Source organism: Marinomonas communis, from assembly GCF_004363305.1.
GTDB lineage: Bacteria > Pseudomonadota > Gammaproteobacteria > Pseudomonadales > Marinomonadaceae > Marinomonas > Marinomonas communis.
In genome coordinates, this window is the sequence record NZ_SNZA01000001.1 from 957,228 (window position 1) to 1,014,898 (window position 57,671).

Annotated in this window: 52 protein-coding genes and 1 tRNA gene (1 of these 53 only partly in view); 25 read left to right on the top strand and 28 right to left on the bottom strand. The window is 45.5% G+C overall.

The features are described from left to right. On the bottom strand, positions 1-676 hold a 676-nt coding region (locus tag C8D85_RS18055), incomplete at its 3' end, for a retention module-containing protein (protein ID WP_162847538.1). Positions 677-886: 210 nt separating this feature from the next. On the opposite strand from C8D85_RS18055, the gene C8D85_RS04495 reads away from it, so the two are divergent. After that, on the top strand, positions 887-2,371 hold the full coding sequence (locus C8D85_RS04495) for a SulP family inorganic anion transporter (RefSeq protein ID WP_133560144.1): 1,485 nt from the start codon (positions 887-889) through the stop codon (positions 2,369-2,371). Positions 2,372-2,382: 11 nt separating this feature from the next. Then, positions 2,383-3,228, top strand: coding sequence for a universal stress protein (locus tag C8D85_RS04500; protein ID WP_133560145.1), 846 nt, complete (start codon positions 2,383-2,385; stop codon positions 3,226-3,228). On the opposite strand, the gene C8D85_RS04505 is transcribed toward C8D85_RS04500, so the two are convergent. Further along, complete coding sequence (locus tag C8D85_RS04505; protein WP_133560146.1) at positions 3,215-4,327, bottom strand: GNAT family N-acetyltransferase/peptidase C39 family protein; 1,113 nt, start codon at positions 4,325-4,327, stop codon at positions 3,215-3,217. The genes C8D85_RS04500 and C8D85_RS04505 overlap by 14 nt on opposite strands. Positions 4,328-4,505: 178 nt before the next feature. On the opposite strand from C8D85_RS04505, the gene C8D85_RS04510 reads away from it, so the two are divergent. The 6 genes from C8D85_RS04510 (at position 4,506) to C8D85_RS04535 (ending at position 10,954) form a co-directional block, all read left to right on the top strand. Then, positions 4,506-5,972 (top strand): RimK family protein, encoded by a 1,467-nt coding sequence (locus tag C8D85_RS04510; RefSeq protein ID WP_133560147.1) that lies wholly within the window; start codon positions 4,506-4,508, stop codon positions 5,970-5,972. A gap of 194 nt (positions 5,973-6,166) precedes the next feature. Continuing rightward, positions 6,167-6,994, top strand: a complete 828-nt coding sequence (gene proC / locus C8D85_RS04515; RefSeq protein WP_133560148.1) for a pyrroline-5-carboxylate reductase — start codon at positions 6,167-6,169, stop codon at positions 6,992-6,994. Positions 6,995-7,073: 79 nt separating this feature from the next. Next, positions 7,074-8,126, top strand: coding sequence for a TRAP transporter substrate-binding protein DctP (gene dctP, locus C8D85_RS04520; protein WP_133560149.1), 1,053 nt, complete (start codon positions 7,074-7,076; stop codon positions 8,124-8,126). 97 nt (positions 8,127-8,223) lie between these two features. After that, on the top strand, positions 8,224-8,724 hold the full coding sequence (locus C8D85_RS04525) for a TRAP transporter small permease subunit (protein WP_133560150.1): 501 nt from the start codon (positions 8,224-8,226) through the stop codon (positions 8,722-8,724). A gap of 3 nt (positions 8,725-8,727) precedes the next feature. Beyond that, positions 8,728-10,053 (top strand): TRAP transporter large permease, encoded by a 1,326-nt coding sequence (locus C8D85_RS04530; RefSeq protein ID WP_133560151.1) that lies wholly within the window; start codon positions 8,728-8,730, stop codon positions 10,051-10,053. 157 nt (positions 10,054-10,210) lie between these two features. Beyond that, entirely contained in the window at positions 10,211-10,954 is a 744-nt protein-coding gene (locus tag C8D85_RS04535) for an AraC family transcriptional regulator (RefSeq protein WP_133560152.1), read from the top strand. Here the strand turns inward: C8D85_RS04535 and C8D85_RS04540 are convergent. The 7 genes from C8D85_RS04540 to C8D85_RS04570 form a co-directional block, all read right to left on the bottom strand. Further along, positions 10,951-12,006, bottom strand: coding sequence for an ABC transporter substrate-binding protein (locus C8D85_RS04540; RefSeq protein WP_133560153.1), 1,056 nt, complete (start codon positions 12,004-12,006; stop codon positions 10,951-10,953). The two genes, C8D85_RS04535 and C8D85_RS04540, sit on opposite strands and share 4 nt — an antisense overlap. Further along, positions 12,006-13,463: a sensor histidine kinase gene (locus C8D85_RS04545; protein WP_133560154.1), complete on the bottom strand. Its 1,458-nt coding sequence runs from the start codon at positions 13,461-13,463 to the stop codon at positions 12,006-12,008. Before C8D85_RS04545 ends, C8D85_RS04540 begins: the two co-directional genes overlap by 1 nt. After that, positions 13,426-14,109, bottom strand: coding sequence for a response regulator transcription factor (locus tag C8D85_RS04550; protein WP_133560155.1), 684 nt, complete (start codon positions 14,107-14,109; stop codon positions 13,426-13,428). Before C8D85_RS04550 ends, C8D85_RS04545 begins: the two co-directional genes overlap by 38 nt. Positions 14,110-14,200: 91 nt before the next feature. Further along, on the bottom strand, positions 14,201-15,718 hold the full coding sequence (locus tag C8D85_RS04555) for a tripartite tricarboxylate transporter permease (RefSeq protein WP_133560156.1): 1,518 nt from the start codon (positions 15,716-15,718) through the stop codon (positions 14,201-14,203). Positions 15,719-15,721: 3 nt separating this feature from the next. Next, a complete protein-coding gene (locus tag C8D85_RS04560; RefSeq protein WP_133560157.1) occupies positions 15,722-16,162 on the bottom strand; it encodes a tripartite tricarboxylate transporter TctB family protein in 441 nt (146 codons plus the stop codon). Between the two features lie 67 nt (positions 16,163-16,229). After that, entirely contained in the window at positions 16,230-17,222 is a 993-nt protein-coding gene (locus C8D85_RS04565; RefSeq protein ID WP_133560158.1) for a Bug family tripartite tricarboxylate transporter substrate binding protein, read from the bottom strand. Between the two features lie 294 nt (positions 17,223-17,516). Further along, a complete protein-coding gene (locus tag C8D85_RS04570) occupies positions 17,517-18,746 on the bottom strand; it encodes a pyridoxal-phosphate-dependent aminotransferase family protein (protein WP_133560159.1) in 1,230 nt (409 codons plus the stop codon). Between the two features lie 676 nt (positions 18,747-19,422). On the opposite strand from C8D85_RS04570, the gene C8D85_RS04575 reads away from it, so the two are divergent. The 3 genes from C8D85_RS04575 to C8D85_RS04585 all read left to right on the top strand — a co-directional run bounded on the left by C8D85_RS04575 (position 19,423) and on the right by C8D85_RS04585 (position 23,389). Next, the gene (locus tag C8D85_RS04575) at positions 19,423-20,283 is read left to right on the top strand and encodes an HAD-IIB family hydrolase (RefSeq protein WP_228189796.1); all 861 of its coding nucleotides are present in this window, start codon (positions 19,423-19,425) and stop codon (positions 20,281-20,283) included. Between the two features lie 60 nt (positions 20,284-20,343). Continuing rightward, complete coding sequence (locus C8D85_RS04580) at positions 20,344-21,570, top strand: glycosyltransferase family protein (RefSeq protein ID WP_133560160.1); 1,227 nt, start codon at positions 20,344-20,346, stop codon at positions 21,568-21,570. Positions 21,571-21,634: 64 nt separating this feature from the next. Further along, on the top strand, positions 21,635-23,389 hold the full coding sequence (locus tag C8D85_RS04585; protein WP_133560161.1) for an alpha-amylase family glycosyl hydrolase: 1,755 nt from the start codon (positions 21,635-21,637) through the stop codon (positions 23,387-23,389). A 20-nt stretch (positions 23,390-23,409) separates the two neighbouring features. Here C8D85_RS04585 and C8D85_RS04590 read toward each other — a convergent pair whose 3' ends face one another. Beyond that, positions 23,410-25,278 carry an ABC transporter ATP-binding protein gene (locus tag C8D85_RS04590; protein WP_133560162.1) on the bottom strand — a complete coding sequence of 623 codons (1,869 nt, stop codon included), beginning with the start codon at positions 25,276-25,278 and terminating at the stop codon, positions 23,410-23,412. A gap of 196 nt (positions 25,279-25,474) precedes the next feature. On the opposite strand from C8D85_RS04590, the gene C8D85_RS04595 reads away from it, so the two are divergent. The 4 genes from C8D85_RS04595 to C8D85_RS18060 all read left to right on the top strand — a co-directional run bounded on the left by C8D85_RS04595 (position 25,475) and on the right by C8D85_RS18060 (position 28,236). Beyond that, on the top strand, positions 25,475-26,677 hold the full coding sequence (locus tag C8D85_RS04595; RefSeq protein ID WP_133560163.1) for a Bcr/CflA family multidrug efflux MFS transporter: 1,203 nt from the start codon (positions 25,475-25,477) through the stop codon (positions 26,675-26,677). 14 nt (positions 26,678-26,691) lie between these two features. After that, positions 26,692-27,039: a HopJ type III effector protein gene (locus C8D85_RS04600; RefSeq protein ID WP_133560164.1), complete on the top strand. Its 348-nt coding sequence runs from the start codon at positions 26,692-26,694 to the stop codon at positions 27,037-27,039. 100 nt (positions 27,040-27,139) lie between these two features. Continuing rightward, the gene (locus tag C8D85_RS04605) at positions 27,140-27,964 is read left to right on the top strand and encodes an HAD-IIB family hydrolase (protein ID WP_133560165.1); all 825 of its coding nucleotides are present in this window, start codon (positions 27,140-27,142) and stop codon (positions 27,962-27,964) included. 110 nt (positions 27,965-28,074) lie between these two features. Continuing rightward, positions 28,075-28,236 (top strand): hypothetical protein, encoded by a 162-nt coding sequence (locus tag C8D85_RS18060; RefSeq protein WP_162847539.1) that lies wholly within the window; start codon positions 28,075-28,077, stop codon positions 28,234-28,236. Positions 28,237-28,277: 41 nt separating this feature from the next. On the opposite strand, the gene C8D85_RS04610 is transcribed toward C8D85_RS18060, so the two are convergent. Next, on the bottom strand, positions 28,278-29,768 hold the full coding sequence (locus C8D85_RS04610) for a TyrR/PhhR family helix-turn-helix DNA-binding protein (RefSeq protein WP_133560166.1): 1,491 nt from the start codon (positions 29,766-29,768) through the stop codon (positions 28,278-28,280). 146 nt (positions 29,769-29,914) lie between these two features. Between C8D85_RS04610 and C8D85_RS04615 the strand changes: the two genes are divergently transcribed. Then, positions 29,915-30,868 carry a LysR family transcriptional regulator gene (locus C8D85_RS04615; protein WP_133560167.1) on the top strand — a complete coding sequence of 318 codons (954 nt, stop codon included), beginning with the start codon at positions 29,915-29,917 and terminating at the stop codon, positions 30,866-30,868. Positions 30,869-30,910: 42 nt separating this feature from the next. Here the strand turns inward: C8D85_RS04615 and can are convergent, their stop codons facing one another. The 5 genes from can to C8D85_RS04640 form a co-directional block, all read right to left on the bottom strand. Then, positions 30,911-31,546, bottom strand: a complete 636-nt coding sequence (can, locus tag C8D85_RS04620) for a carbonate dehydratase (RefSeq protein ID WP_133560168.1) — start codon at positions 31,544-31,546, stop codon at positions 30,911-30,913. Next, positions 31,536-32,390, bottom strand: coding sequence for a putative RNA methyltransferase (locus C8D85_RS04625; protein WP_133560169.1), 855 nt, complete (start codon positions 32,388-32,390; stop codon positions 31,536-31,538). The genes can and C8D85_RS04625 overlap by 11 nt, the downstream gene beginning before the upstream one ends. Before the next feature lie 121 nt (positions 32,391-32,511). Next, positions 32,512-34,512: a putative bifunctional diguanylate cyclase/phosphodiesterase gene (locus C8D85_RS04630; protein WP_133560170.1), complete on the bottom strand. Its 2,001-nt coding sequence runs from the start codon at positions 34,510-34,512 to the stop codon at positions 32,512-32,514. 63 nt (positions 34,513-34,575) lie between these two features. Further along, positions 34,576-35,433, bottom strand: coding sequence for a DUF1853 family protein (locus tag C8D85_RS04635; RefSeq protein ID WP_133560171.1), 858 nt, complete (start codon positions 35,431-35,433; stop codon positions 34,576-34,578). After that, on the bottom strand, positions 35,430-35,777 hold the full coding sequence (locus C8D85_RS04640; RefSeq protein WP_244936896.1) for a YqcC family protein: 348 nt from the start codon (positions 35,775-35,777) through the stop codon (positions 35,430-35,432). Before C8D85_RS04640 ends, C8D85_RS04635 begins: the two co-directional genes overlap by 4 nt. 67 nt (positions 35,778-35,844) lie before the next feature. On the opposite strand from C8D85_RS04640, the gene C8D85_RS04645 reads away from it, so the two are divergent. Next, positions 35,845-36,912: a DUF3549 family protein gene (locus C8D85_RS04645; RefSeq protein WP_133560172.1), complete on the top strand. Its 1,068-nt coding sequence runs from the start codon at positions 35,845-35,847 to the stop codon at positions 36,910-36,912. A 19-nt stretch (positions 36,913-36,931) separates the two neighbouring features. On the opposite strand, the gene C8D85_RS04650 is transcribed toward C8D85_RS04645, so the two are convergent. From C8D85_RS04650 to rlmKL, 3 genes are all read right to left on the bottom strand, one after another. Beyond that, complete coding sequence (locus C8D85_RS04650) at positions 36,932-37,192, bottom strand: formyltetrahydrofolate deformylase (RefSeq protein WP_133560173.1); 261 nt, start codon at positions 37,190-37,192, stop codon at positions 36,932-36,934. 121 nt (positions 37,193-37,313) lie between these two features. Continuing rightward, complete coding sequence (purU, locus tag C8D85_RS04655; protein ID WP_133560174.1) at positions 37,314-38,171, bottom strand: formyltetrahydrofolate deformylase; 858 nt, start codon at positions 38,169-38,171, stop codon at positions 37,314-37,316. Positions 38,172-38,259: 88 nt separating this feature from the next. Beyond that, positions 38,260-40,431 carry a bifunctional 23S rRNA (guanine(2069)-N(7))-methyltransferase RlmK/23S rRNA (guanine(2445)-N(2))-methyltransferase RlmL gene (gene rlmKL / locus C8D85_RS04660; protein ID WP_133560175.1) on the bottom strand — a complete coding sequence of 724 codons (2,172 nt, stop codon included), beginning with the start codon at positions 40,429-40,431 and terminating at the stop codon, positions 38,260-38,262. 124 nt (positions 40,432-40,555) lie between these two features. Between rlmKL and rmf the strand changes: the two genes are divergently transcribed. Then, the gene (gene rmf, locus C8D85_RS04665) at positions 40,556-40,765 is read left to right on the top strand and encodes a ribosome modulation factor (RefSeq protein ID WP_133560176.1); all 210 of its coding nucleotides are present in this window, start codon (positions 40,556-40,558) and stop codon (positions 40,763-40,765) included. Between the two features lie 42 nt (positions 40,766-40,807). Here the strand turns inward: rmf and C8D85_RS04670 are convergent, their stop codons facing one another. Both C8D85_RS04670 and C8D85_RS04675 read right to left on the bottom strand, forming a co-directional pair. Then, positions 40,808-41,848, bottom strand: a complete 1,041-nt coding sequence (locus C8D85_RS04670) for a quinone-dependent dihydroorotate dehydrogenase (protein ID WP_133560177.1) — start codon at positions 41,846-41,848, stop codon at positions 40,808-40,810. Between the two features lie 34 nt (positions 41,849-41,882). After that, the gene (locus C8D85_RS04675; RefSeq protein WP_133560178.1) at positions 41,883-42,104 is read right to left on the bottom strand and encodes a DUF2835 domain-containing protein; all 222 of its coding nucleotides are present in this window, start codon (positions 42,102-42,104) and stop codon (positions 41,883-41,885) included. A gap of 126 nt (positions 42,105-42,230) precedes the next feature. Here C8D85_RS04675 and C8D85_RS04680 point away from each other — a divergent pair, with 126 nt between their 5' ends. Genes C8D85_RS04680 through C8D85_RS04710 form a run of 7 tightly spaced genes read left to right on the top strand, consistent with a single transcriptional unit; the run spans position 42,231 to position 50,002 of the window. Beyond that, positions 42,231-43,193, top strand: a complete 963-nt coding sequence (locus C8D85_RS04680; RefSeq protein WP_133560179.1) for an AAA family ATPase — start codon at positions 42,231-42,233, stop codon at positions 43,191-43,193. A 3-nt stretch (positions 43,194-43,196) separates the two neighbouring features. Next, a complete protein-coding gene (locus C8D85_RS04685; RefSeq protein WP_133560180.1) occupies positions 43,197-44,090 on the top strand; it encodes a DUF58 domain-containing protein in 894 nt (297 codons plus the stop codon). After that, positions 44,090-44,557 (top strand): DUF4381 domain-containing protein, encoded by a 468-nt coding sequence (locus tag C8D85_RS04690; RefSeq protein WP_133560181.1) that lies wholly within the window; start codon positions 44,090-44,092, stop codon positions 44,555-44,557. Before C8D85_RS04685 ends, C8D85_RS04690 begins: the two co-directional genes overlap by 1 nt. Then, positions 44,550-45,542: a vWA domain-containing protein gene (locus C8D85_RS04695; protein ID WP_133560182.1), complete on the top strand. Its 993-nt coding sequence runs from the start codon at positions 44,550-44,552 to the stop codon at positions 45,540-45,542. Before C8D85_RS04690 ends, C8D85_RS04695 begins: the two co-directional genes overlap by 8 nt. Beyond that, complete coding sequence (locus tag C8D85_RS04700; protein WP_133560183.1) at positions 45,539-47,239, top strand: VWA domain-containing protein; 1,701 nt, start codon at positions 45,539-45,541, stop codon at positions 47,237-47,239. Before C8D85_RS04695 ends, C8D85_RS04700 begins: the two co-directional genes overlap by 4 nt. Then, positions 47,233-49,059 (top strand): BatD family protein, encoded by a 1,827-nt coding sequence (locus C8D85_RS04705; RefSeq protein ID WP_133560184.1) that lies wholly within the window; start codon positions 47,233-47,235, stop codon positions 49,057-49,059. Before C8D85_RS04700 ends, C8D85_RS04705 begins: the two co-directional genes overlap by 7 nt. A 19-nt stretch (positions 49,060-49,078) precedes the next feature. Next, positions 49,079-50,002 (top strand): Dyp-type peroxidase, encoded by a 924-nt coding sequence (locus C8D85_RS04710; protein WP_133560185.1) that lies wholly within the window; start codon positions 49,079-49,081, stop codon positions 50,000-50,002. Positions 50,003-50,086: 84 nt separating this feature from the next. Here the strand turns inward: C8D85_RS04710 and C8D85_RS04715 are convergent, their stop codons facing one another. The 7 genes from C8D85_RS04715 to tig form a co-directional block, all read right to left on the bottom strand. After that, positions 50,087-51,916 carry a SurA N-terminal domain-containing protein gene (locus C8D85_RS04715; RefSeq protein ID WP_133560186.1) on the bottom strand — a complete coding sequence of 610 codons (1,830 nt, stop codon included), beginning with the start codon at positions 51,914-51,916 and terminating at the stop codon, positions 50,087-50,089. A 77-nt stretch (positions 51,917-51,993) separates the two neighbouring features. Further along, a tRNA-Asp gene (locus C8D85_RS04720) sits at positions 51,994-52,070 on the bottom strand. Positions 52,071-52,077: 7 nt separating this feature from the next. Next, entirely contained in the window at positions 52,078-52,350 is a 273-nt protein-coding gene (locus tag C8D85_RS04725) for an HU family DNA-binding protein (protein WP_067038717.1), read from the bottom strand. Between the two features lie 121 nt (positions 52,351-52,471). Continuing rightward, a complete protein-coding gene (gene lon, locus C8D85_RS04730) occupies positions 52,472-54,865 on the bottom strand; it encodes an endopeptidase La (RefSeq protein ID WP_133560187.1) in 2,394 nt (797 codons plus the stop codon). Positions 54,866-55,047: 182 nt separating this feature from the next. Beyond that, the gene (clpX, locus tag C8D85_RS04735) at positions 55,048-56,331 is read right to left on the bottom strand and encodes an ATP-dependent Clp protease ATP-binding subunit ClpX (RefSeq protein ID WP_133560188.1); all 1,284 of its coding nucleotides are present in this window, start codon (positions 56,329-56,331) and stop codon (positions 55,048-55,050) included. Between the two features lie 15 nt (positions 56,332-56,346). Further along, positions 56,347-56,979 (bottom strand): ATP-dependent Clp endopeptidase proteolytic subunit ClpP, encoded by a 633-nt coding sequence (clpP, locus tag C8D85_RS04740; RefSeq protein ID WP_133560189.1) that lies wholly within the window; start codon positions 56,977-56,979, stop codon positions 56,347-56,349. A gap of 71 nt (positions 56,980-57,050) precedes the next feature. After that, positions 57,051-57,671: the 3' portion of a trigger factor gene (gene tig / locus C8D85_RS04745; RefSeq protein ID WP_133560190.1), read on the bottom strand. It continues 714 nt past the right edge of the window; 621 of the gene's 1,335 nt are visible here — the last part of the coding sequence; its start codon lies beyond the right edge, outside the window; its stop codon occupies positions 57,051-57,053.

The window sequence follows — 57,671 nt, forward strand, 5'->3', positions numbered from 1 at the left end:
CGTCTTCATCCGCCACCTGGTCGATGCTCACGGTGAAGCCTGCTGTCTCGCCTTCCGTCACGTTGGTTTGGTCCGCCGCGATGCTCACCACTGGCGTTATGGTGGTTGTCGTATCATCAGTACTTGCAGCAGCTACTGCTGGCGTTTCTTCTTCACTAGTAAATAACGCTGAATCATCTTCTTCAGATGCAGCGCTGGTGTCGTAGCCGTAAGTAGGAGTGGCCTGTTGTCCGCTTCGTTGGATATCAGCAGTGGTGTCTGTGCCACCACCTTCTTCAGCGGTTTCACCGGCAGCAGGAGCTTCTTGGTTAAGCGTAGGGTCTTGTCCCGCCAAGATAGCTTGTTGCAGAGCATCAAGTTCAGATGTGCCATCGGATACAAAGGCTTCTTCTTCACTTTCGTCAGCATCCGCGAGGCCAAATACTTCATCGTCAATTGAAGTCGGTACGCTGTCAGCAAACAATAAGTCTGTGCCATCCGTAAATGTAATAGTGATAGTACCACCAGCGATTGAAACTAACTCTTCGCCTGGATAAATTGGGTCGCCAATTCTCAGCACTCGATCTTGACCATCAATAGAGGTTGCTCGAACGAAACCGTCCTCTGGACCGCCGATCTGGGTCACAAAGCCAACTGGTTCACCGAGTGTTACGAAAGTTTGTTGATTGTCGCTCATGGTAAAATCCCTACTTAAATTTACGCTTATTCCAAAGCTAGTACCTTTCTGCAAAGTTATCTATTGTACCAAGGTACAATTATGCTAATTTCGATCAAATTGCGTTCACAATTATGTCTCTTTATAATGTGACGCTTCATTTAGCAGCGTATGGCATGCAATGTGTCGCATTAACTCAGCTGCATTTTCTCTATCGAATAAAGGGTGTCCATGACTGATACATTAAAAAGAGAGTGGTTCTCGAACATACGTGGTGACGTATTGTCCGGTACCGTGGTGGCGTTAGCTTTGATACCAGAAGCGATTGCCTTTTCGATCATTGCAGGGGTTGATCCGAAAGTTGGCCTGTACGCATCGTTCTGTATTGCGGTAATTATTTCGTTCTTAGGTGGGCGCCCAGGGATGATTTCTGCTGCCACAGGCGCCATGGCTCTGTTAATGGTGACTTTAGTTAAGGAGCATGGTTTAGAGTATTTACTCGCAGCCAGCCTTTTATGCGGTGTTTTCCAAATTATCGCGGGCTATCTCAAGCTCGGTAGTTTAATGAGATTTGTGTCGCGCTCGGTTGTCACAGGCTTCGTTAATGCTCTGGCAATACTAATCTTTATGGCACAACTGCCTGAGCTAACCAATGTCACTTGGCATGTTTATGCGATGACAGCTGCAGGGCTGGGTATCATTTACTTATTTCCTTACCTACCTGTTATCGGCAAATCTTTACCAAGCCCATTGGTATGTATTGTAGTGCTAACGGCTTTCTCTCTTGCGGTTGGTTTAGACATACGCACCGTGGGCGATATGGGTGAGCTGCCAGATTCTTTGCCTATCTTCCTTCTACCAGATGTTCCTCTTAATTTAGAGACACTGATGATTATTTTGCCTTACTCGCTGGGTCTTGCAGTTGTCGGCTTACTGGAATCTATGATGACCGCCACTATCGTCGATGAATTAACTGATACCACCAGTGATCGTAACCGTGAGTGTAAAGGTCAAGGTGTTGCCAACATCGGCGCTAGTTTGATGGGTGGCATGGCTGGTTGTGCCATGATTGGACAATCTGTTATCAACGTTAAGTCCGGCGGCCGTTGTCGTTTATCCACCTTTATAGCTGGTGTCTTATTGCTCATCATGGTGGTTTTCCTAGACGACCTGATTGGCCAGATCCCAATGGCGGCATTGGTTGCAGTGATGATCATGGTTTCTATTGGCACTTTCTCTTGGGAATCGGTTATTAATCTTAAACATCATCCAATGTCGACTAATATTGTCATGCTTGCCACCGTAGCCATTGTTGTCGCTACTCATAACCTTGCATTAGGCGTATTCGCTGGCGTTTTACTTGCCTCATTATTCTTTGCTAACAAGATTGGCCGTTTCATGGTGGTAAAAAACGAGCACTCTGCCGAGCACACAACTTACAAAGTCGTCGGCCAAGTATTTTTTGCATCATCAGAGCAGTTTAATCAGTCATTTGATTTCAAAGAAGTTGTGCCGAACGTGACCATTGACCTGTCTCAAGCTCATTTCTGGGATATCACCGCGGTGTCAGCCCTAGATAAAGTCGTGATTAAATTCCGTCGCGAGGGAGCAAATGTTGATGTGATCGGGATGAACGAAGCAACCGCAACAGTGGTTGACAAATTTGGCGTACACAACAAACCTGAAGAAGCCGAAAAGCTTTTAAATGGCCATTAAGGAGAGGTTGTATGAAACAGATCATTGCTTGCATTGATGGATCACCTTTAACTGAGCAAGTGCTTAATGCCACTGAATGGCTTGCAAAGAAAACTGAAGCGCCCGTTACCTTGCTTCACGCACTAGAGAAAGCAAACTCTCAAACTCATGATTTATCAGGCACCATTGGCTTCAGTAGCCGCGAACATTTGCTGTCAGAGCTAACTGAGCTTGATGAAAAACGCGCTAAACTTGCATTGGAACACGGCCGCCTACTTCTTGACGGTGCACAAGCACATTTGCAACAAAATGGCGTAAGCGCGACACCACTTCAAAGACACGGCGATTTCGTTGCTACTCTTAGCGATCTCGAGCAAGACGCACGGGCATTTATCGTCGGCAAACAAGGCACTGAGCATTGTCAGCAACATGTGATTGGCTCTAACCTTGAGCATGCTGCTCGCACACTATCACAACCTATTTTGGTCATTCCAAGTGAGTTCTCGGCACCCAGCTCTTTCATGGTTGCATTCGATGGGCGAGAAACTTCTATCAAAGCGCTTGAGAAAATAGCTAACAGCCCTTTACTTAAGGATATTCCATGCCATCTGGTTATGGTTAAGCGTGATAAAAGTGGCCAACAAGAAACCCTAGATAAAGCAAAGTCCAAGCTAGTTGATCTGGGCTTTAATGTAACGGGGCATTTGATCGAGGGTGAAAACATTCAATCTACGCTGCTGTCATTTCAACAACAGCATAAGATTGATCTCATTGCTATGGGGGCTTACGCCCATTCCAAAGTTAGGCAGTTTTTTGTGGGAAGCAACACCACTAAAATGCTAACGGAAAGTACAGTACCCGTACTTATTCTGCGTTAGCTTTTGAAACTAAGACCGCCGCTCGCAACTGCGAGCGGCCAAACTTACTCATTTTCTCAAAGTCAGTAATCAACAAAGGCACATACTGACATTCAACTAAGGCTACATCTTCCTCAAAATCTGGATCATGCACATATATATGCTGCTCATCATAACCAGTCACCACTACCCAATGTGGAGCTTTCTTGCCATCAAAACGATAAGTACTAATTAAGACAATTACCCATTGTCCCCCATCCACCGCCTGCTTTAAATCCAATATCGTCATAGGCTGACCATGGACTTGCACACCTTCTGCAGCACTCTCTTTCAAGAACTTATTATGACAAGCGGCAAGCACTGTCTTCTTAAGTTCATCACGAACACCATCTAAGAACAACGGCTGATCATCATTCAACCAGACTTCAGCATCAAATCCGCGTCGCTTTGCGGCCAGCGCAAGCCCTGTTGGGTGACATCCGCCATGACCACTGGTCATGTAAATCGTCGTGGCTTCACGCCAAACATCCAATTCATGCTCTAGGGACACATCTGCGCTTTCGTCATTCGCCGCACACACCATCAACAACGATGCTGGACCACAGGTAAACGGCGTACGCTGACCGACGTAAGGCACTTGTAGCAACTTACTTTTATCATCAAACGCACGAATACGTTTATGCATCCGCACAGCATTACTGGTGTCTTCATAATAGTTTTGATAACTACCAAAGGTTCGGTAACCAAGCTTTTTATAAAGCGCGATTGCCGCTTCGTTCCATTCACTGACCTCAAGGCGCAAAGAAATACAGCCGTGCTTCGCAGCATGCTTTTCGGATTGAGTTAGCAGCAACGAACCTACACCTTTGCCACGGGCATTTTTTGACACTGCCAAAGAATACAAACGAGCATGAGCGCGCCCTTTGAAGAAATGTACCAATGCATAACCTTGCAACGCTTCATTCTCAAAAGCCACCAACATGACAGACGTCTCCGCTTTAATGGCATGCCGCAAACTGCGACGACTCATGCGATCCCCTTGGAACGCCTCTTTTTCAAGCATGTCTAGCGCTCCTAAATCAGAAAGCTGTGCGATACGAACGTCAATGTTTGATGCCATAAAAAGGCCCTCTGAGCCTTAACCAAGACAATAATAATGAAGCGGATTCTAGGGCAACGGCCTATTGAAAATATAGTCCTAAATATGCTTAAAATTTGAATAATTGACTACTATTAGAAAAGCAAAAAAGAGCGCATTATCCGCGCATATCAACAAGCCTATAGAAGGACTTTTCTGCATGGCACAAACTTACATCGTGGTCGATCAATTAAAAGACTGGTCAGCATTTCTTCCAAGCGATCACGTCATCACCTTCCCTCAATATCTTTCCCTTACGACGAAGGCGAACGACCGCACGCGTATTATTAACTTGTGTAAGAGCAGCCGTTATTTATCTGACGGATACTACTGCTCTTTGCTTGCAGAAAGCCGTGGCCACAATGTCATGCCATCTGTTCGTACTTTGAATGACCTAAATAAGAAGGCTCTTTACGACATTGAATTATCCCAATGGCTACCTGCTTTGGCTGAGAAGCTTGGCACACCCGCTGAACCTACCACTATTAAAGGCCACGCGGTATTTGGTAACACTTTACGCCCAGAGCTAAAGGAATTTGCACGTAAGCTGTTTGAGAAATTCCCGTCTCCTGTCATTGAGTTCACCTTAAGCTTTAAAAAGCAATGGCAAGTGAAATCTTTAAAGGCAACCTCACATCAAGTATTGGACGATGCAGAAGAAACCTTGTTTGCCGAAGCACTAGATGGCTTTAGCAATAAAGTATGGAGCAAAGCGCGTAAAAGCCGCAGCATTAAGTTTGATTTAGCGATGCTGGTAAACCCAGAAGAAGAACTGCCACCAAGTGATAAACAAGCCCTTAAAAAGTTTGTACAAGCAGGAAAGCAACTGGGTATCCAAGTAGACATCATTGGTCCAAAGGACATCGTACGCTTGCCAGAGTACGATGGTCTGTTTATTCGCGAAACAACTAACATTGACCACCATACTTACCAATTTGCCAAGAAAGCCGAAGCCTATGGCTTAGTGGTAATGGATGATCCACAGTCGATCATGCGTTGTACTAACAAAGTATACTTAGCGGACTTGTTCAATACACACAAAGTACCAAGCCCGAAAACACGCATTATCCATAAAGGTGAAAGCAATATTGAAGACACCTTGGAGCAGCACATTAGCTACCCTATGGTGGTTAAGATTCCTGACGGCGCGTTTTCAAAAGGTGTGTTAAAAGCCCAAGATCGTGCGGAATTGACCAATTGTCTAGATGAGTTATTTAAGAAGTCGAGTTTATTGCTGGTACAAGAATACTTGTACACCGAATTCGATTGGCGTATTGGCATTTTGAACAACAAGCCGATCTTTGCTTGTCGTTACTACATGGTTAAAAATCATTGGCAGATTTACCAACACGGCGAATCAAAAAGTGAAAGCGGTGGCTTTGATACATTGCCAACGTTCGAAGTACCGCGTCGTGTCCTACAAGCTGCGATCGCCGCAACCAAACCGATTGGTAACGGTTTATACGGTGTCGACATAAAAGAAGTAAAAGGTCGCGGCTATGTGATTGAAGTGAATGACAACCCTAGTATCGATCGTGGTGTCGAAGACAAATACTTAGGTGACGAGCTGTACATGCAAATCATGTCAGAATTCCTTCGTCGTATGCAGCAAAAGACCACAAATTAATACCGTATTAAGTCTCTGATTCATGGTCCGTAGTCACGGGCCATGAATGACTTAAAATACCTTCCTCCATTTTTTGATCATGAAGTGCTGAGTTTTTCGCACGTTAATTCCTTCTGAGTTCCATAAAATCCTCTAAAAGTCGCGAAGTGGTTTACATATTCACTTCTCATTTGCATACATCGAGGGTTTTTTTAATGCCACAACACATTGCCTTTATCGGTGCAGGAAACATGTCAAGCGCACTGTACGGCGGACTCATTCACTCCGGCTATTCTGCAACGGATATCACCGCAACCTCACCTGAGCCTCAGATTTTAGAAGCACAGCAGAAAAAATATGGTATTCACACCACCACAGACAACTTACTCGCGGCAACTAAGGCTGATGTACTGGTGTTGGCTGTCAAACCTCAGATTTTAAAACATGTCTGCATTGAAATCGCGTCAGTAATCCAAAACAGAAAAACACCACCTCTGATTATTTCCATTGCAGCAGGTGTTGATTGTTCCGCAATACAAACTTGGCTCAAAACAAACGTAGCTATTGTACGTTGCATGCCTAATACACCGGCCCTCATTGGTGTGGGTGCATCAGGTCTATATGCCAACCACCAAGTTACTAGCCAACAAAAAAGCTTAGCTGAAACCCTATTCAAAGCAGTTGGCATGGTTGAGTGGGTGGACGACGAAGACTTACTAAATGCTGTCACTGCGGTATCCGGCAGCGCACCAGCTTACTTCTTTTTAATGCTTGAAGCGATGCAGCAAACCGCCATGAAACAAGGACTCTCAAGCGAAGCTGCACGCAACCTAGCTCAGCAAACAGCATTAGGTGCGGCAAAAATGGCCACTGAAAGCCCCCTTTCGCTATCAACCTTGATGCAGAACGTCATGTCTCCACAAGGCTCCACCGAGCAAGCCATTTTCTCCCTGCAAGGTGACCACTTTAGCCAGATCATTGAACGCGCAATGAACGCCTGCATGGAACGAGCTCAAACCATGCAAAACGAGTTTGGGGTGTAGTCCCCACCCCAGCAAGGTGCTCAGGGATGCAGCACCTATTTATAAAAGGATGTCCCAATTGAATGACAAAGGAACCAAGATGAAATTAAAAAAAGTATTCGGTCTTGCAACAGGTCTATTGGCCGCAACCCTTTCCACCCAAACCCTGGCGGAAAACAACTGGCGTATGGCGACACCTTGGTCAGGTGGACCTTGGCTAGAACGTGATGCACAAGGCTTTGTGGATCATGTAAATACCCTAAGTAATGGCGGTTTCAACATTAAGCTATTCCCTGGCGGCACCCTTGGTAGCGCTCTTAAAGTCACTGACTCTGTACAGTCCGGCGTCGCTCAAATCAGCCATAACTACATCAACTATGACTATGGCATGGACCCAACCACAGCATTGCTAGCAGGTCATTCAAGTGGCTTAACTCCTGAAGAATTCATGCTATGGATGTACCAAGGTGGCGGCGTAGAATTGTATGAACAATACCGTCTTGAGCAGTTCAATGTTGTTGCATTTCCTTGTTCCATCTTGGGTACAGAGATTTTCCTACATTCCAACAAAGCCGTTCGTACATTGGAAGACTTCAAAGGCCTTCGACTACGCACCTCTGGTGCTTGGGCTGAAATTGCTTCGCGCCTAGGTGCGTCAACAGTCGTAATGGCAGGCAGTGAGATCTACAGCGCTCTAGAACGCGGTGTCATTGACGCAGCCGAATGGGGAAGCCCTGAAATGAACAAGCCAACAGGCTTCCAAGAAGTAGCCAAGTACGTGATCTTCCCTGGCATTCATCAATCTGGTGGTGTCTTAGAGTGTGAAGTCAACAAACGCGCTTGGGACAAGCTTTCTGAACAAGAGCAAAACCTACTTCGCCAAGCTGGTAAGTTGTCAGTCTTTGACTCTTGGTTAGCGGCTTCATATGCAGACCTAGATGCCTTCGAAGAGTTGAAAGAAGGTAACAATGAGCTAGTCGAACTGCACCCTAGCTTCATCAGCGCAGTTCTAAAAGAAACGAAAGCTTGGGAAGACGGCCACGCAGAAGCCAATGAATGGTTTGCAAAAGTCTTAACCTCTCAACGAGCATTCAAGGAAAAAATCAAAAGCTGGCCTGAATACCGTCTACAAATCGGTAAAACCGAAAGCTAAGTCGTTATCAATTTCTGTCCCTAGCTGACAGAAAGACACCTACAGCAGAAGCCTAAGAGCTTCTGCTGTCCATCCATTTTTTACATTGAAAGCAACTATGAGACTCATCCACTTTCTCGATGGGGTAACACGCCTTTTTGGTGCGTTGGCAGCCCTATTGATTCTGCCTTTGACGTTTGCACTGGTCTATGAAGTATTCAGCCGCTACGTATTAAATCAACCCACTCTCTGGGCTTATGAAATCAGCTATATGGTAATGGGCGCATTGTTTATGCTAGGGATGGCCAATGCGTTACGTTTGAAGCAACACGTCAGCGTTGACATTGTCACTCTACACCTGTCTGTGAAAACCATCGCTTATCTGCGTACTGTATTTTACCTAGCACTGATCCCTCTAATGTTCTGGCTCACATGGGAACTCGCCCACTACACCTATGAAGCTTTTGCACGCCACGAGCGCTCGGGCCGCTCGGCCTGGAACCCGGTGATGTGGCCGGTATACACCTCTTGGTTCATTGGCTTTTTGCTTCTGGCCCTACAACTCATTTCCGAACTACTTAAAAACCTATTGATCATCACCACTGGAAAGGAGCACTAACCCATGGGCGAATACTTATCTTTACTCATGTTTCCAGCGCTGATTGCTCTGATTTTCTTAGGGTTGCAGATTTCGTTTGCGATGATGCTGAGCGCAGCAGCATTCGGCTACCTTGTTTTTGAAGATGTGGTCGCCTATCAATTACTGTCGAAAATTGAAGAAACCGCTTCCAATTCAGTATTAGCCGCCGTTCCCTTGTTTATCTTTATGGGCGCCATGCTAGAAAAGTCAGGCATAGCAGAGCGCCTATTTCACGCGATCCATTTATGGACTCGCCGCCTACCTGGTGGAATCGGTGTTGGAACAATCTTACTAGGTACCATCTTTGCTGCCGCAAGTGGCGTAGTTGGGGCAACGGAAGCCGTAATTGGGTTATTGGCAATTCCAATCATGCTTAAGCACCAATATGACAAGCGCTTGTTATCCGGTGTCATTTGCGCAAGCGGCTCTTTAGGGACCGCCATCCCGCCGTCCATTACAGTTATCGTTTTAGGACCTGTTGCGGGGGTTTCTGTTGGGCAATTGTTTAACGGGCTACTGCTTCCTGGCTTGTTGATGGCTGGGTTGTTTATTCTGTATGTAATTTTAGTCGCTACTCTAAAACCGAGCCTAGCACCCTCAGGCCACGAAGAGGCTGAGGCCGTACCTTTATCTGAAAAGCTAAAAGTCACCGTAACAGCACTATTGCCTGCCGCAGCGCTAATATTCACTGTACTGGGCACGATTTTGTTAGGCTTAGCGACACCGACCGAGGCATCAGCCTGCGGTGCTGTAGGCGCTGTGCTGCTGTCCATTTTATATCGCAGCTGCTCACTACCCGTTTTATGGGAATCCGTGCTACGCACCGTCAATATCTCTGCCATGATCTTAATGATCGTCATGGCCGGAAATATGTTTGCAGGGATTTTCTTTGCAACAGGTGGTATGGGAACCGTGCAATCCTTGCTAATGGACTCAGGGCTAAATCGCTATGCAGTGCTAGCCATGATCTTATTGATTGCTTTCATTGCCGGCTTTCTTTTAGACATGATGTCTGTTGTGTTGATCATCATTCCAGTGGCGATGCCGATCGTAAGGCTTTTAGGCTTTGATGAAATTTGGTTCTGTGTGGCTTTCCTAGTCATTCTACAAACCAGTTACTTAACACCGCCATTAGCGCCATCCATTTTCTATCTACGAGCGATTTCACCACCAAGCATCACCTTGAAACATATGTATGCAGGTGTCATCCCCTTTATCGTAATACAGATAATGGTTTTGACAGCGGTACTGGCGATACCAGAACTTGCTACTTGGTTACCTGAAAAGCTAACCAAAACTACATGGTAGTAGCTGACCGTTTGTACAGACTTTCATAGAAAAGTAAATAGAAATCATTATTGAAAATGTGCCTCAGAAATGAGGCACTATTCGAAAAACGCAAATTAATTGAATACCAATTCAATTTAGGGAAAAATCTTCTATAACAAACATAACAAGAACGCCTATGCAAATTCGAGATGTCCTTTTACCCAACCATTGCCACGCACACAGTCACGACTTTCATCAGATCATTTTTCACGTCAATGATGAGGCTCTGTTCGATATCAGCGGCATTAGAGAAACCATGAATGCACAACGTGGTTGCATCATCCCTACGACAGAAAAACATTGCTATAAAGGCTTAGGGGATAGTCGACAGGTGATCATTGACCTCCCCATTTTGGCTTTCCATACTCGGGTTGATTCCCTATTTGATAGTCCATGTTATTTCGAGGCGGATCGTAACTTAGTACAACTAGTACGATGCATTCAAAGCGAAGAAAGTTATTTTAACCATTTCCCTGAGGCATATTTAAACATTTCAATGGGCTTGATGGCCTCTTTGTACTGTCGAATCGTAGGAGAAAAGCCAGATACAAAGTTTTACAATCGACTTAATATCCCTAATATTGAGAGCTTTGTTGAACACCATCTTGCAGACAAAATAAGCGTCGCACAGCTTGCAGATATGAATCACATGAGTCGTGGACATTTCAATGAGCTGTTCATCAAACAGACCGGCGTCTCACCCTATCAATTCATTTTGAAAAAGCGTCTAGAGGTCGCTCATGAACTGATCGTTACGACAAGAAAACCATTGTCATTGATTGCGGAGCAAGTTGGTTTTAGTTCGCAAAGTGCTTTAACACACGCCTTTGCCAAGCACTTTGGTTACGCTCCAAGACAACTCAGACAGGTCAGTTGTTAGTCATCACTGCTAAGCTCTAGAGCAAGCTCCCAGTTCTTGATAAAACGACGCTGCTTTACTAAATCACGTCCCACTAGCAGCTGTTGGTCTAAATCTACCGTTCGAATCGTTCTGGTCGGCCCGATGGGCATGGCAAAATGTGGTTCGTATTCAGATGCACGAATCGGGTATAGCAATTCTTCACTGGTCATCAGTGACTGGCCTTCATCAGATAATAGGAAATCAATAAAAAGGCCGGCATCTAAGGCATTTGGTGCGTGCTTTGGAATAACCGCTGTACGCATAAGCATCAGGGTGTAATCCTTGGGAATAATCATCTCAATATTTGAGTCATTAGCGGCACGCTGCGCTGCATAAGACCCTAACAAGTTGTAGCCGACCACTAATTTGCCGTTGGCAACATCGTCAATAATATCACTGGAACAGCAATAAGTTTTCACCCCATGACTACCGAAGGCTTCTAACATTCGCCCCCAAGTAGCATCCGCTTGCCTCGCATCTTGGCTGGCCAAAAGATAACCCACCCCACTCTTGCGGATGTCATAAGTCCCCATACGACCAGATACATCCTCATCGTTTTGGCGGATGTAACTGAGCAATGCTTGGCGATCTTGAGGCATTTCTATATTTGCAAACGCCTTCTTATTCACCATCATGACAACAGGCTCATAAGAGAAAGCAAACACTTCACTGCGCCATTTCGCATTACTTGGCAGTCGTTCAGTTTCATCAGAGCGATAAGGCTGCGTAAAGCCATCATTCACTAGCTTTAACTGTAGATCCATGGCACTACTAATCACTAAGCTGGCGCTTGGCTGAGCAGACTCGGAGACCGTTAAGTAATAAAGTTCAAGCGTATTAACGTCTACATAGCCAATACGAATGTCTGGGTGGCGTGCAACAAAGCGCTCTAATAAAGGCCTAAACGAACTCATGTCTAAAGTAGAGTTAATATACAACACCCTTTGCGCAGTGGAAGCGCCAAACCAAATCGGTTCCGCATGCAATACCGATGCTAATAGACAACTAAACCATACGATAAATCGTTTCATTAGCTATCCTCTCGAAACTTAAAAGCAGGAAAATCAACCGTCACCACGGTGCCATGGGGATGATTATCAGACAAAGTAATCTCAGCCTGATGGTATTTAGTAATGTCTTTGACCAACGATAAACCAACGCCTGTGCCTGCAATGTCATAACGGCCACGATAAAAACGTTCGAACACGCGCTGCTTATCAACATCACTAATCCCTACCCCCTGATCAATAACCTCAACGCGGTAAATCTTTGGCATAGGAGTAATGCGAATCACCACTTCTTTTTGTTCGATGCCATTTTCTAACACACTGTAACGAACCGCGTTTTCTATTAGATTCTGCATCATTTGCTCGATTGCAACGGTGTCCCCAACAATGATGGCTTCTTCCAGTTCACTCTCAAAACAAAGCATGACGCCTTTGCGCAAAGCGGTTAAAGCTTGAGCTCGACAAGACTCACGGATAGGCTGAACCAGATCAATTAAGCCCATTGGCTGAGATTGCAGTCGATGGCTAATCGTCGCTTGATTTAAGAGAAAACTCACCGTATCACTCAGCGCTTCACACTGTTCAATGATCTTTTCCAGAGCTTGGCGCTGCTGCTCAGGTTTACCGATATCACGTGCGTTTTCCGCCAACGCCTTAAGGCTAGCTATTGGTGTACGCAATTGGTGTGCGGCATTTCCTGTATAGTTTTCTAACTCTTCCAGGTTGCTTTGCAAACGCAACATGAAATCATTAATAACTACTTTTAAGTGGTAGGTCTCTCTTGGCGTTTTCAATGTAAGTGGCGTCAGATCCCCTGGGGTTCGAGACTCTAAAACTTGCTCAATTCGATGCAGTGGACGCAACACAATCTGACTGCCAATCACAATCAAAGCAATCGATACCAACGCCACCAGAGTAATCAGTTCAACGGCCCTCTGGGTAATAGAAGCCGCCATTTCTTCCCTAGATAAACGCGTGTGCGCAAGCACCGTTCGCACGGTACCACTAGCATCTGGCTCGGTGATATAACGTTCTAACCAAGCAAAACGCAACACTTCACCAGAATACGTTCGATCAAAAAACTGGATAGTGCCATACTCGACGGGTAAAGCAGGTGAGGAATCTAAATTAAAGTAACCCGTAATAAAGCCTTGGGAGGAGCTTTCAACCTTGTAGAAAACTCGGTCGTCACTTGCCTGAGCTAGCGTGGCAAAGGCAGACCAAGGAATATCAATGGTGATCTCCCCTTCAATCTGGCCGACATTTTCATCCATTTGCAATAAAGCACTACGCAACAAACGATCATAAGAAATATCAGCCAAGCGTTCGCTGTAATCAAATACCAATTTAATCGCTAATAATGCGATCAAGATAATCGTGAACGCACCAACAACAATAAATCGCCCTCTTAACGAAGGCGAATGCCGATAATCATGCTGACGCTCATACGCGTTTAACGGACGTAGAGATCTCCGCCACATAGCCTATGCCTCGCAATGTGCTAATCACCAAGTCACTTCCTGATAGCTTTTTTCGCAGCCTTGCTACATACAGCTCAATAGCATTCGGCCCGGGCGTCTCATCAAAGTTAAAAAGGTGCTCCGTGATTTCATCTTTACTTAGCACTCGACCTAAATGCCCTAAGAAGATTTCTAATAAACGAAATTCTCTGTTTGTAATCGCACGAACTTCTTTGTCCACCATGACCTGTCGACTATCGCGATCAACAGTGATATTGCCATGCTCGGTAATGTTGGAAGCATAGCCCTGTTTGCGTCTTAGCAAAGCGCGGCAGCGAGCCTCCAGCTCACCAAAATCAAAAGGTTTCGTTAAATAGTCATCTGCCCCGGCATCAAGAAGACGAATCCGATCATCTACTTGGTCTCGTGCCGTTAAGATCAACACTGGCGTAGCGTCTTCACGTTGTCGTAAAGCTTGTAATATCTGCAAACCAGATACATTTGGTAGATTCAAATCAAGAATAATGAGATCCACCGACTGATAACGCAAAAATTCGTTTGCTTGTTTACCATCCTGAATCAAATCTGCGCCATGCCCCAAACTGGACAATCGATCGCATATTGCCTGCCCTAATACTTCGGTATCTTCAACCACTAAAATACGCATACGAGCTCCATAAGGCCAAAATGAAACAAGTCCGGATGATCAACTCAACCGGACTTGTGGTCAAATATTGCTATCAGAGTGTAGCAAAGTATTATGCAGCTGAACTATCCTTCGAACGCTTCATTTTCGAGCGAAGAACTTTACCAAATACCATTGGTAGAATCAGTCCAGCAAGCGCCACCACCCACAGACCAATACTCAAGCCACTGCTCCAAAGTACCGTCCAGTCACCGTCAGATAGAACAAGCGCGTGACGAAGGTTCTTCTCCATTTCAGGGCCAAGCAACATACCTAGGATAACTGGTACTAGTGGAATTTCCACTTTACGTAGTACGTAGCCCATGATGCCGAAGCCAACCATGAAGTATAAATCGATCGCACTACCCGTGATTGAGAAGATACCTACCGAAGCGATCAGTGTAACGATCGGCATTAGGTACTTAGGTGGAATGCTCAGTAACTTAACGAACACACCCACCATTGGGATGTTAAGCAGTAGCAATACTAAGTTACCTACGAATAATGCAGCAATAACACCCCAAACTAAATCTGGGCTTTGCTGGAACAACATAGGACCTGGGTTTACGTTTAGAGAGATCAGCATGGCAAGCAATACCGCTGTAGTACCACTACCTGGCACACCTAGGGTTAGCATTGGAACAAGTGCACCGGATGCAGCTCCGTTGTTACCCGCTTCTGGTGCCGCAACACCGCGTGGGTCACCCTTACCAAATTCCCCCGTGTCAGATACTTTTTTCTCAAGTGTGTAACTAACGAAGCTACCCAAGGAAGCACCCGCACCAGGCAATACGCCTGAAACGAAACCTAAAAGCGCACCACGTAACGACGCTGGCAATACAAACAGAATGTCTTTAGCGGTTAGTTTTAGCTTGTTGAGCGCCACTTGCTTAAGGCCGTCACCTGCGTGTTGCTCTAGGAAGAAGAACAGTTCAGAGATGGCAAACAAACCAACAATCGCGATAAGGAAGTCGATACCTTCGAAAAGGTGCAAGCTGTTGTAAGTGAAGCGCTGTACGCCAGATGAAATATCGATACCAACGGTTGCAATCATTAGACCTAGCGCTGCAGCGATCAGTGTCTTGAATTGGTTTTTACCGGTTATACCACCCAGTGTTGCAAATGCTAACGCAAACAATGCGAAGTATTCTGCAGGGCCAAATTTCAAAGCAAATTTTGCTAGAATCGGCGCTAAAATAACCAGACCGATTGTTGCAATAAAGCTACCAATAAACGATGCAATAGCAGACGTCGCTAATGCCTCTGCGGCCTTACCTTTGACGGCCATCGGGTAACCGTCTAGACAAGTCATCATCGCCGGCTCATCACCAGGGATGTTTAGTAGGATCGATGAAATACGACCGCCATACATGGCCCCTGCATACACAGAGGTCAAAAGAATCAAAGAAGAAGTAGGAGACAGACCCAAGCTAAACGCCAGTGGAATCAAAATCGCCACACCGTTTGCAGGACCTAATCCTGGCAGCGCACCAATCAAGGTACCTAAAATAGCACCGATCAATGCGAACATAATGCTTTCTGGTGACAACGCCACCGCAAAGCCTTGCATTAATAGTTCAATCGTACCCATAACTTACAGCCCCAAAATACCTGAAGGTAACGCCAACTCGAGCACACGCGTAAACAACACGTAGATCACAACTGATGTAATAGCACCGGTTAGCAAACTTTTTCCTGGGGTTGCCCCCATACGCCAACATAGGAATGCCACAGCAGGAGTTGCCGATAAAACAAAGCCTACGTACTCAAGGCCAAAGGCGAATAACACCAATACTAAACACACTATGCCAAGCTCAATTAGCATTGAAACGGCAGGCCATTTAGCATCTTCGTCTGGCTTAACGATCATGTAGATAGAGCCAATCGCCAAAATAATAGACAGTAGAATCGGGAATGTTTCAGGCCCTACAGATTCCTGACCACCAAAAGGTATAGGAAACTTAGTCGCTTCATAACCGTAGGTAACGGCTAAAATAAGCAATAGAACCCCAAACACACGGTCGGTAATACGCATGTATCTGCTCCAACAATAACAAGGAAAAAACAGAGGGGGAGCGGGTCCCCCTCAAGATCGGATCTAATTAGCGAATTAGACCGATATCTTTAGATAGGATTTGGATATCAAGAGTTTGGTTCTTAACGAATTGAGTGAACTCTTCACCTGATTTTTTGAAAGGCATCAGGCCGTTCTTAACCATCACGTCTTTCCATTCTTGAGTTTGGTATAGCTCATCCACTGTGTTGACCCACCAGTCGTAAGAGTCTTGACTCGCTTCGCCTGGTACGTAGAAACCACGCCAGTTTGGCGCAACGGAACTAATACCCTGCTCCATCGCAGTTGGGATTTGGTCGAATGGCTCAGGAAGACGCTCTTCAGATAGAACCGCTAGAACACGAAGGTCGCCAGAGTCCATGAAGCCTTTTACTTCTGAGATATCACCTGTAAATGCATCAACGTGGCCGCCTACTACTTGAACAAGGGCTTCAGAACCACCGCTAAACGCTAGGTAACGAATTTTTGGAAGGTTTTCTACTTGAGCTTCTTTTGCAGTGATTAGGACTTTCAAATGATCCCAGCCACCCGATGCACTACCACCAGCAAACTTCACAGAACCTTGATCTTTTTTCAAGGCGTCCATCATTTGGCTCAAAGAAGTGTATTTTGAATCTTTACCTACAGCGATAACACCGTAGTCTGCACCCAGCGTGCCCACCCATTTAACTTGGTCAGCATTCATGCCTGGGAATTGGCCTTGAGCAAGGCGAGTTGTTGTAGCCGTACTTGCTGCAACAATTAGGGCTTCATCTTTTGCACGTTTGCTTACAGTGTGCGCGAAAGCAACACCACCACCAGCACCTGCCATGTTGACAGTTTGAACGTTACCTTTGATGTAGTCTAGATCGGTCAATACCTTACCAACACTACGACATGTGAAGTCCCAACCACCACCAGGGTTTGCTGGCGCAATACATTCCGCACTGCGTGATTGTTCGAAAGCTTGCGCTTGACCTGCGATCGCTAACGCCGCAGCACCTGAAACTAGAACAGACTTCATTGACATGGTCTTAAGCATGACTTTATCTCCTGCTTTTATTGTTTTTGTACTTAGATAAAAGATGTATTAGAACATCCATGTTGAACAACATACTCCGCTAACCTGTCACAACCCTGTCACGAGCGAAGTTTTTGTACAAAATGTGTAAAAAATACGTTTATCCATGATTTTGATTTAAATCGCCCAACGAGTGACTAAAGCACTTTCGAAACACTGATTCAGCTTAGACCAAAAATAAAAAAATCCCTGTTTTTTTATTAAAAACAGGGATTTCGGTGACAATAATATCTAGAAAGCTGATTGCGCTAACTGTTACGCCACGTCTTGATGAATCATTCTAGGCGTTTTCTGTAAGTAAGCTTCCATTTCTGCCATGCCATTAGGCTGATCTACTTTTACACCAAGGTCACGCATGGTGCTGCCAAATGCATGAAGTGTTCTAAACAAGTTGTGTTCACGACACTGCTCGCCCATCTGTCCAATACGAACAATCGGCTGCCCAAATGAGCCGGCAATTTCAACACGATAAGTGGCCGAAATATGGTCGCAGATCTGTTTTGCTGACAATCCTTCGGGAATGCTGATGCCAACAACTGAGTTTAATCGAGCAGGAGGCTCTATAAACAATTCAAGTCCCATACCTTGAATGCCAGCCTGCAATGCCTGTGAACAGCGTAAGTGACGTGCAAAACGTTGCTCAAGAGTCTCTTCACAAACCAGCTTCAACGCTTCATGCAAAGCCATAATCCCAGACACTGGCGCTGTATAGTGATAGCCATCACGATGCCAGAAATTTTCTGCTAAACGAACATCAAAACACCAATGTGTCAGTGGTGTTGTGCGGTTTTCAATGGCACGCCAAGCATCATCAGAAAAAGCAACCAGCGACACCCCTGGAATAGACGAAAGACCTTTTTGACCACCTGTAATCACGCAGTCAACATTCCACTCATCCATTTTCAATGGCATGGTACTAAGAGTACATACGGCATCAACCACCACTAAACAACCATACTCTTTAGCAATCTTCGCAATGTCTTTTAGTGTGTAGTTGCATACGGTATTGGATGTTTCACCCTGCACCATACTGATTACTTTTGGGCGCACTTGTTCGATTGCTTTACGAACACGGTCTGGATCCGCTGCTTCATGCACTGGAATATGTAACTCATGAACATCCGCACCAATACGAGTTGCCATTTCAGCCATTCGGTGACTAAAGAAGCCATTGTTCAAACACAAGATTTTTTCACCAGGTTGCAACAAGTTCACCGCAGACATTTCCATGGCGGCGGAGGCAGGTCCCGCGACACCAAGCACCCACTTGGATTCCGTTTGAAACACGTAACGAGCCATGCTTTTAACTTGGTTAATAACTTTGGCCATGGTCGGGCCTAGGTGATTAATCACAACTGAATTGGCTTTGGCAACGCGCTCAGGAATAGGCACTGGTCCGGCGCCCATCATTAATAGAGGTTCCTGTGGAAGAATATCGTCTAAGGATTGAAGTTGTGGACGGGGAATACCCGTTGAAGAGTCCATTATGACCTGCCTTTTAATGTGAAAAATATGAAAAATCCTTCTCGACTACCTTAGAGAGCAAATATCGAATTTCACTTTTTTTTAGAGTAAAACTCGGAATATTTCGCTTTTCCAAAATAATCCTCTGAAATAATACTGCAAACAGTTCATCTTTAAGAGTATAGATTTTGAAAAGAGTCGAATAACCCAAAACTAGACAACAGAGCCATACAAGTCACCAGTAATGCTTTGAAAAGGCAGCATTATTTACTTCGAAGCGTTTTCACCAGTGGCGTTAATGAGTGAAAAAATGATTGTTCTACAAACTGGCATGTCACTTTTACACCATTGTGCAGACACGCCTTAAGCGAACCAAATTGGTGCAAACACACACGATTTCCTTTGTTATCTCTAAATAGTTTTCAGCACAAAAGCCTCACAACTCTGGCGGCAAAACATTCGTCTTTATGCCACTAAAGATTCATACCTTATTCTTTACTATACCCTTTGAACACTGGGCCTTTCACTGTCACAAATCTGTGTTGCTGAAGGGATAAACTGATCGTCAAATTGTTTTTAATTCATGCTCTGGCAAGCATATTGCTTTCACTGTTATGTCAGTCGGTTTCGCCATGACACGGTGAATGTCCCAAAACAGGTCAGAGGTACATTGACTGGTATTTGCAAAGGAGGAAAGGTGACGCGCTTCATTGAAGTTAACGCCACCGAATGTATGACGACCACTTTATTAGTCTTTACAGATTTAGATGGCACGTTACTTGATCATTATAGCTATGACTTTTCTGCGGCCAGTGACGCTCTAAACAGTTTAAAAACGCTAGGTATTCCTTGCGTCTTAAACACCAGCAAGACTTACGCAGAGCTTTTAGAACTTCGTGGTGCATTGCGCCATAAAGATCCGTTTATTGTAGAGAACGGAGCAGCTGTTTATCTGCCCGTAAACAGCCGCTTCGACTCTACCCCTGAATGGACGCAACGTGGTGACTATTGGGTAAAGGCATTTGGTCCAGACCGCCAACAGCTGATCGCAACCGCAAAAACTATGAAGTCACGCTTTGATTTCGTTGGATACCATGAACTTACCGTTGAGCAGTTGATGGAACACACCGGTCTCGATGCGCACACCGCCACACTCTCCATGGAGCGAGAGTTCACTGAACCCTTAATCTGGAACGACTCAAATAATGCTTTGGCTGAATTTCGAGGCCTGATGGCTGAGAAAGGCATCAAAGTTCAGAAAGGCGGACGCTTTGTCCATCTTATGGGACAAAACTGCGACAAAGCAGTTGCTATGAAATGGCTTACCGAACGTTATCAAAACAATACGTCTGATGTCGTCAAGAGCATTGCCTTAGGTGATGGAGAAAACGACGTTGAGATGATAAGCAAAGCCAACATTCCTGTGGTAGTACGCTCGCCAGTTCACGTACCGCCAGAAATACCCAACCGAAATGACGTATGGATTACCGACTCATATGGCCCAAAAGGTTGGAGCGAAGCGATTAACCAAGCGCTGACAAACGAAGGATTTATTTAATTTTTCGGTAGGCAAACAGCCCTACCGAACAAGCATGAACCATGCTAAAGGAGACAAACAATGGGTGATTTTTACCAAAACGGCATACTAACAACACTGCATAATTTGTCACAGCGTCCTCTCGAAGAGATGGAGAATGAGCTGTGTGAATTCGCTAAAAAACGCCCAATGGCCTTGATCTTGCCTTGCTTGTATTCCGAGCTTGAAACAGAGGCGATGCCTAATATCATTCGCCATCTTAAGCAAGTACCTTACCCGATTGAGATCATCATCGGTCTTGATCGTGCCACCGAAGAACAATACAAACACGCTTTAGAATTCTTTTCCGAACTGCCACAGAAGCATAAAGTGCTGTGGAATGATGGCCCTCGCTTGCGTGCTATTGATGAGATTCTTAAAGGTGAAAAACTATCGCCGAATGATCCTGGCAAAGGACGTAATGTATGGTTCTGCATGGGCTATGCCCTCACATCGTCAAACGCTGATGCTGTGGCCATGCACGACTGTGACATCGTCACTTATGACCGCAGTTTGCTCGCTCGCTTGATCTACCCTGTTGCAAACCCTAACTTCAACTACGAATTCTGTAAGGGCTTTTATGCCCGCACAGCAAACGGAAAAATGAACGGTCGTGTAAGCCGACTGCTGGTAACACCATTGCTCTACTCGCTCAAGAAGGTTTTAGGTCATTTAGACTACCTAGATTACTTAGACAGCTACCGCTACTCACTAGCAGGCGAGTTTTCGTTCCGCCGCGATGTGATGACAGATTTACGTATTCCGAGTGATTGGGGATTAGAGATTGGTGTGCTATCAGAAATGTATCGCAACTACTCTACCAACCGTTTATGTCAGGTAGACATTGCCGATGCGTACGATCACAAGCACCAAGATTTATCTGCGGATAACGACGATGGTGGCTTATCAAAAATGTCGATCGATATTACCAAAGCGATCTTCCGTAAGTTGGCGACCAACGGCATCGTGTTTAATCAAGAAACCTTCCGCACCATCAAAGCCACCTATTATCGAGTCGCATTAGATTTCATCGAAACTTACCGTAATGACGCGGAAATTAATGGTTTGAAACTGGATGTGCACTCCGAAGAACGAGCCGTAGAGCTGTTTGCTAGCAACATCATGAAAGCTGGCAACATGTATTTAGAAAACCCTATGGAAGCACCGTTTATTCCAAGCTGGAACCGTGTAGCCAGCGCTTTCCCAGGTGTAATGCAACAACTTGAAGAAGCGGTGGCACAAGACATGCAGGAATACGGGCCGAAATAGCCCGTAATATCCAGCACCACTTACCGTTCCACTTCATGCACGACGATTTATAAGGTAGATATTCATGGATGCAGCGCCCCTTTCACATTTAGAGCAGCGATTAATTGGCCATTTACAAGTTCTGTATCCACATTTAGATGCAGGGGAAATGGCGAGAAACTGCTTAGCCACTTTTGGCTTAGATCCCAAAACAGAATCCCCACAGCCTCACAGAAACATCTGGGATCAGTCGGATATCATGCTGATCACCTATGCCGACACCCTTCGCCGTGAGAATGAACCACCCATCAATACGCTGCATCATTTCGTCAAAACAGAGCTAGCCCAATGCATCTCGACTGTTCACCTGTTGCCATTTTTTCCATACAGCTCGGATGATGGATTTAGTGTGATGGATTACACCTCCGTTAATCCATCCGCTGGTAAGTGGCGTGATATCTCGGCTTTAGCGCAAGATTTCAAAGTGATGGGGGATCTGGTGATCAACCACTGTTCCAGCCGAAGTATGTGGTTTGAAAATTTCAAAGCTGGCGTTGAACCAGGAGCCAGTTATTTTTATGAGGCCGATCCTAACGCTGACTTGAGCAATGTGGTACGGCCTAGAACCTCTCCGCTTCTGCGCGAGGTTCAAACCAAGAACGGCACCAAATACGTGTGGTGTACCTTTAGTCATGACCAAGTTGATCTGAATTTCGAAAATCCTAAGGTGTTGATGGAGTTCTTGCGCATTATCCGTCTCTACTTAGAAAAAGGCATTCGCTGGTTTAGATTGGATGCAGTCGCTTTCCTTTGGAAGAGCCCTGGTACACCCAGTATCAACCTACCCAATACCCATGAAATGATTCGCTTACTGCGTTTGATGATCGAGCATTATGCTCCAGACGCGGTCATTATTACCGAAACCAATATCCCTAACCGAGAAAACTTAACCTACTTTGGTAACGCCAACGAAGCACACTTAATTTATAACTTCTCATTGCCACCACTGTTGATTAACACCTTGGTATCTGGAAACTGCGAGCATTTAAAGAACTGGCTAATGCGTATGCCGCCAGCTCAGCAAGGTACGACTTACTTAAACTTTGTCGCATCCCATGATGGCGTTGGCTTGCGCCCTACTGAAGGTCTACTAAGCGAATGGGAGCTGGACAATCTCATCAGTACCATGAAGCGCTTTGGCGGAAAGATTAGCTCAAGAACAACACTGACGGGGGAAGCGAAGCCGTACGAAATCAATATCAGTTTATGGGATGCCTTAAGTGGTTCCGTAAGCAAAGGACCTGACCAATGGCAGTTTGCTCGTTTTATGTGTGCAGCGGCCATACAGTTGGCGCTTGAAGGGTTACCCGCGTTTTATATTCATTCATTGTTCGGTACTGAAAACGACTATGCGCGAGTCGACAATACTGGCCAATTCCGTTCTATCAACCGACACATATGGGATATGGACGATTTAGAACACAAACTTAATACGCCATCACACCATCAAAAAGTGTTTCAGGCATTACGCAACCTGATCCAAATAAGACGTGCTCAACCAGCTTTTCATCCTAATGCGACGCAGTATGTCCTACACACGGGTAACAAGCTGTTCGCATTTTGGCGCCAAAGCTTGGATCGTCGCCAAAGCCTGTTTGCGATCTATAACATTACCGATGAGCCACAAAGCTTTAATCTAGCTGAGCTAAACTTAATCGCGACTGACGATTGGACAGACTTAGTCACTGATCAGAAATACGAGGACAGGCTTGCTCAAGTTACCTTGATGCCTTACCAGTTCTTATGGCTAGCCAATAAGAAAAGTAAGGCTAAACAATAAATTAGCCTTACTTTTATTGATTACTTAGCCGCGCTCAGCGCGGCTTCAACATCGTCGATGTCTTCAGCAATAAACCCACCACTTTGATGTGACCAGAGTTTGGCGTAAATACCGCCTTGTTGGATCAGTTCGCTATGCGAGCCTTGCTCAACAATTGCGCCTTTATCCAGCACAATCAAGCGATCCATCGCGGCAATGGTAGAAAGTCGATGGGCAATTGCGATCACCGTTTTTCCTTCCATCAAACGATACAAGCTATGTTGGATGGCTGCCTCAACTTCCGAGTCCAGCGCCGAAGTGGCCTCGTCCAGTACCAATATCGGCGCATTTTTAAGCAGCACACGCGCAATGGCAATACGCTGTCTTTGACCACCTGACAGTTTAATACCACGCTCACCAACCATGGCATCGTAACCGGTATTGCCATAAGGGTCAGTTAGCCCGAGGATAAACTCATGTGCTTCAGCACGCTTCGCTGCAGAGATCATCTCTTCTTCCGTGGCATCAGGGCGACCGTACATCAAGTTATCACGCACCGTGCGATGAAGCAGCGACGTGTCTTGAGTTACCATGCCGATACCCGCTCTCAATGATTCTTGTTGAACATCACTGATCACTTGACCGTCAATTTTAATGGCCCCTTGTTCGACATCGTGAAAACGCATAAGCAAATTTACGATAGTCGATTTACCAGCACCTGAGCGCCCTACTAAGCCCACTTTTTCACCTGGCTTAATATGAAGGTCTAACGCATCAATGACAGAAATATCTTCCTTACCATAATGAAACGCGACTTGATCAAAATGAATGTCTCCATTCGAAATCGACAGCGGTTTTGCACCATCTTTGTCCTGAATCGTGAGCGGTTTTGAAAGCGTTCCCATACCATCTGCAACCATGCCGATGTTTTCAAACAAGGCGCTAACTTCCCACATGATCCACTGTGACATGCCGTTCAACCGCAAAGCTAAACTCACTGCAATGGCGATGGCGCCAACACTGATGGCACTGCCTAACCAGAGGCCAATGGCAACTGCGGCAATCACGAATGCCAAAAGATAGTTTAAGCTCTGAACACAGACATTTAGCCCCGTTACCATGCGCATCTGCTTATGCACCGTTGCAAGAAACCCATTCATGGACTCCTTTGCATAAGACAGCTCACGTTGATTATGGGCGAATAGCTTGACGGTAGATATGTTTGTGTAGCTATCCACTATTCGTCCTGTCATGGTGGACCTAGCGTCAGCTTGCTCTTCTGATATACGGCGCAAGCGAGGTACAAAATACAACTGAATAGCAATATAACCTGCCAACCAGCCCAACATTGGCAGCACCAAGCGATAATCCGCTTGAGCAATCAAAACCAGCATGGAAATGAAGTACACCAAAATGTACATCAGCACATCGAGTAACTTCATCACCGTTTCTCGAATGGCTAACGATGTTTGCATCACCTTTGTCGCGACTCGGCCGGCAAAATCATCTTGAAAAAAAGATACGCTTTGGCGCAATACAAAACGGTGCGCTAACCAGCGAATTCGCATTGGGTAATTACCCAACAAGGTTTGATGAACAATGGCCGAATGTAAAAAGGTGACCAATGGCATAGCAATCAGCACCATCAATGACATGGCAATCAAACGCCCAGATTCTTCGCTTAAAAACGTTTCAGGGTTTTTAGTCACCAACCAATCAACCAACTGCCCCATAAAACTAAATAATGTCACTTCTAATATGGCTGCAATGGCCGTCAACAAAGACATCAGTAATAAGGGGATTTCAGCCCCTTTGGAGTAGTAGCGACAAAACGCAAACAGGGTCTTTGGCGCTTGTTGGGGGTCAACCTCAGGGTAGGCGTTTAGCCACCGTTCAAAAAATTTCAACATAGGTTCTACTATAATCAATCTAGATCAAAAAAATGACGTCAAGTGAACCATATAAATGCGTAGAGCACTATCGCACATTTTGACTGGTCGTTTAATTAAGAAGTCTTTCCTTAATTGCAGGTATGCGTACTAATAAGACAATCTTATAATTGACATAATCAACTAATTAACATTTACATCTTTTAAATGGAGATCTATGCAACTCACGCTTCCTATCATTCTCGTCCTAGGGCTGCTATCAGGCATTACCCCTCTGGCCATTGATGCTTATTTACCAAGCTTCCCTAGTGTGGCCCACGACTTAAACCAAGACATTAGCCACATTCAACTGACTCTCAGCGTGTACTTGCTGGTATTTGCTATTTTTCAAATGGTTTATGGCCCAATATCGGACGCGATTGGACGTCGAAAAGTAGTGGTTACCGGCCTGATCATTTTTAGCCTCGGCAGCCTTGCCTGTGCAATAGCAGGCACTTATGAATGGCTTTTGAGTGGGCGCGTCATTCAAGCCATCGGCGGTGCCGCCGTTGCGGTAACGATCCCTGCTCTAGTAAAAGATAACCTAAGTACCAACCAGTTTGCCAAAGCGATGTCGATGGTCATGCTGGTTATGGCGCTGGCGCCATTGGTTGCACCGATTCTTGGGGGAGCCATTTTGGTTGTATTCAATTGGCATGCGATCTTTATTTTCTTAATGCTGCTTGCCATTTTAGCCATTGTGCTTTTCTTAAAAACCATCCCTGAAACACTGCCATCAGAACAGCGTACACCACTGTCGTTTAAAACAGCCATGAGCAACTATTACAAACTGACTCGTCAACCCATCATCATGGGCTACATCATGGCAGGCTCATTGCACTTTGCAGGTTTGATGTGTTTTGTGACTGGTGCATCCTTCGTATACATCAAAGTCTATGGCGTTGACGAAGGACTCTTTGGCTTCTTATTTGGTCTTAACGTCATCACGATGATGTTAGCAACCACCATAAATGGTCGTTTTGTTGAGCGTTTAGGGATCGACACATTGATACGATACGCTATGACTGTGCTAATGCTAGATGTCATTGCATTGATTTCAATGAGCTTCATGGAGCAACCACCGTTGCCTGCATTAATCCTCGGGATGATGTTCTTCACTGGCCCAATTGGTATTTTGGGAAGTGGTTTCATGGGTGGTGCTATGCGACGTGCGGGATCGTTAAACGGTAGTGTTGCAGCCCTTGCTGGTACGATTCGTTTTTCATTAGGGGCATTAAGTGGTGTCGTTTTAAGTGTGCTTCACAATGGTACTTTTGTGCCAATGTTAGGTATTATGGCTTTTTGTGGACTGACGACATACATTATTTATCGCATCGTTCGTCATTTTGAACAGCTGTCCCCTATTAGCGAAAAACACTAAGTAAGAGTATTAGCATGTTAACAACGACTACGTTATTAGAAAAACTATCTTCAGCACCTGAAACTGTCACTTTTCAAGACTCTATTGGTGTTATTGACAGTGAGTATGAATTTACACCAACCGCTTTCAAAAACGGTGATCAGGTCAATCAAGCCAACGAAAATAACGGATCTTGCAAAATCTTTTACTTCGCTCAGACACATCAAATTGACCAGGACCGTGTCCTTAACTTATTTGGTGATTTTTACCGTAAAGACGTTTTAGAGAATCCAGAAGGAACAGATCACCAAAACATTCGCCAGTTCATTATTCATGGCTGGTCAGGCATCTCATTCGAGGGCCAAGCCTTAAAAGCTAACTGATTCGAGAGGGCGAGTGATCGCCCTTTTTTAATCCATTCGGTGAACTTTAAACGTAACTAATATTCTAAGTTTGTTGAATACGACGAAGGTGTAAGCGCTTATGGATCTAGTGGTTTTTGATTTAGATGGTACATTGTTAAACAAGCAACAACGCTTGTCTGCCACCACCATCGATACACTTGAAAAGATGAAGCATGCAGGCATTGCTTACACCTTAGCGACCGGGAGAACGCATCTCGCGGCACAACCCTGTATCGAGGGGCACAACTTCCCACTATGGCAAATCTATAAAAACGGTGTCGAATGGTGGCACCCCGAGCAGCAGGTTTATCGTCACAATGGCTTGCTGGACCACCTGACCATTCGTGCCACCCTTGATGACTTTGCAGAACAAGGCGTTATGCCCTTTGTGTTTTGCCTAGATGCTCAAGGCCAACAACAAGTGTTTTACCCTGATGCGTTAGATAAGTATGGCAAAATGGTTCTTGAAGAGCTGTCAGGGCATGATAACTTGACCCAACACGACCTATCAGAGCTTACGCCTGATACCCGCATCATTAACATCAGCGCTCTGGGGCACCCATCCCCATTAAAACAACTTGTAGAACGCTGTTCTAATTACGATGACTTAGTTGCCTACTGTGGTGGTGGCATTTATCACCCCGAAACACATTGGATCGACATACATCACAACAGCACCTGTAAAGGTTCTGCAATCATACAGCTGATGGAAGAACTCAATGCTACGAATCTTATTGTCTTCGGTGATGGCGACAATGATTTGACCATGTTTGACATGGCAAACGAAGCGTACGCCACGGACAATGCACCGGATTATATCAAGCAAAAAGCAACGGCTACGGTCGGACATCATGATGCCGACGGGGTCGCTTTATTCCTTAGGGAACGGTTTAATTTATCCTAGTGGGATACGAATTTGCGCGGCAATGTTACGAATTTGCAACAAAACACTCTTTACGAAGAGAAAATATTCGCCCATAGTAGAGTCATAACGTAAACAAGTGGAGAAAGATTATGTTTGAATTTGCCCTATTTATCGCTGCCGTTGCGGGTGCGTTCTGGATGGCACATTCCCTAATCAGCACTGTATCTACACCTTCGATGAAAGCTCAACCGATCAAGATTGAGCAAGAGAAGCAACTTAAACAACGTCCTCGCGATCGTTTTCCACGCTAGACCTTAGTCGCCATCTTAATGTTCAGATGGCGATATACCTGCTAAACGATGCCATACTCTTTCAGTTTATTTGCAATGGAGCTGTGGCTTACATTTAAAAACTTAGCCAATTTCCGTGTACTTGGGTATTGTGGATAGAGCTTCCTCAATACCTGAGCCTCATAGGCTTTGACTGTTTTATCAAGCGAACCGTCAATCAAAGCAATTGGCATGGTTTCCCCTACCTCTAATGGCAGATCACTGGTTTCGATTTGCATACCGCTCGCGATATGTCTTGCTTGGTAAAGACAAGATTCAAGCTCTTTTAAGTTACCTGGCCAGTGATGCATTTTCAGCAATGCCATGGCGTCTTCAGATAACGAAATTGGGGACTCACCCGAACGTTCACCAGCATCCGCTAAGATTTCGCGCGACAAACCAACCAAATCATCCTTGCGCTCACGCAAAGGCGGCACATGCAGCTGGTAGCTACTTAGCATGAAATAAAGCTCATCCCGAAGATGATCCTGCTCTCTTAAACTCTCATCACTTAGTCTCGATAATCCAATCACTCGACAAGGCGCTTGTGTTTGATACAAACGACTTGGCTGCTCTTTTAACCAATCAATTAACAAGCCTTGGCAGGAGTCAGACATACGCTCAACATCGTCAATGGCTAACCAACCGCCTTGTTCCAGATACTCTGTCAGCGTTTCAGAAGTTAATGCAGCGCCACCTACGTAGCGTATAGCAGATTCGAACTCCAAGTTTTGCTGCTGCCAAGCGTGAAAGATAGCGTCCAGCAACCGCTTCTTGCCCACCGCAAACTCCCCTGTCATCAACATGGGGCTGTCTATCGAAACATAAGCATGAGCAAACGTTAAGCATCGTTTCATGGCCACACTTCGACATACGCTTGGCTCCATAAACCCTTGCAAGGCATGCTCTGCATCTGGGGCTTTGCGCAAACTGGAAGCCTGCCTTCCTAACCTTTGTGCAGAACGAATATAAATCACACCACCGGCACAAACATTTATAGCGTTTTCATTTGTCACGAAGTAAGGCTGCATTTCCAGCAGCATAAGCTGGCCATTCAGACGAACCCGCTTCGTCACACCATGCTGAAAAGTTTGCCAATCCAGTCGTTCAAAATTAATACTAGGGATAAACTGACTCAGTGGCTGCCCAAACATCTGAGCCAAAGAGCTCGACACATCTTCCGCGGCCTGTTGCGTTGCCATGGTGATAATGCCTTTTAAATCTACTGCAACGACACCATCTGGCAGTGCTTCAAGCAGAGTATGTAACACGTGCTGTTCGCGCTCTGAGGGTGTGTATTGCACAGTTTTCACATCTGCCACACCGCGCAAACGACGGATATCCGCTAACAGTTGAGTCAATTGCTTAAATTCAATGTCATCAAACCCTACATACAAGCAGCCAACTCGACTGTTGACCTCTACTCGACGCATATCGATATGATAAGGCACCAACAGATCGAGTATTTCCATCGCCATCCCGACTCGATCTTCACACCTAACTTCTAAACGCATATTAGCCTCAGTTTAGTTTCACATGATGATCTCATTTTGGATGATCGATGCATGCGACATTGGTCATAGTGCAGCCTATGACAAGTTCTATTCATTAGAAAAATACAGTATCATGCGTGACCATTACTAGTCGAAATGGTCCCCCTATGCAGCTCGATAAAATCGACCTCAACTTACTGCGTTATTTAGATTCTTTACTTCGTGAGCAAAACGTTACTCATGCTGCCAACCAACTTGGCATCACACAACCCGCCATGAGTAATGGCTTACGCCGACTTAGGGACTTATTTCACGACCCACTTTTGGTTCGAACCAGCGATGGCATGATGCCAACCGCGTTAGCAATCCAATTGCAACCTCGAGTACGCAGCATTTTACAGTCTGTCGATGAAGTACTGCATTTGGGACACAACTTTGACGCGGAATCCAGCGCTCGTGTTTTTCGCATTATGGCCAGTGACTATGCTGAAGCGACACTTATCCCACCACTCATGCAAAAGCTCCAACGTGAAGCGCCTAACGTCATCATGGATGTAATGAACCCAAGTGACGTAAGCTTTCATGATGTAGAGAAAGGCAAAGTAGATATTGTCATTAACCGTTTCGACACACTGCCACAATCTTTCCACCAAAAATCTGTTTGGGTAGACCGATTCTCATGCTTGGTGCCAAATGATGATCGCTTTGACGAAGTCATGAGCCTAGAAGACTATCTGGAAGCTCAGCACGTTTGGGTAAGCAAAACAGGTTTTGGCGTTGGCGTTGGTATCCAACCAGAAGAAGTTCAAAAGCTCGGTTGGGTCGATTCAACATTGGCTGAATTAGGCCATAAGCGAAACATACGCTTGTTTACCCGTAGCTACAATGTTGCCATGCGTTCAACGGAACAACTCGGGCTGGTAGCCACGCTGCCTTCGTTAGCGACACGTTTGATGCTAGATAGCCCTAGCGTTAAAGTCGTAGAGCCACCTTTTGAAATCCCACCGATCGAGCTAAAAATGCTATGGAGCCCATTGCTACAGCATGATCCCGGCCATATTTGGCTCCGCTCAACCATCGCAGGCTGTGCTAAAACGATCGCAGAAAACGCAGATCTTTAACCATGCTAAGGCGCTAATTAATCTGGCGCCTTTTTTGTATTCCTACGGCACAGCATTTAAACGAAGGTGAGCTTCATCTTCGTCAGCAATGGTGACATTCAAATCGGTAATGTGGCCATTTTTAATGCTATAACACCAACCATGAACCGTTAATTCCTGACCGCGTTTCCAAGCATTGCGCACTATGCTGGTTTGGCAAACGTTGGCGACTTGCTCGATAACATTTAGCTCGCACATGCGGTCAAAGCGTGCGCCGCCATCTCGAATATCATCAACTTCCGACTTATGAATACGGTATACATCTTTAATATGACGCAGCCAGTTATCAATTAAACCGTATTCCTGAGTTTCCATCGCTGCTTTGATACCACCACAGCCATAATGGCCAACCACCATAATGTGCTTCACTTGCAACACATCTACAGCATACTGAATAACCGATAAGCAGTTTAGATCGGTATGGACCACAACGTTAGCGATGTTTCTATGGACGAACACTTCCCCCGGTAACAGATCCACTATCTGATTGGCCGGTACACGACTATCAGCACAGCCTATCCACAAATAGTCAGGCTTTTGCTGCTCTGACAATTTATCAAAGAACTCCGGATCCTCAGCGTTTACTTTGGCAGCCCAAAGGCGGTTTTTATCAAACAATGCCTCTAACTTATTTGGCATGACTCTTTCCTTGCTTTTGATACCAGCGCAACTTTATGTCCGCGGTTAAATCGATTTGCTGTAATGCCTGGGCAGCTTTGCGCCCTTCATAAGGCGCTTTATGGATATGCGGTGTCATGCTGAGAAGTTGCCCAATGTCTTCTTGAGTAGACAATGAGAAACTAAAGCGATGATTCTTTTCCTGCACCAAGTCGAACCCTTCTATCCCCTCTGCAAAGGTCGCGCGATACGGTTTGATCTCAGGGTACAACACCTGACGAAGCTCAATTAAGTGATCAGCCCCCGATTCAATCAACAGCAAATAACCGGCATCATTTAACACACGATGAAACTCTTCAAAAACAGGGAAACCGAATGCACAGATAAGCCAATCAAAGCGTCCTGAGGTCACAGGCACATGAGCATTACTGCCAACAATCCAGTCAATGGTTTTACTGCGTTTACTGGCATCGGTGATCGCCCATTTGGAAATATCTAAACCGACAGCCGAGACGTCACGAGTAGCTGAAAGCTTCTCAGTAAGTTGACGTAGATAATGACCTTCACCACACCCCGCGTCCAAAACATCTAAACTGTTAGCTGATGCGAGTGAATCAGGTAAAGAAGCAAGAACCGCTTCAATAACTGGATCATAATAGCCGTTAGACAAAAAGGCCCTACGGGAAGCGACCATCTCTTTGCTATCGCCTGGATCTTTAGAGTGCTTTTTTTGCACGGGCAGTAGGTTAACGTAACCAGTTTTAGCGATATCAAAAGAATGCCCATGCGCACATACCAAAGTACGCTCTTGACGCTGCAAAGCAGATTGATCAAGCGGGCAGCATAAATTTTCTAGATTAGACACTCAGGCTCCGAAGTGAAGACGAAAGGACAATGACTGAATGGGCTGAATGTTAACAAAAAGTGAGGCAAAAAGGAGTTTTAAGATATGACTTTAACAGGATTAAATCAGACCTTTTGATCTTTTAGGCGTTCACCACTTCCGCTTTACCAAACGCGCCTAGGTAACGTTCAAAATCATCACTACACATAGGCTTAGCAAACAAGTACCCTTGAACCTCTTGGCACTCATAATCGGTCAGCAAATTCATTTGGTTGCGGCTTTCAACGCCCTCGGCGATGACTTTAAGGTTTAAGCTTTGCGCCATCGCAATAGTGGCTTTAACAATGGCATCATCATCACCATCGATACCCAAATCCTTGATGAAAGAGCGATCAATCTTGAGCGCTTGAATGGGAAACTTTTTCAAGTAAGCCAGAGATGAATAGCCTGTTCCAAAATCATCGATGGAAAGGGTCACCCCCATTTCACGGAAATCATGAAGTTTTTGAATGGTACCGTGAGCGTCTGACATCAACATGCTCTCGGTTAACTCAAGTTCAAGATATTGCGGATCTATACCAGTGTCCGCCAGAATCTGCTTCACAACTTCCACTAGATTAGGTTGCAAGAACTGACGGCCTGACAAGTTCACCGACAGGTTAATGGGTGGAAGCCCTTGATCCTGCCATAACTTTAGCTGTTCACATGCACGTCGAATGACCCACTCACCCAGCGGCAGAATCAGGCCACTTTCTTCTGCGATTGGAATAAACTGATCCGGCGGTATCATGCCTTTCTCAGGGTGATGCCAGCGAATCAGCGCCTCCGCGCCAACGGTTGCCTCATCCATGGAGCGTACTTTTGGCTGATAATACAGCTCAAATTGCCCCTCTTCTATCGCTTTACGCAAGCCCCCACCAAGCGTTAAATAGGCGCTGAAGCCTTCGCTCATAGACTCTTGATACACCAAATAGCCATTGTGTGCGCTGGCTTTAGAACGGTACATGGCCGCATCAGCATTCTTTAGCAAGGTATCAATGTCTTCGCCATGACAAGGGTAGCAAGCAACTCCGATACTGGTAGTGATCAACATCTCCATATCCGACACAGGATAAGGCTCAGCACCTGTAGCATTGATTAATGCAGCAATGTCTTCCAACTCTTTAGTATCTTTGACATGCTCCATCACAACGACAAATTCGTCACCACCTAGACGATATAGGCAAGAGCGAGAGGGAATGGTGGTCTTTATTCTATTGGCCACTTCTTGTAGCAGCTGATCACCAACCCGATGACCGAACGTATCATTGACGACTTTAAAGCCATCTAAGTCCAGATACATAACACCAAACTTTCGGTCACGTTTCTCAGCGGTATTCTTGGCTTTCTCAAGCTGTTGGTACAACAGATTGCGGTTGGGAAGACTGGTTAGACAATCGTAGTTCTGAAGGCGGTACAGCTTCACTTCGAAATCGCGCAGCTCTTGGATGTCCTGCGCAAACACATCGATGTTACCGTTTTCAGGATTAACGTGTGCTTCAAGTTCAAACCAGCGAATTCCATTGGTAGTAGAGAGTAAAATCTCTTGATGGACTACCCCCTTACTATTGACTCGTTCAACAAAGTGTTTGGCCGCACTATGAACAGCAAACAATTCTCGAATGTGGGCAATATTTGGAAACAATGCATGTGCCCGCTGACTCAGAAAAGACTTTTCCCCAGTCGCAGTAAATGACATCAAAATAAGAGAATTTAGGCGCTCAGGAATACTTTTATTACCATAGGACCGAGGCATCGCTTGGGACACCCCAGAAGGACATGGCATGGCTTCAACGGAGAAGCCTAATGCATCCGTTCCTAAGGAAATCGCAGTCGCCGTACAGCGATATAAAACCTGCCTAACATCGCGAAGCAACCAATGAAAGCTCAGTGGTTCACCTTCGTTGGCTTGGGCTAAAAAATGAGTTAAGTCTGACTTTAACTCACCATCTATGTAAGTCAGTCCATCTCGGCTCACACCAAGAGCGCCTGCAAAACATTGTTTTGCAGTACGGTTACTCCATGACACAGTTCCTTGTGTGATATCTATTACCCAAGCCGCTTTCTTTTGGCTTGGCACTAAGAACTCAACAATGTCAGTCATTTAATACATCAAAAACGTGAGAGACTACTGGCAGACTTGAGCGAGGCTCATTTTCTACAATAATTACCAGTCATCAGGACAAACAAAAAGCCAAAAGGTATCAGAATTAGGCGGCCTAAAAGTACTAGAACAAGAATACAAAACAGGTCGATTATCATGAACAAAGCGCTCAGATAACTCAAGTAACAGTTCGTTATTTATTTGTTTTTTATTCGGTTTATCTATATTTGGGGTGATCCAATAAGGTTTAGAAGCCTCGCTCAGAGCGCTTAGATACGGCGCAGCCAATGTTAAATCGGAAAGCCTAAGCCAACCACCTCGCCAATGAGAATGCGCAAAAAATTCGCAAGAGGCATTCTTCATAAAATAAAAATGCCGCCCATAAACCAACAAATTAGGCACGACATGATCACCACCACTTACACATCTTAACCATTCTTTACCCTCAGATACAGTAAGAATTTTTAATTGATGTTCGCGAGCATGATTTGTTTTCTTTTGTAGGCTGTCATTTTTATTGGGCCCGATCCAAGTCCCATTAGGTTCATCATAGAAACCAAGATAAAACTTTAAAGCAATCTCAAATTGATACGTTATGCCCTCACTTTCAGCCAGCAAATCCACCTCGCCAAAGGTCTTACCACCAACATGAATCTGCTGATGCTCAGCCAAAATATTCAGGGTAGTAAAATGCCTGACCACAAATGAGAAAAGTTGCTCGAAATAAGTCCCTAGAAAATGAGACTTTGCGGACGCCATATGCTGTAGCAAAATTTGCGGGTTTGCCTGTAAATCAGCAAAAACATCAGACCAATCAGAGCGAAGGAATTGTGCTAAAGGTGTATCTAAGACAAAACTCTCACATTCTGATAGTAGCCATTCGACATCAGCAAGCAGCTGTTCCGCAGGGTGACAAATCATGACTTGGAGCTACTACTTAAGAAACGGTCCAGCGCATCCGTGATCAACACAAGTTGCTTGATATGGTTTTGCTCTAGACCACGAAAAGCCTCTTCGACCATAGGGGAAATATGACAACGACTTGGCAGTGGCTCCTGATGTTCAATCATTATTTTGAATCGTTCTATCAACACATAACGCAACCATTGCTCGAAAGTCATTGTATCAATACAGAATGGCTGCTCTGATGCAAAGGCTTCACTAGACGGTTTGTCGATTTCCCAGACATGAGCGGACTGCATCGCCATCTGCAGCTCTAAAATTAAGTCCGCTAGTTCTGAATAGTGTTGGATCGATTGAGACAACTGATTTCTCTCCTAAAAAACGGTATGATGCAGCCATTTAAGCTACTTTGGAACGGCCATACTCGCCATGCAAAACATTGAATCTCTTAGCGACCTGTTCGATGCCGTAGGTTGCAAAGCCACATTCTACGATGTTGGACGCTATATTACTAAAATCACACCGCAACAAGTTGTGCAGTTCGATAAAAAACAACAGATTTACCCCTACAGTTTTCGTAAACAAGCATGGCTTGCTTGTGTTCTCACACAGAGTTCCGGTGACAACAGCGCAACCAACCAAGTCATTTGGTTTTTACGCTTGCCACTAGATGAATCCGGTTGCCTCAACCTCGGAACTCGTGATCACTTTATCAAAACCATCGTTGACAAGATCATGCACAAGGGCACAGAACAAGGCGTTCAAGAGGCCCTGGAAGATAACCCGTATGCTTTCCAACCAGATCAAGATCGCCTTGCAAGCTTTCACGCGATACTGGCAAGAGACCTAAAACAACCCGCATCAGAATACCTAGATGCCGTTCTTACGTACTTACGTAACGCAAACGCTTCATTGGGCGATGACTGGCAGAATTTAGGGGTTCAAGGTTTAGCGGACTTGGCAGCCCGAAATGAAAAGGCTGGGTACGAGAAAGAAGTGATTAGAGCGCTCTGTTCAGCACCTGACGACGTGCGCTTTCCTCTGTGTCATGCGCTAGAGCATCATCTACCAAGCAGTGCGGTAGTAAAAGCCGTAAGCAACGAAATGACTGACTCTAGTGCGACACCAGCCAGTGCCTCTCACCTGATCAGAGCCATTGCGCGAAGCGACTTCCCTAACGATCTATTTATCCCGCTTTTCACTATGCTCGGTGATATTACGGATTGCAGCGACGAGCAATTGGAATTGATTGCCGCCTTGGTTTCAAAATGCCCCCATTGGCTAACAGCCCAAGGGCAGTTGTTACGAATTATTCTAGAGAAACTGGCTCACCGAGACGATGCACAGCTTGGCTTTAAACACATCGTTGCTGAGCTGACACAACAACCCGAGACACGCCAGGCATGTTGGAATATTCTGCGCTCACCTCACGCCAGTGCAGCACTTCAAAAAGCCGTTGCCGATTTATTTACTCCAAGCACTCAAACACTACAATGACCAAATGACGTTGCCATGTTTAATGGCGGACGTGCTTTGGCTCAACCAATGAGCGCATTTCCTTACGATGCTGTTTGAATTCTTCACTCAGCTCGTAAGTACCCTCGCGGGTATGCTTTAAGGCCCCTCGACTAACCAAAGCCTCTAAGGTTTTTGATAACACCTTCTGGCGGCGTTTTCCTTTGACAAAGAAATACTGATCGCCAACTTGTATGAGCTCGAAACCGGTTTCCAGAAACCCAACACAAAGGTTTTGGGTTGGTGTAAGTTTTAATTTCATCGCGTCACCCTCAACCAAAAGAATAGATTGACTCAGGTAACTATAGTAAAAAAATGAAATAACTGAATGTTATTGAAGGGAAAGAGTAACCAGTTTCACCCTAGTTACCCTTTTTTGCAGTTTATTGAGCAAAGACGACCGTCTTATTACCGTGAACCAAGACACGGTCCTCAATGTGGTATCGCAGGCCACGAGACAATACTAATTTCTCGATATCTTTACCAAGGCGAACCATGTCCGTTGCCGAGTGGCTATGACGAACACGGATCACATCTTGCTCAATGATCGGACCAGCATCCAGATCAGCGGTCACGTAATGACATGTTGCACCGATCAGCTTCACCCCACGCACGGCTGCCTGATGATAAGGCTTAGCACCGATAAACGATGGTAAGAAGCTGTGGTGGATATTGATCACGCGATGACGATACTTCTCACACAGGTATTCAGGGAAGATCTGCATATAACGCGCCAGCACAATGGTGTCAGCACCCGAGTCATCAATGGTCTTTTCAATAGCCTGGAAAGCCGGCATTTTGTCTTCTTTCGGGACATTAATGCAGTGGTAAGGAATGTTGTACCACTCAACCATTGATCGCAGATCTTCATGGTTGGCAATGACACCAACGATGTCACAGTGCAACTCGCCAGTGTGCCAGCGGTGTAGTAGGTCATTTAGACAGTGAGACTCTTTCGTCGCCATTAACATGACTTTAGGCTTTTCTTCACTGCTATTAATGAACCAATCCATTTCGAACTTAGCAGCAATGTCTGCGAACTCTTTACGGAAGGTCTCAATATCAACGCTCATGGATTCAGCATCGATAACATGACGCATGAAAAACCATTTCTGCTCCGCGTCAGTGTGGTGGTTAGCTTCAACAATAGAGCCATTGCGCTCATTCAGATATTGGCTAACCGCTGCGACGATACCTACGCGATCAGGACAGCTGATCACCAAACGATATGTTTTACTCATAATCTCTATTTACTTCTATGGAATCAAAATCTCAACCAAACGGTCAATTTGATTGAGATTATACTGAATTTATGGGGCAGAATTCTAACTATGATTTATGTCGCAAAATCCAACATTGGTGGATTTTTTGATTTCGCTCAAAATCAGGATCCAACGATTGACGGGTGATATTCTCCACCTCGTAGCGCTCGCTTATCTCGGCATCCAGCTCAAATCGACGGTAGTTGTTTGAGAAAATCAGCTCACCTTTTGCATGCAAGCGTGCCATTGCTAAATCGATCAAATCGACATGGTCACGCTGAATATCTAACACACCCGCCATTTTTTTAGAGTTTGAAAAAGTCGGTGGATCCATGAAAATCAGATCGAACTCACCATCAGCCTGACGCAACCATTCGAAACAATCTGCACGAACAACTTGGTGATCTCGCTCAGAAAACTCATTTAACTCCAAGTTACGACGAGCCCACTCCGTGTAAGTGTTCGACATATCTACACTTAACGTGCTCTTAGCGCCACCTTGTCCAGCGTGAACAGAACCCGAAGCGGTGTAACAGAACAAGTTCAGGAATCGAACACCGTTTGCCTTTTCTTGAATCAACTTACGTACAGGTCTGTGATCCAAGAACAGTCCGGTGTCTAGGTAATCCTTAAGGTTCACGATAAAATCACAACCGTGTTCTTCGACCACCATTTCGTGTTGCTGTTGATCGACTTTCTCATATTGCTGCTTGCCAGACTGACGTAAACGTTGCTTCACCACCACGTTTGTCTCTGGAATATTCAATGCCGAAGGAATCGCTGCTACCACGTCAAACAAGCGCTGCTGCGCCTTGGTTTCGTCTACGCTTTTAGGTGCTTGATACTCCTGAACATGAGCCCAATCGTTGTAGATATCAATCGCCACTGCGTATTCTGGCATGTCGGCATCGTAAACACGGTAACAAGCGATGTTTTCGCGCTCTACCCACTTACGCAGTTTCTTTTGGTTCTTTTGTAAACGGTTAACCACCATTTGCGCACCTGAGGACAACCCCACCTGCTCGCGACTACCCGCTTTAATATGATTGTCGCTGATTGGGAAACGGTAGGCTCGACACTCTAATCCACCGTTTAAAACGCGCGAACTTTTTTCTGGGCGAATTGGGATTTGTCGAGCAAGGTTTTCGCTGCTGGTAAGCAGCATCATTTCACCTTCCAAAGCATGCTCGATAGCCCAATCTCCAAGCTGGCGATACAAGGACACCAACGCCATTTCATCACCTAAACGCTCACCGTAAGGTGGGTTCACCATGACCAGTGTTGGCTGTTGTTGCCACTCAAATTCATGCTGCTGGAATGCAGACAAGCTAACAGTTACCACATTCGATAGCCCTGCTCGCTTGATGTTTTCGCGCGCCGCAGCAATCGCTTTTTGCTCGCGATCCGTACCTTGGAAGCTAACCGTTAAGTCTTGCGGCTGCAGTCGCTCATTCTTAGCAAAGTCATTCAACTGTTGCCACAGACGATGATCGTGCTGCTTCCAACCCTTAAACCCCCAATATTGACGGCGTAAACCTGGGGCAATGTTCAATGAAATCAAAGCGGCTTCCACCAAAAAGGTGGCCGACCCACACATTGGGTCAACCAACTGCTGGAAGCGTGTATCTTTCCCCCAACCCGCACGCATTAGCAGACCTGCCGCTAAGTTCTCTTTCAAAGGCGCCATCGCACCCTGCTGGCGGTAGCCACGACGGTGCAAGCTTTCTCCTGTCATATCCAAGCTCAACACGGCCTGATCACGCTTGATTTTTAGAGCAATACGCAAATCTGGATTCTGTTTTTCAACGCTTGGACGACGGCCAGTTTTGTTAGAGAAATAGTCGGCAATTGCATCTTTTGTTCTCACAGCACCAAATTGCGTATTACGGATCGCATGGTTGGTTCCATGGCAATCGATCGCAATGGTATTGTCTGCGTGCATATGATCAGACCAGTTAATGGCCGCGACGGCTTGGTAAAGTTCATCCGCTGAGCCGACCTTGAAGGTTGCCAATGGCATCATGATACGTGTTGCTACACGTGACCATAAACACGCAAGGTACATGCCGCGCAAATCCGTCGATAACTTAACCTGCGCTTCACCTAGTCGAGTCTCAGTCAGACCTAAGTCATGCAACTCTTTTTCAAGAATATTTTCCAAGCCAATTGGGCAGGTCAATTCAAGCGCTATGTTTTGTGTCAATGAGTCACTCGTGGTGGACTCTGGGTTATGTGTCATGTTTATTACTTTTTGATGAATTTTTAAATTTCATTAGAGCAAAGTGTTTTTAGACAAACAGTCTGCTCTCTACTATTAATTAAAGTTCACTTACGTAAAAAAGAGAACTGAGAGGAACGTATTTATGAAGAAACAAAAACGAGATCTTCATCAAAGAGCGTATGTACGCGGTTATCGAGCAGGCATGGCTGGCCGTTCGAAAGCCCTTTCAGAGCAATGTCACGCGTCCGCTCGCCCTGATTGGTTAGCAGGGTGGCGCGAAGGTCGCACAGACATGTGGGATGGTCTCACCCCGGTTGATGGCACGTATAAAGCGGCCGGTTTTTCTCAGTAACTTTCTTTTGAAAAAGGCCTGTCTCTGACAGGCCTTTTTCGTTTACTTACCTAAGCGGTTTTCTCGAATAAAGGCATCTGTTGCTGTGACAGCTTCCTGTACCAACTCAGGGCCACGGTAAATGAAGCCAGAATAGATTTGTACCAATTTCGCACCAGCTTGCAGCTTCTCAACGGCATCGGCTCCAGACAAAATGCCCCCCACTCCAATGACTGGCAATGTGTCTTTCAAGTGATCACACAATACACTCACAACATGAGTCGAAGCATCTTTGACTGGTGCACCACTTAGACCACCCGCTTCGTCGGCATGCTTATGACCCGCAACCGCCTCACGAGATAGTGTGGTATTCGTTGCGATGATCGCATCTACTTGCTGCTCGACTAAGGTGTCAGCCACCATTTTGATTTCATCGTCTGTCATGTCTGGTGCAATTTTAACGGCCAGAGGAACTTGGCGACCATTTTCTTCTGCATAGCGTTTTTTCGCTTCCACAAGAGGTGAAATCAACTCAGCAAGGCTTTCACCAAACTGCAGAGAACGAAGCCCTGGCGTATTTGGCGAACTGATGTTAGCCGTAATGTAGTCAGCATAAGGAATAACTTCCTCCAAGCATGCCAAGTAATCCGCTGCGGCATCCTCAACAGAAGTCGTTAGGTTCTTACCAATATTCACGCCTAACACACCTTTATAAGCGTGTTTACGGATACGCGCCACCATGTGCTCAACACCTTTGTTATTGAACCCCATACGGTTAATAATGGCTTCGTGTTCCGGCAAACGGAACAAGCGTGGTTTCGGATTACCTGATTGACCTTTCGGCGTCACAGTACCCACTTCTACAAAACCAAAACCCAATGCACCGAGCGCTTCAAACGCTTCAGCATTTTTGTCTAAACCCGCGGCCAAACCAACAGCATTCGGAAAATCAATTCCCATCACATTTACAGACGTTGCCGCCTGCTGTCGAGCATACAATGATGTCAAACCTAAACGGCTGGATGCTCCTAACATATCAAGAGACAGTTCATGAGACACTTCAGGGTCTAATTTAAACAGCAATGAGCGTGCTAAGTTATACATATAGTTCAGCCTTGGTTTAGTCGGTATGGGGGATTTATAGTATTTTGTTGATATTGACGAGCTTTCTATTCTCATCAAATTCAACTTCAAAGGCACCGTACACGCCTTTGTGTGTCACAAATCGCTGGAAAGACAGCAATGGCAGTTGAATCATCCGGCCGTCTCGACTTTTTGCCACCAAGTATTTAACAGATCCTTGATACATTTCCTTATACTTATGAGCGGGCAAACTTACGTCGATGGTTACTTTGGCCATATTCTACCTTAACTATGTCACCTCTTAATTAACTATCCTTAAGAAGTGGTTTTATCTTGCTTACGATGCTGGTTATTATATTGTCTTGACGGAGAATTTGACAGCAGTATAAGGGCATACCAAGGTATGGAAGCAGTAATTGAACGTCTGAGAACACAGTTAAATCATACCGTAGTGGGTCAATCAGCATTAGTTGATGATCTACTGATCGCATTAATAGCAAAAGGTCATGTGCTATTAGAGGGGCCACCTGGCATCGCGAAAACCACTGCAGCGAAATCGTTAGCCCAAGCTATTAAGGCCAGCTTCCAACGAATCCAGTTTACACCAGACCTTTTACCAGGGGATGTCACTGGATCGGATGTATACCAACAGCACAGCGGTAAGTTCGAATTCACGCCTGGCCCTATTATGCATGACATTGTCTTAGCCGATGAAATTAACCGTGCGCCGGCGAAAGTCCAGTCAGCTTTACTGGAAGCTATGGGCGAGCGCCAAGTGACCGTTGGCCAGACAACATACCCGTTATCGAAGCAGTTCTTCGTCATCGCCACTCAAAACCCTATCGAGCAAGAAGGCACCTACCCTTTACCGGAAGCGCAACTAGACCGCTTTATTATGAAGCTTTTAGTAGATTACCCTGATGCGGAAACAGAGCGACAAGTCCTTCAGTTGGTTCGCGAACAAGACAAACAGTCTGCACCTGCATCAACTTCCTCGATCAGTTTAGATGACATAAAAGATCTTCAGCAGCAGGCACTTAATGTGTACATGGCTGACGCCGTAGAGCAATACATTATTCACCTTGTGATGGCGACCCGACAGCCTACGCAATATTTTGAAGATGATGGTCAAATGGCGGCTCTCATTGACTTTGGCGTCAGTCCACGAGCGACTCTGGCTTTAGATCGTTGTGCTAGAGCTCACGCAATTCTTGGCGGTAGAGACTACGTCACTCCGGACGATGTGCGAGCCATCGTACACAATGTCTTCCGGCACCGACTGATTCCATCGTTCCAAGCCGTTGCCCAAAACCTGTCAACAGAGCAGTTGATCAATATGATCTTGGCCAAAGTACCTGTGCTGTAGCCTATGGACACTGTACTTATTCCGACTTCACCTGAACTGACAGAAAGTGATATTCAGCTGCTAAGCGGTTATGCCAAACAACTTGGAAAAGCGCGTTCTTTACCAAGAAAAGCAGTGCGAAGCGGACAAAATCTAAGCAAAAAGAAAGGTCACGGTATCGAACTACAGGAGGTTAGACCTTATGTAGCAAGCGATGAAGTTCGTCATATGGATTGGCGTGTCACCGCTCGCACAGGCACACCACATACTCGGGTTTACACAGAAGACATGGAGCATCGCACCTGTATCATCTGCAACCTATCTAAAGACGCGTACTTTGGCACGCAAACTACCTTTATTAGCTCGCGCTTAGTTCAAATTGCCGCACTGATCGGCTGGCGTCATTACCAGCTACGTAACCCTTTAGGCATGATCACAAGTGTCGGTCATGACGCAGAAGTGATTCCAACCATCACAAACTGGCAGGCTTGGTCTGAGCATCTCGCTTCGCTAACGCAGATCATTAATCGCCCATACGGCAAAGCGAGCTTTTCAATGCCAAACCAGCTTAAGCTAAAGGGCACAAACGTCCTCATTCTTAGCGATCAGCTAGAGATAGATGATATCAATCGAGCCCGATTAGCTCGTCTAGCTCAGCACAATCGCGTGCACTGGGTTTCTTTGGAAGACACTAATACCTTCTTAATTCCTGACGGTGTGTATCAATTTAACTCCCAAGATACTACGCAACAGATAAGCCAAGCCAATCGTGATATCGCACAACAGCGTTATCTTGAGCAGGAAAGTCACCACCAAAAATTACTCTCAAGCATCGGTATTACTAAGCTGACATTTAGTGTTAACGACTCTCCTGTTAGCCTAGTTAAAACACTTCTCAGTATGGGGGTTGTACATTAATGCAAGCCCCCATAGAACTACCAAATAAAGCCTATCTCCTACCCAATGCCATTCCAAACTGGCCGCCTGCCTGGTGGTTTTGGCTGGCACTTTTTGCTCTCTTTATGATCTTGGCCTTGATGGTATTTTTAGGCATTCGGCATCACCAACAACGCGCCTATCGTAGAGAAGCCATTCAGCAACTCCAAGATTGGCATGAATTGAGTGATCAAGAGCTTGCTGAGCACTGTCTATTACTGATCAGACGTTGCCTTAAAACCGAAGGACACAATACTTTAATCAGTTTACCCACAGCAAAACTACTGCCTTTTTTAGACAGTCAGATTCGTAGCCGAAAATACGCATTCCAACATTTGTCTGAAGAGCTTATTGAGCTCCCCTATCGCCCAGCTGGGCAATTAAGCGTGGAAAAGAGACAAAACCTGATCGCCACCACAAAGTTTTGGATAAGGAGGCACCGTGCTTGAGCTGCAATGGCCATGGGCCTTGGTTTTATTACCGCTGCCTATTCTGATGCGATTGTTTAGTAAACGCCAATACACAGGCCAAACAACCCATTGGCGCTTCAGTGAGCTGTATCAAAAAGATCGTTACAACCAGACAGGCACCAGTTCATTAAGTACTTGGTTGCTCCACTTAACATGGATCACCCTGACACTGGCACTTAGCCGTCCAACATGGCTTGGGGAGCCTTCTTATATCCCTCCAACTGGTCGTGATCTTATGGTTGCCTTGGATTTATCCGGCAGCATGCAAATTTCTGATATGACCCTAAATGACCAACCTGCTGACCGTTTAAACGCCGCAAAAGAAGTATTATCGCAATTCATCCAAGCTCGCCAAGGAGATCGACTGGGACTGATTGTGTTTGGCAGCAAGGCTTATCTTCAAGCGCCGCTAAGCTTTGACTTGATGACCATCGATCAGTTAGTTCAAGAAACACAAATAGGCCTCGCGGGTGAGCAAACCGCTATTGGCGATGCCATTGGGCTTGGGATCAAGCGCCTGCAGGATAAACCAGCGGATCAGAGAGTTTTGATCTTAATGACCGATGGCGCCAACACAGCGGGAAGAGTCAGCCCTCTTCAAGCAGCCAATTTTGCCGCCAAACAAGGTGTTACCATTCACACCATTGGCATTGGTGCAGAACAAATGGTCGTACAGGGATTTTTCGGACCTAAAGTCGTCAACCCTTCTAGCGACTTGGACGAACCCTTGCTAACCAATATTGCAGAACTGACGGGCGGACAATATTTCCGCGCACGAAGCACCCAAGAATTAAAAGCCGTCTATCAAATCCTTGAGCAACTTGAACCCACGCCTTCTGAAGAGGTATTCCAACGCCCCAAAACAACGCTGTTTCATTGGCTGGGGATGTTGTCGTTGATTTTATTAGGGCTCAGCATCCTAAGTAGCGGGCGCTTATCTTTGCGTGATCGGAGAGCATCATGACACTTTTTGATGTGCTCCATTTTAACCGACCTATCTGGTTGCTGCTGATCCCCATCGTTTGTTTTGGCTATTTGTTATTTAGTCTACAACCCCAGTCGTCATTGCTTAAACGCAAGGTGGCGGCTCACCTGCTTCCTTTTCTGACAGAAAGCATTCCTTCCGCTAAATACATTAATTGGCTTGGTCTTTTCGCCGTCAGCTGCTTTGTTATTGGTATTTCGGGCATTAGCTTTTCTAAAACCAACTCAGAGCTTTATGTCGCTCAGAACAAAACGGTCTTTATTGTTGATCAATCGCTCTCCATGTACGCTACAGATGTTCGTCCCAACCGCTTAACGCGAAGCAAACAAATTATCAGAGACATTTTACAAGCTGATATCGAAGGCGAGATTGCTTTGATTGCATTTGCCGGGGACGCCTACACGATCAGCCCTTTCACCCAAGACAAACAAACACTGATTCACTTCCTAGTCGCACTCGACCCCTTAATCATGCCTCTCTACGGTAGCCACTTGAAATCAGGGATAGAGCAAGCACTTGAATTAGTGAGCAATGATGCCAATAAGCCTCGACACTTTATTATTTTGACGGACGACTTAGCCAACGAGGACGAAGCTGCGCTTCAAGAGGCAAATAAACTTGGCGTTCAACTGGATGTGATCGCTGTTGGAACGCCTGAAGGTGGAACCATGCAATTGCCAGAAGGCCAAATCCTCAAACACAACGGCATAACAGCACTCGCAAAAACACCAATCACAGCCATCGAGCAGGCAACAGAGGCTGCCAATGGTCGCTTCTACCAACATACAATCGATGATACTGATCTGCAGAGCCTTCTTGATACCCAATCGACAAACTCTGCCAAACGCTCAAACCTGTCAGGACAAACATGGCAAGAGCAAGGTCATTACTTTGCCATTCCCTTAGTGCTTTGGCTATTGTGGCAATTCCGACAAGGCTGGCTGTGCCTTATGCTGCTATTTATTATGTCTAGCCCGCCTTCTAGCTACGCCTCCCCATTGGAATGGTTTAAAACACCCGATCAAAAAGGCCAGCAGGCATTTGATCAAGGCCGCTGGGATGAAGCCGCTAAGCTATTTGAGCAGCCGCTCTGGAAGGCCGCCAGTCAATATGCAAATCAGGATTATCCGCAAACTGTTGAAACATTGCAGAACGTCGCCACCACTGCCAGCGACTATTACAACCTAGGCAACGCATTGGCTTTGAGTAATGATTTAGAGGGCGCTAAAACGGCCTATGAAACGTCTCTCTCTTTGCGCTCGGACTTTCCAGAAGCAAAAGAAAACCTTGACTATATCAAACAGCAGTTGAAAAAGACGTCTCCTCAAGAGCAGTCTGATAATTCAAGTCAGCAAAGCAACAATGAGGGTCAAACACAGCAGAGCGAACAGAATGGAGCATCCAAGAACGCCGATTCAGAAACAAACAATAGCCAGCAAAAACAAGACAACTCTCAGCAAAAACAGGATAATAGTCCGGTGACGGATACCTCAAATGAAGAGCAAAATGCCCTCCTTAACGAAAGGCAAATCGAGCAACAACAAGCGCTCGACCAATGGCTCCGTCAGATTCAAGATGATCCTGGGGACCTGATAAAACGCAAACTTTGGTACTTACATCAGGAACGTCGTCACGAAAATCGCTTTAATCAAGAAGAAGGGCAACAGCCATGGTAGCCAACCTTTACATTTTGCCAAGATATATTTTCTCAATGTTATGTATGCTCTTGGCCGTGGCCTACTCTGGTCTTTCACTTGCCGATCAAGTAACCGCTGCCCTAGACAAAAATACCGTTACTGAAAACGAAGTCGTACAACTGACGATTCGCACCGACTTCGCCAATACAGGGAACGGCCCAGATTTATCCTCTCTAAAACGTGACTTTGACATTGTCAGTCAAAGCCAGAACAGTCAGTTCAGCTTCAACCTAGGCACCAATCAAGCTCTCAATTTCTGGGTAGTGACTCTAATCCCTAAAGCAGTGGGGAACTTCCAAATTCCGCCAATCAAGGTGGGAGATCAACAATCTGAGGCCCTATACATTGAAGTCAAACCAGCCAAGCAGATGACCGACAAACTTGGCAATCCGCTGGTGATGCTAAAGTTCCAAAGCAACATCACAGAACCTTATGTGCAGCAACAGGTGCTACTAACACTAGAACTCTATACCGCTGTCACATTACAAAGCGCTAATCTGTCCACTCCGAATCATCCCAACCTTTTGATGGAACGCTTGTCTGATGATCAAATGCGCTATGAGGAAATCAACGGCACATCGTATCAAGTTCTCACTCGTGAATACGTTGCCTTCCCACAGCGTAGCGGCCCACTTGAGTTAACGAATCAAAGTGTCGAAGCCATGGTTAGCACTCAACGTGGTGCACGCAAAGTAAATATCAAAAGTACGCCGATTTCATTGAATGTTTTGCCCATTCCGGCCTCTTATGGCAATAGCAATTGGCTACCCACTGATGCGGTTGCGGTTCGATCCGTCCTCTCTAATAGTGTTAGCAATCCGCGTATTGGGGATACTTTATTTTGGGAGATCGATATCACAGCACAAGGTGTCTTAGGGGAGCAGCTACCCACTCTGAGCTATCCCAGCAATAGAGCCTATAAGTTATATCCTTCTTCCCCGACATATGAAACGAATAAGGGCATTAATGGTGTCACGGGGCGCGCCTCCATGCGCATAGAGGTTGTGCCTACTCAATCAGGGCCATTAACACTGCCGGAAGTGCAAGTAACCTATTGGGACCCCATTGCTAGACAAGTAAAAACTGCGACAGCCAATGCTGCTGTAGTGGATGTTGCACCTCTGCCCAACAGCGGGACTTCTTCGGAGTCAAACTCTTCGGCACTGCCTTCTGGGCCAATAGCATCGCCACAAGATATCCCCCCACAAAGCACTTCTGTGGCACCGATCTCACTTGCTAAGGCCAAACCTAAAGCACAACCAACACCCGAAGAAAATAATGACTCACCAGCCCCCATAGAGGTAGAGGTCACCACACCTTCTGATTCACCATCATGGGCGATCATGGTTGCTGGAATACTCATGCTATTGGGTGGCACTGGTATTGTTGTCTGGATACTACTAAAACGACGAAAGTCAGGGGCGTCAGACAGCAACAGTGACGTTCCGACCCTTCAGGAGTTTGCCCCTTTGTCATCTGGTAATGAAGACGCTGCGTATGAACAACTTTTATCAGGATGTCGACGCAGCGATTTGAGCACGTTACGACTAAATTTATTAGAGTGGGCTAGACACCGCTGGGGAGACAATGCAATCCGAGGTATTGATGATATCAAACGGTTAACAGACACCCCTCACTTAACACAATTATTAATGGAAGCAGAGTTGGTCATGTATTCACCTTCAGCATCGACTCAGTGGAATGGCGATGCGCTAGCAGACGCGCTAGAAGAATACGTTACGGGCCACACCAAGCCGTCTCAAGCTAGTCAGCTTAAAACTCTGTATCCTAATTTTTAGCCTAAGGAGCTTTTACACTATGACGCAGGCACACCAAACTGGCATCACTGCTGAAGCATCCAGCGATGCGTCCTTTATTGCCCTTGATGCAGTTGCTGGTCAAGAAACAAATCTCAGAAAAGCATTAGCGGCCTTCCCTGACCTGATTGAATCGATCCAGAAACAATTTCCGGATACCGAGCTTCATGCCGCTATCGGCTTTTCTATACACAGCTTCGAACGCATCACAAAACACGCAGCACCTCGAGAGTTAACACAGTTTCCGTCCCTGACCGGCCCACTGCTGAGTGTGCAAGACCAAGCGTTCGACATGATGTGGCATATCCGCTCGAACCGACGGGATGCAACCCATCAACTATCACTCGCGCTTTACAAAGCTGTTAAAAACTTTGTCACCTTAAAAGACAGCGTTGACTGCTTCAAGTATTTAGATAATCGTGACTTTACGGGATTTGTTGATGGCACTGAAAACCCTCAAGGAGAGGACCGAGCTTCAGTAGCACTGGTTGCAGACGACGAATTACAGTACCGAGGCGGCTCATACTTTAACTACATGAAATTTGTTCACGACTTAGCCAAATGGGAGCAGCAAGACCTTAAAGTACAAGAGGATACCTACGGTCGTACCAAATACGATAACGAAGAATATGCAGGCGCAGACAAATCCCCTCACGCACATACTAAACGTACGTCATTGAAGGATGCCGATGGTAAATCTATGGAGCTGCTAAGACAGAGCATGCCATTTGGCGACCTAAATGAGCAAGGTCTTATTTTCGCAAGCTACTCGAAAACCCCTATCATTTTTAACCTAATGCTCAAGAGCATGATCGAAGGGGATGAAGAGGGTCACGTAGACCATTTAATGAAGTACACCTCCGCGACACATGGTAGTGCCTTCTTTATGCCTCCAATTAGCTTTTTCAAAGGCTTAGACGCTTAACAAACACCTAGCAAGTTAGAAGACCACTGCGGAAGATAAAAAAAGACCACACAATGTGTGGTCTTTTTTTCGTAACGCTAGATTCTAATTACGAACAATTTCAGCGGAATTCTTCAACAGATTCTGCTGCGCACGTAACGTCATAGACGCTAAAGTCTGAGATAAGTAGTTTTCATAAATATCTCTTTGCGCATCATCGACTGTTTGGTCGCCTAGGCTGACTTCAGTTAAGCGAATCGCAACCACATCACCATTTGCCGCTGTCTCCACTCCAGTCGAGGCTTTGCCATCGATTGGGTGAGGCAAACCGAAAGCTAAGCTAGTCACTTCGTCTTGACCACGCTCAGCGCTGCTGACAGAAGTCCAATCACCAGCCCCTGTTTCCAGTGCTTGCTTAGCTAATTGATTTAATTCCTCAAGCGCTTTCTCTTGAACGACAATAGAAGTAATAGCGTCTTTCGCTTCTTCAAACGTTTGCTTTGCTTCGGCTTTGTGATCATTCTTATGAATCACCACAACCTGCTCATCGCTAAGCTCGATTAAATCACTGTTATGACCATCTTCCAAAACCGTCGGGCTGTAAGCCGCTGCAATAACCGCTGGCGCAGAGGTAATATCATCCGTACCACCATCACGACCAAAGTAATCCGATGTCAGTACAGCAAGACCGTATTCTTTAGCAATCGCAGACAAGTCGTCGCTCGCATAAGCCAGATCTGTAATCGTTTCATGGGCACCAAGCAAAGTATCTTTCGCTTTTTGTGCAACTAGATCAGACATTAACTCATCACGCATATCCGCTAAGGAAGGTGCTTCTGTCTCGCTAACGCTCTTAAGCTCAACTAAGTGGTAACCGAACTCAGTTTTTACTTCTTCAACGGTACCTGGCTCCATAGCAAACAGAGTGTTTTCAAATGGCTCAACCATAATGCCGCGTGAAATAAAGCCTAAATCACCGCCTGATTCTTTCGACCCTAGGTCATCGGAGTACTCTGCCGCCAAATCCGCAAAGGAAGCGCCATCATCAAGCTTAGCTTTGATCTCTGCAATGCGCGCCTGAGCTTCATCATCAGAACGAGACGAAGTATCCACTAAGATATGCGCTGCTTCACGCTCTTCACCTTGGAAACTCGCAACACGCGCTTGATAAGCGTCATTCAACTCTGCATCAGACACCTCAACTTGGTCCTGAAGGTCAGCCGCTGACACAACAACATAATCAATCTTTACTTGCTCCGGCGTCACAAAGTTCGCTTGGTGCTCATCGTAGTAAGCTTGTAGCGCATCATCTTCTACCGTAACTTGCTCGGTTTGATCTGCTAGTGAGTAGCGAATGAAGTCATAGCTACGCTTCTGATTTTGTAGGGCAACGATGTTTTCTACCTGGCTAGGTAAAACAAACTCAGAACCTGCTAAAGCATTGCGAGTTTGCTGAATCAATACGTCCTGCTTAATACGCTCTTTAAATGCTAATGGTGTAAAACCAAGTGAGCGAATAAAGTTTAAATACTTGTTTTGATCAAACTGACCATCGGTTTGAAATTGCTCAGCTTGCAATAGGTAGGCATCAACTTGTGCATCTGACACACCTAGATTTAGCTGTTCAGCTTGATTCATCATGACAGTACGTTGGATCAACTCATCCAATGCACGTCGCTGCAGGGCGTTTTCTTCCAGCATTGCCGGATCAATTTGACCGCCCATCATTGAAATCAACTGACGACGTTGTGTCTCAGCAGACTGCAACAATTGCATACGAGAAATTTCTTTACCATCTACTTCTGCAACGGTATCTGTTGAAGTAAAGCTTTGTACCAATGCTTCAACACCGAATAGAGCAAAAGTCACAATCACTACACCAATAATGACCTTAACGATAATGCCTTGTGACTTATCTCTGATATCCTGGAGCATCTTGCCTCCACCTTAAAAACTATTATCTGTAAAACAAAAAAGGTGCATTCCGCTGGGAACACACCTCTTTGCTCTAATGGCGGAACGGACGGGACTCGAACCCGCGACCCCCTGCGTGACAGGCAGGTATTCTAACCAACTGAACTACCGCTCCAAATACATTAGTTCACCGCGTCTTTAAGGCCTTTACCTGCTTTAAAGCTAGGTACCTTAGCAGCACTGATCTGGATTTCTTCACCAGTTTGAGGGTTACGACCAGTACGTGCCGCACGCTCTTTTACTGAAAAAGTACCAAAACCAACTAAAGTTACTTGGTCGCCTTTTGCTAGTGCTTCTTCGATTGCAGTCAAAGTCGCATCTAGTGCATTACTTGCAGCAGCTTTAGACAAGTCTGCGGACGTGGCAATAGCATCAATCAATTCTGATTTATTCACGTTCTACCCCTTTCAGTATTATCGTGGTTCCTTAGTTTTTTAATTCGACCAAAAGTAGCGGTCGGATCAAGATGAGCATTTATACAAGGCTATCTTAGGCCCTGTCAACACAGGGTTTGAACTAATGATGACTCACAGATTCTTGTTCATCAACAGTTTTTTCCTTTCCTGACACAGTTTCTTCACTTTTTGGTGAAGGAACGTACTCTAATGCCACATCTAGCACCTCATCAATCCATTTAACCGGCACGATTTCTAGATCCGCTTTAATGTTGTCAGGTATTTCTTTCAGATCTCGAGTATTTTCCTGAGGAATTAATACCGTTTTAATACCACCACGGTGAGCCGCTAGAAGCTTCTCTTTGAGGCCACCTATAGGTAACACCTCACCACGCAGCGTAATCTCGCCTGTCATGGCCACAGAGGCTTTCACAGGCACCTTAGCAAGCACCGATACGATAGCAGTACACATCGCAATACCAGCGCTTGGACCATCTTTTGGCGTAGCCCCCTCAGGCACGTGTAAATGCAGGTCCACTTTTTCATGGAAATCGTCATCGATTCCTAGGCCGACTGCACGGCTTCGAACAACGGTTAAAGCCGCTTGAATCGACTCTTGCATGACATCACCCAGAGAGCCTGTTTTCACATGACGCCCCTTACCTGGCACACCAGCTGCTTCAATGGTGAGCAATTCACCACCCACAGATGTCCAAGCCAAACCTGTAACTTGGCCAATCTGGTTATTTTCTTCCGCTTTACCGTAACTAAATTTACGAACACCACAGTACTCTTCCAAGTTCTCTGATGTTACTTTTACGGCATCCTTACTCTTCTTAAGGGCTTGCTCCTTCACCACACGACGACATACTTTACTGATCTCGCGCTCAAGTCCACGCACACCAGCCTCTTTCGTGTAGTAACGCACAACATCCATCAGCGCCTCATCAGAGACTTCAATTTCAGAGTCTTTCAGACCACTCTGCTTCATTTGCTTTGGCAGCAAATAACGCTTAGCAATATTAAGCTTTTCGTCTTCTGTGTAACCTGGAATACGAATGATTTCCATACGGTCCAGTAAAGGTCCAGGGATATTCATACTATTGGACGTACAAATAAACATCACATCCGAAAGATCGTAATCGACTTCTAGGTAGTGATCACTGAAGGTATGGTTTTGTTCTGGATCTAACACCTCAAGCAAGGCTGATGCTGGATCACCACGTTGATCCATACCCATTTTGTCGATTTCATCTAACAAGAAAAGCGGGTTCTTTACTTTTACTTTTGCAAGCTTTTGAAGCAACTTGCCCGGCATAGAACCTATGTAAGTTCGGCGGTGACCACGAATCTCAGATTCATCACGTACACCACCTAATGCCATACGAACATATTTACGGTTTACCGCACGAGCAATCGATTGACCAAGGGATGTCTTACCAACACCTGGAGGCCCTACCAGACACAACACAGGCCCCTTCACCTTTTTCACACGCTGCTGTACAGCAAGGAACTCCAAGATTCGATCTTTTACATCCTGAAGACCATAGTGATCCTCATTCAGAACCTTCTCGGCGTACACCAGGTCGTTACGAACCTTAGAACGTTTCGCCCATGGCAAAGACACTAACCAATCAATGTAACCGCGCACCACCGTTGCTTCAGCGGACATAGGAGACATCATTTTGAGCTTTTTCAGCTCACCTTCAGCTTTCTCAGTCGCCTCAGGAGACATTTTCGCTTCAGTAATTTTTTCTTGCAGCAAATCCAACTCATTGCTGCCTTCATCCATATCACCCAGCTCTTTCTGAATCGCCTTCATTTGCTCATTCAGATAGTACTCACGCTGACTTTTCTCCATCTGTTTTTTGACACGACTACGGATGTTCTTCTCAAGGTGAGCAATATCAAGCTCCCCATCCATCAGCCCCATCAGATGCTCACCACGTTCAACTAGAGAGTTCAACTCCAATGCACGCTGCTTATCTTCAAGCTTCAGACTCATATGACCGGCAATAGAGTCGATCAATTTAGATAAATCATCTATAGACTTAAGAGACGTTACCACTTCACTTGGAATACGCTTACTTCCGGCAACATACTCATCAAGCTGCTTAATCAATGCATTGCGGATTGCAGGGTATTCTGACTCATCATCTTCGGCTTCAGGAGCTTCTTCAATCGTCGCCGAAACCCACTCATCACCTTCCTCAAGATCTTGCAATGAAGCGCGGTACTGACCTTCCACTAACACCTTAACCGTGCCATCAGGAAGGCGTAGCAGTTGAATAACTTTGGCAACGGTACCGATTGTGTATAAATCGTCACGTTTTGGATCATCTTTTGAAGCATCTTGTTGGGCAACAAGAAAAACCAGCTTGTCGCCATCCATTGCAGACTCTAGTGCTGCAATAGATTTCTTACGACCAACAAATAGCGGCAACACCATGTGCGGATACACGACAACGTCGCGCAAAGGCAGCATAGGTAAAAATTTAGAATCTGATTCGGACATAATTTCTTCCAACTGAACATCAACGAACTTTGCATCGATGTGTGACTTAACTGATATAAATAAGAGATAGGGTCAACGAGCTGAAATTGCAAGCGCAATAAAGAAGGGAATTAAAAGAAAAACAAAAGTTTAGGAGAGAATTTCGCTTGGGCTGAACAGCCCAAGCGAAGAACGGATAAAATCTAACCGTTTGAAGCGTCTTTCTGCTCGCTCTCTAATACCATTAGAGGTGCAGAATCACCACGAATAGATGACGCATCCATTACTACTTTTGCCACATCAGTGCGATTAGGCAATTCATACATACAATCCAGTAAAGAAGACTCTAGAATGCTACGCAAACCACGAGCACCCGTCTTACGCTCTAAAGCTAAGTGAGCGGCTTCGCGTAAAGACTCCTCAGTGAATTCAAGTTCAACACCTTCTAGTTCAAACAGGTGCTGGTACTGCTTAGTCAAAGCATTCTTAGGCTGGCTTAGAATCGTCATTAAGGCTTCTTCGTCCAGCTCTGAAAGGGTTGCCACAACGGGCAAACGACCAACAAACTCTGGAATCAAACCAAATTTAACTAAGTCTTCTGTTTCAACATCATGAATAGACTCAGAGAAAGAACGATTTTCTTCTTTGCTCTTAACCGTTGCCTTAAAGCCGATACTGCTTTTCTCAGTACGATCACTGATCACACGCTCAAGGCCAGCAAAGGCACCACCACAAATAAACAGAATGTTCGAAGTGTCCACTTGAACAAACTCTTGTTGAGGGTGCTTACGTCCACCTTGCGGAGGAACTGATGCAACAGTACCTTCGATCAGTTTCAACAGCGCCTGCTGTACACCTTCACCAGATACGTCACGAGTGATGGACGGGTTATCAGATTTACGAGAAATCTTATCGATTTCATCAATGTAAACGATACCTCGCTGCGCCTTATCGACGTCGTAATCACAGTTCTGCAGCAGTTTCTGTATGATATTCTCGACGTCTTCACCAACATAACCTGCTTCAGTCAATGTTGTTGCATCGGCAATTGTGAATGGCACATCCAAAACACGAGCAAGGGTCTGTGCTAACAGCGTTTTACCGCTACCAGTTGGACCAATCAAAAGAATATTACTCTTGCCAAGCTCAATATCTTTGTTCGCTAAACCTTGATGACGCAAACGCTTGTAATGGTTATAAACCGCAACCGCCAAGACCTTTTTAGCTCGATCTTGTCCAATTACATAATCATCTAACGCTGCAGCAAGTTTTGAAGGTGTCGGCAACTCATCTTTCGCTTCCGCTTCACCTTCACCCTGCATCAATTCTTGCGTAATGATGTTGTTGCAAAGGTCAACACATTCATTACAGATATATACCGAAGGGCCAGCAATTAGCTTCTTAACCTCATCCTGACTCTTTCCACAGAAAGAACAGTACAGCAAGCGATCAGAATGCTCACCTCGGCTGTATTTATCATCAGACATTAAAGTCCACCCTTTTTATACTTCGCGTTTTTCTAAAATATCGTCAATCAGACCGTATTCTTTAGCCAACTGCGGACTCATAAAATTATCACGATCTGTATCTTGCGCAACTTTCTCAATCGGCTGACCTGAGTGATGAGCAATGATTTCGTTCAAACGATGCTTAATACCTAGAATTTCGCGAGTGTGAATTTCGATATCAGAAGCCTGACCTTGGTAACCACCTAAAGGCTGGTGAATCATGACACGAGAGTTAGGCAAACAGTAACGCTTACCTTCCGCTCCAGCCGTTAGCAACAACGCTCCCATGCTGGCAGCTTGACCGATACACATGGTGCTCACATCAGGCTTAATAAACTGCATAGTATCATAAATTGACATGCCTGCTGTCACAGAGCCGCCAGGAGAGTTGATGTACAAATGGATATCCTTATCAGGGTTCTCTGACTCTAAGAATAGCAACTGCGCAACAACAAGGTTGGCCATGTGATCTTCTACCTGTCCCACTAAGAAGATGACACGCTCTTTCAGCAAACGAGAGTAAATATCAAAAGAACGTTCGCCACGAGCTGTCTGCTCAATAACCATTGGGACTAGGCCATTACTTGTAATCGCGACTGGACCAGTTGTAGGGGTCATTAAATTCATATTCTATTCCTTAAAACGAAAAGGCCGGTATAGCTTACGCTATACCGGCCTATTAGAATTATAAGCTATGCTTATGCTTCTTCAGTCTCTTCTGCTTCAGCAGCTTGAGCTTCTGGCTTGATAGCGTCTTCGTAACTTAGAGCTACTTCAGTAATTTGTGCGCTTTCTAGCAGTTTATCAACAACTTGCTCTTCAAGTACAGCAGATTGAACTTGAGCTAGTTGCTCTTTGTTGTTTAAGTAGAATTCAACTACTTGTTGTGGCTCTTGGTAAGCTTGCGCCATATCTTCCAAGAATGCACGTACACGATCATCTTCTACTTTAAGTTCGTTCTTCTGGATCACTTCAGAGATCAAAAGACCGATCTTCGCGCGCTTAGTCGCTTCTTCACTGAACAGTTCAGCTGGAAGTTGAGACGGATCAAAACCTTCCATGTTGCCGAATTGACGTGCAGCTTGTTGACGTAGACCATTTACTTCTTGCTCTACCAAAGATGCAGGAACATCTACCGGGTTAAGTGCTAGAAGTTGATCGAATAGAGAGTTTTTAAGCTTAGCTTTTACTGCTTGGCTTAGTTCGCGCTCCATGTTTTTCTGAACTTCAGCACGTAGGCTTGCTAGGTCAGCAGTCTCTAGACCGAACTTAGAAGCAAACTCGTCATTTAGCTCAGGAAGTACTTGTTCAGCAACTTC

Bases quoted from the DNA above. Each gene is read 5' to 3' on its own strand.
- C8D85_RS04715 (WP_133560186.1), bottom strand. From the start codon at position 51,916: ATGCTCCAGGATATCAGAGATAAGTCACAAGGCATTATCGTTAAGGTC.
- C8D85_RS04580 (WP_133560160.1), top strand. From the start codon at position 20,344: ATGGGTGATTTTTACCAAAACGGCATACTAACAACACTGCATAATTTG.
- C8D85_RS04600 (WP_133560164.1), top strand. From the start codon at position 26,692: ATGTTAACAACGACTACGTTATTAGAAAAACTATCTTCAGCACCTGAA.
- C8D85_RS04605 (WP_133560165.1), top strand. From the start codon at position 27,140: ATGGATCTAGTGGTTTTTGATTTAGATGGTACATTGTTAAACAAGCAA.
- C8D85_RS04700 (WP_133560183.1), top strand. From the start codon at position 45,539: ATGACACTTTTTGATGTGCTCCATTTTAACCGACCTATCTGGTTGCTG.
- C8D85_RS04505 (WP_133560146.1), bottom strand. From the start codon at position 4,327: ATGGCATCAAACATTGACGTTCGTATCGCACAGCTTTCTGATTTAGGA.
- C8D85_RS04685 (WP_133560180.1), top strand. From the start codon at position 43,197: ATGGACACTGTACTTATTCCGACTTCACCTGAACTGACAGAAAGTGAT.
- C8D85_RS04560 (WP_133560157.1), bottom strand. From the start codon at position 16,162: ATGCGTATTACCGACCGTGTGTTTGGGGTTCTATTGCTTATTTTAGCC.
- proC (WP_133560148.1), top strand. From the start codon at position 6,167: ATGCCACAACACATTGCCTTTATCGGTGCAGGAAACATGTCAAGCGCA.
- C8D85_RS04675 (WP_133560178.1), bottom strand. From the start codon at position 42,104: ATGGCCAAAGTAACCATCGACGTAAGTTTGCCCGCTCATAAGTATAAG.
- C8D85_RS18060 (WP_162847539.1), top strand. From the start codon at position 28,075: ATGTTTGAATTTGCCCTATTTATCGCTGCCGTTGCGGGTGCGTTCTGG.
- C8D85_RS04710 (WP_133560185.1), top strand. From the start codon at position 49,079: ATGACGCAGGCACACCAAACTGGCATCACTGCTGAAGCATCCAGCGAT.
- C8D85_RS04670 (WP_133560177.1), bottom strand. From the start codon at position 41,848: ATGTATAACTTAGCACGCTCATTGCTGTTTAAATTAGACCCTGAAGTG.
- C8D85_RS04545 (WP_133560154.1), bottom strand. From the start codon at position 13,463: ATGTGGCGGAGATCTCTACGTCCGTTAAACGCGTATGAGCGTCAGCAT.
- C8D85_RS04500 (WP_133560145.1), top strand. From the start codon at position 2,383: ATGAAACAGATCATTGCTTGCATTGATGGATCACCTTTAACTGAGCAA.
- C8D85_RS04690 (WP_133560181.1), top strand. From the start codon at position 44,090: ATGCAAGCCCCCATAGAACTACCAAATAAAGCCTATCTCCTACCCAAT.
- clpX (WP_133560188.1), bottom strand. From the start codon at position 56,331: ATGTCTGATGATAAATACAGCCGAGGTGAGCATTCTGATCGCTTGCTG.
- lon (WP_133560187.1), bottom strand. From the start codon at position 54,865: ATGTCCGAATCAGATTCTAAATTTTTACCTATGCTGCCTTTGCGCGAC.
- purU (WP_133560174.1), bottom strand. From the start codon at position 38,171: ATGAGTAAAACATATCGTTTGGTGATCAGCTGTCCTGATCGCGTAGGT.
- C8D85_RS04610 (WP_133560166.1), bottom strand. From the start codon at position 29,768: ATGCGTTTAGAAGTTAGGTGTGAAGATCGAGTCGGGATGGCGATGGAA.
- rmf (WP_133560176.1), top strand. From the start codon at position 40,556: ATGAAGAAACAAAAACGAGATCTTCATCAAAGAGCGTATGTACGCGGT.
- C8D85_RS04680 (WP_133560179.1), top strand. From the start codon at position 42,231: ATGGAAGCAGTAATTGAACGTCTGAGAACACAGTTAAATCATACCGTA.
- clpP (WP_133560189.1), bottom strand. From the start codon at position 56,979: ATGAATTTAATGACCCCTACAACTGGTCCAGTCGCGATTACAAGTAAT.
- C8D85_RS04550 (WP_133560155.1), bottom strand. From the start codon at position 14,109: ATGCGTATTTTAGTGGTTGAAGATACCGAAGTATTAGGGCAGGCAATA.
- C8D85_RS04555 (WP_133560156.1), bottom strand. From the start codon at position 15,718: ATGGGTACGATTGAACTATTAATGCAAGGCTTTGCGGTGGCGTTGTCA.
- C8D85_RS04495 (WP_133560144.1), top strand. From the start codon at position 887: ATGACTGATACATTAAAAAGAGAGTGGTTCTCGAACATACGTGGTGAC.
- C8D85_RS04540 (WP_133560153.1), bottom strand. From the start codon at position 12,006: ATGAAACGATTTATCGTATGGTTTAGTTGTCTATTAGCATCGGTATTG.
- can (WP_133560168.1), bottom strand. From the start codon at position 31,546: ATGCCAAATAAGTTAGAGGCATTGTTTGATAAAAACCGCCTTTGGGCT.
- C8D85_RS04585 (WP_133560161.1), top strand. From the start codon at position 21,635: ATGGATGCAGCGCCCCTTTCACATTTAGAGCAGCGATTAATTGGCCAT.
- C8D85_RS04595 (WP_133560163.1), top strand. From the start codon at position 25,475: ATGCAACTCACGCTTCCTATCATTCTCGTCCTAGGGCTGCTATCAGGC.
- C8D85_RS04525 (WP_133560150.1), top strand. From the start codon at position 8,224: ATGAGACTCATCCACTTTCTCGATGGGGTAACACGCCTTTTTGGTGCG.
- rlmKL (WP_133560175.1), bottom strand. From the start codon at position 40,431: ATGACACATAACCCAGAGTCCACCACGAGTGACTCATTGACACAAAAC.
- C8D85_RS04650 (WP_133560173.1), bottom strand. From the start codon at position 37,192: ATGAAATTAAAACTTACACCAACCCAAAACCTTTGTGTTGGGTTTCTG.
- C8D85_RS04705 (WP_133560184.1), top strand. From the start codon at position 47,233: ATGGTAGCCAACCTTTACATTTTGCCAAGATATATTTTCTCAATGTTA.
- C8D85_RS04535 (WP_133560152.1), top strand. From the start codon at position 10,211: ATGCAAATTCGAGATGTCCTTTTACCCAACCATTGCCACGCACACAGT.
- C8D85_RS04565 (WP_133560158.1), bottom strand. From the start codon at position 17,222: ATGCTTAAGACCATGTCAATGAAGTCTGTTCTAGTTTCAGGTGCTGCG.
- dctP (WP_133560149.1), top strand. From the start codon at position 7,074: ATGAAATTAAAAAAAGTATTCGGTCTTGCAACAGGTCTATTGGCCGCA.
- C8D85_RS04590 (WP_133560162.1), bottom strand. From the start codon at position 25,278: ATGTTGAAATTTTTTGAACGGTGGCTAAACGCCTACCCTGAGGTTGAC.
- C8D85_RS04530 (WP_133560151.1), top strand. From the start codon at position 8,728: ATGGGCGAATACTTATCTTTACTCATGTTTCCAGCGCTGATTGCTCTG.
- C8D85_RS04570 (WP_133560159.1), bottom strand. From the start codon at position 18,746: ATGGACTCTTCAACGGGTATTCCCCGTCCACAACTTCAATCCTTAGAC.
- C8D85_RS04615 (WP_133560167.1), top strand. From the start codon at position 29,915: ATGCAGCTCGATAAAATCGACCTCAACTTACTGCGTTATTTAGATTCT.
- C8D85_RS04510 (WP_133560147.1), top strand. From the start codon at position 4,506: ATGGCACAAACTTACATCGTGGTCGATCAATTAAAAGACTGGTCAGCA.
- C8D85_RS04645 (WP_133560172.1), top strand. From the start codon at position 35,845: ATGCAAAACATTGAATCTCTTAGCGACCTGTTCGATGCCGTAGGTTGC.
- C8D85_RS04635 (WP_133560171.1), bottom strand. From the start codon at position 35,433: ATGATTTGTCACCCTGCGGAACAGCTGCTTGCTGATGTCGAATGGCTA.
- C8D85_RS04630 (WP_133560170.1), bottom strand. From the start codon at position 34,512: ATGACTGACATTGTTGAGTTCTTAGTGCCAAGCCAAAAGAAAGCGGCT.